Genomic DNA, 52,530 nt, shown 5'->3' on the forward strand with positions numbered 1-52,530 from the left:
ACGTTGCATGTGGATGCGCCGAGTCCGTTTGTGGACTGGTCGGCGGGTGATGTGCGGTTGGTGACGGAGTCGGTGGAGTGGCCGGTCGATGGTCGTCCCCGGCGGGCGGCGGTGTCGTCGTTCGGCATCAGCGGCACCAACGCCCACGTCATCGTCGAGGAGTACCCGCAGCCCGCCGCCGCGCCCGAGTCGACGCCCGAACCGGCCGTCGTGCTCTGGCCGGTCTCCGGCCGTTCCACCGCCGGACTCACCGCCCAGGCGACCCGGCTGCGGGACTTCCTCACCGACGAACGTCCGGTCGACGTCGGACACTCTCTCGCCGCGGGCCGGGCCGACCTGGACCACCGGGCCGTCGTCGTCGGCGGTCCCGCCCCCGACCTCGCCGCCGGCCTGGCGGCCCTGGTCGCCGGCACCGGCCTGTCGGGTCGGGTCACCACCGGTCGGACGGCGGTGCTGTTCACCGGCCAGGGTGCGCAGCGGGTCGGCATGGGTCGTGAGCTTGCCGATGCCTTCCCCGTCTTCGCCGCCGCCCTGGACGAGGTGTGCGCGGCGTTCGGGCCGCTGCTGGATGGTGATCTGCGGCAGGTGATGTACGCCGACCCGGACGGTGTGTTGGACCAGACGGGGTGGACGCAGCCGGCGTTGTTCGCGGTCGAGGTGGCGTTGTTCCGGCTGGCCGAGTCGTGGGGTCTGAGGCCGGACTTCGTGGCCGGCCACTCGATCGGTGAGCTGGCCGCCGCGTACGTGGCCGGGGTGTGGTCCCTGGAGGACGCCTGCCGGGTGGTCGCGGCGCGTGGCGGTCTGATGCAGGCGCTGCCCGCCGGTGGGGCGATGCTCGCCATCGCCGCGCCGCTGAGTGAGTTGGACCTCGGTGACATCGACGTGGCGGCGGTCAACGGCCCCCGGGCGGTGGTGGTCTCCGGCACCGAGGAGCAGATCGCCGCCCTGGAAGCCTCGCTGGAGGTGAAGACCCGCCGGCTGCGGGTGTCGCACGCGTTCCACTCGCACCTGATGGACCCGATGCTCGCCGACTACGGTCAGGTACTGGACGGGGTGACCGCTCACCCGGCGGGTGTCCCGTTGGTCTCCACCGCGACCGGTGACCTCGCCACCGACGACGAACTGGGCTCGGTCGGGTACTGGCAGGGGCAGGTGCGGGGGACGGTGCGGTTCGCCGACGCGGTGGCCGCGCTGGCCGCTCGGGGCGTCACCCGGTTCATCGAGATCGGGCCGGACAGTGTGCTCACCGCGATGGTCGCCGACTGCGTCGACGAGGCCGTCGCCGTCGCCCTGCAACGGCGCGACAAGAGCCAGGCACAGGCGTACGCGGCCGGGATGGCGCAGGCGTGGATCAGCGGCGTCGACCTGGACTGGGCGGCGGTCCATCCGGGCGGCCGGCAGGTCGACCTGCCCACCTACGCCTTCCAGCACCAGCACTACTGGATGCAGGACACCGGCGGCGGGCAGGACGTCACCGCCGCCGGGCTGCTCGCCGCCGAACACCCGCTGCTGTCGGCCGTCACCACCCTCCCCGACACCGACGGGCTGATCGCCACCGGGCTGCTGTCCCGGCGTACCCACCCGTGGCTGGCCGACCACGCGCTCGGCGACACCATCGTGCTGCCCGGCACCGGGCTGGTCGAACTCGCCGTCCACGCCGGTGACCACGTCGGCTGCGGCCGGCTGGCCGAACTCACCCTCCAGGCCCCGCTGGTCGTCCCCGACGACGGCGGCGTCCAGGTGCAGGTGGCCGTCGGCGCACCCGGCGACGACGGCGGTCGGCCGGTCACCGTCTACTCCCGACACCAGGACGCGCCCTGGACGCGGCACGCCACCGGTCTGCTCACCCCGGCCCCGACCAGCCCGCCGGCCGGCGGGTCGGCGGTCTGGCCGCCGGCCGCCGCCACCCCCGTCGACCTCGACGGACTCTACGAGCAGATGGCCGAGGCCGGCCTCGGGTACGGCCCGGTCTTCCAGGGCCTACGGGCCGCCTGGCGACACGGCGACGAGGTGTACGCCGAGATCGCGCTCCCCGCCGAGGTGACCGACGCCGACCGCTTCCACCTGCACCCGGGCCTGTTCGACGCGGCCCTGCACGCCATCGGCCTCAGCCGGGGCGAGGGAGCGCCCGCCGTACCGTTCTCCTGGACCGGGGTGACCATCCACGCCACCGGCGCGGCCACCTTGCGGGTCACCGTCACCCCCACCGGCGCCGACGAGGCCGCCCTCACCCTCACCGACGAGGCCGGCGTACCCGTCGCCCGGGTCGACTCGCTGGTGCTGAGGGAGATCGACCCCGGCCAGCTCACCGCCGCCCGTGCCGGCCGGCAGGAGCACCTCTACCGGGTCGACTGGCCGGCCGTGCCGCTGCCCACCACCCCGGCCACCGGCCGCTGGGCGCTGGTCGGCGCCGACGAGTACAAGGTGGCCGCCGCGCTCGACGCGGTCGGTGTCGCCGCCGAGACCCACCCCGGCTTCGACGCCCTCACCGCCGCCCTCGACGCGGGCGCGACCGCACCGGACGTGGTGCTGGTCGCCAGCGTGCAACCCGACCCCCGGGACCTGGCGGCGGGGGCCCGGCACACCACCGGGCAGCTCCTCGCGCTGCTCCAGAGCTGGCTCGCCGACGACCGGCTGGCAGCGTCCCGGCTGCTGGTCCTCACCCGGGGCGCGCAGGGCGCCACCGTCACCGAGCCGGCCGCCGCGGCGGTCTGGGGCCTCGGCCGCTCCGCGCAGGCGGAGAACCCGGGCCGGATCGTCCTGGTCGACCTCGACGACCACGACGAGTCGGCGCAGGCCCTGCCGGCCGTGCTGGCCGGCGGCGAACCGCAACTCGTGATCCGGGAGGGCGTCGCGCACGCCGCCCGGCTGGTACCCGCCGGGGCGCCCGACGGCACCCCGGGCAGCACCTTCACCGCCGACGGCACCGTGCTGGTCACCGGGGCCGGCGGCACCCTCGGCCAACTCGTCGCCCGGCACTTGGTCGACGCGTACGGGGTGCGGCACCTGCTGCTCACCAGCCGGCGCGGCCCCGACGCGGACGGCATGGCCGCGCTGCGCGCCGACCTCACCGCACGCGGCGCCGAGGTCACCGTCGCGGCCTGCGACATGGCCGACCGGGACGCGGTCGCCGCGCTGCTCGCCGGGGTGCCCGCCGAGCATCCGCTGACCGGGGTGCTGCACGCCGCCGGGGTGCTCGACGACGGGACCATCCCGGCGCTGACCCGGCAACGCCTCGACGCGGTGCTCCGCCCCAAGGTCGACGCCGCCAGCCACCTGCACGAACTCACCCGCGACGCGGACCTCACCGCGTTCGTGCTCTTCTCCTCGGCGGCCGGCGTGCTCGGCGGACCGGGGCAGGGCAACTACGCGGCGGCGAACGCGTTCCTCGACGCGCTGGCGAGCGCCCGGCACGCCGCCGGGCTGCCCGCCCAGTCCCTCGCCTGGGGGCCGTGGGCCGGCGGCGGGATGGCCGACGACCTCGGCGGCACCGACCGGGCCCGGATGTCCCGGGGCGGGGTGCTGCCGATGTCCGGCCAGGAGGGGTTGGCCCTGCTCGACGCGGCGCTGGCCCGTACCGACGCGGTGCTCGTCCCGGTCAAGGCCGACCTGCGTGCCCCGGCGGGGGAGGTGCCGCCGATCCTCGGCGCGCTCGTCACCCCGGTACGGCGGTCCGCGTCCGGCACCGCCCGGCCCGACCCGGCGGCGCTGCGGCGTACCCTCGCCGGGCTCGACCCCGACGCGCAGGAGGCGCGGCTGCGCGACCTGGTCCGGGCGCGGGCCGCGACGGTGCTCGGCCACGCCGGACCCGACGGCGTCGACCCGGCGCTGCGCTTCGTCGAACTCGGCTTCGACTCGCTCACCGCGATGGAGCTGCGCAACGCCCTCAACGAGGCCACCGGGCTGCGGCTCGCCACCGGCGTGGTCTTCGACCACGGCAGCGTCGCCGAGCTCGCCGCGCTGCTGCGCACCGAGCTGGCCGCCCCGCCGGCCGAGGACCACGCCGGTACGCCCGAGGCCGCCGCCGACACGATGAGCGCGTTGTTCCGTACCGCCGTCCAGGGCGGCCGGGTACAGCAGGGCCTGTCGCTGCTGCACGCGGTGGCCGACATCCGGCCCAGCTTCGACGGCCCGGTCGACCTGCCGGCGATCCCCGCCCCGCGCCGGCTCGCCCGGGGCGACCAGGGGCCGGCGATCGTCTGCTTCCCCTCGCCGATGGCGCTCGGCGGCGACCAGCAGTACGCCCGGTTCACCGCCGAGTTCGGCGGCACCCGGGACGTGTGGACCCTGCCGGTGCCCGGCTTCGGCCGTGACGAGAGCCTGCCCGCCTCGTCCGACGCGGCGGTACGGGTCTTCGCCGAGATGGTCCGCCCGATCGCCGAACAGGGGCCGTACGTCATCGTCGGCTACTCCTCCGGTGGGCTGTTCGCCCACGCCACCGCCGGTGAGCTGGAGCGGCAGGGCCTCGGCCCGGCCGGGGTGGTGCTGCTCGACACCTACCTGACCACCGGCAGCACCACGGCGACGTTCTTCACCCACATGCTCGAATCGCTGCTGGCCAAGGAGGCCACCTTCGGCGAGTTCAGCAGCGCCCGGCTCTCGGCGATGGGCCGCTACATCCGGCTGCTGGAGAGCTGCCCGATCGAGGCGATCGACACGCCGGTGCTCTTCGTCCGGCCGCAGGAGTCCATCGTGGCCGGTGGCGACGACGACGGGTGGCGGGCCACCTGGGAAACTCCGCACACGCTCCGGGAGGTGCCCGGCGACCACTTCACCATGATGGAGGGGCAGGCCGGCACGACCGCCGGCGTGGTCCGGGACTGGATCTCGCAGTGACGAAGGCTGGAGTGGACGACATGACACTGGCACCGACCGCCAAGGGCACCGTCGGGTTCGGCGAGCACCGGACCTGGTACCGGGTGACGGGGGAGCTGAACGGTGGCCGGCCGCCGCTGGTCGTGCTGCACGGCGGCCCCGGCAGCACCCACGACTACCTGCTCAACCTGGCCGAGCTGAGCCGGTCCGGCTGGCCGGTGGTGCACTACGACCAGCTCGGCAACGGCGGCTCCACCCACCTGCGCGACCGGGGCGCCGACTTCTGGACGGTGGAGCTGTTCCTGGCCGAGCTGGACAACCTCCTGCGCCAGCTCGGCATCGCCGACGGGTACGTGCTGCTCGGGCAGTCCTGGGGTGGTGTGCTGGCGGCGGCGCACGCGGTGGAGCGGCCCGCCGGGCTGCGCGGCCTGGTGATCGCGAACTCGCCCGCGTCGTACCCGCTGTGGCTGCCGGAGCTGGACGTGCTGCGGGCCGCGCTGCCGCCCGGGGTGGACGCGACGCTGCGCCGGCACGAGGCCGCCGGCACCACCGGCAGTCCCGCCTACACGGCCGCGATGATGGTCTTCTACCAGCGGCACGTGTGCCGGCGTAAGCCGCTGCCGCCGGAGCTGATGGCCTCCTTCATGGAGATCAACGGCGATCCGACCGTCTACCACTCGATGAACGGGCCGAGCGAGTTCCACATCATCGGCACGCTGCGCGACTATTCGCTGGTCGACCGGCTACCGCAGATCGACGCGCCCACCCTGGTCATCAGCGGCGAGCACGACGAGGTGACCCCGGCGGCGGTACGCCCCTTCCACGACCTCGTCCCCGGTGCCCGCTGGGAGATCGTCGAGGGGGCCAGCCACCTGCCCCACCTGGAGACCCCGGAACGGTTCACCGAGATTCTCACCGAATTCCTGGAGAAACTCTGAACGGATACCGGAAGTGCCCGTGACCGAATGGTCACGGGCACTTTGTCGTGCGGGTATCACTCACACGGCCGCGCCGAGCAGCCCGGTCATCGTGCGCCACAGCGTCTCCGCGGTGGCGAACGTCTCCATTGACATCGCCTCGTCGACGAAACGTACGTTGTACTCGCTCTCCAGCGTCGCCAGCAGCTCGACCATGGCGAGGGAGTCCAGGCCCGAGTCGCGCAGGCTGGTGCCGCCCAGCAGCGGCTCGTCCGGGCCGAGGAAGGGCAGGTGCTGGCGCAGGATGGTCTCGAACCGTTGATCCCACATGTCGGTGATTTCCTTCCGGTGCAGGGTGAGAAAACGCTAGCAACGGCCGGCGGGAGCTGACGACCCGACAATTCCGTCGGCCGCGTCACAGTGCGGATTAGGGGTCGTTAGGGGTGTCGATGCGGGTGGGACGCACTTAAGGTCGCCGATACGATCCGGCCATGAGTCGAGAGATGTTCGCGCGCACGCACGCCTCCGTGGAGACGCTGCACGAATTCCTGTTGGCGGGCGCGCGGTTGACGCCCGACAAGCCGGCGGTGATCCAGGCCGTCGGCGGCGAGATCGGCTCCATCTCGTACCGGCAGCTCGCCCAGCGGGTCGACGGCTACGCCGCCGCCCTCGACGAACTGGGCCTGGACATCGGCGACCGGGTGATCCTGGAGTCGGACACCTCCCCGGCCGCCATCGCCGCCTTCCTGGCCTGCTCCACGCTGGGCCTGACGTTCATCCCGGTCAGCCCCGAGACGCCGGCCCAGCGGCTCGCCCTGATCGCCGAGAGCACCCAGGCGGCGCTGCACCTGCAACCCGTCGACGGACGCCGGGAGGGGGTGCCCGCGCCGCTGGGCACCGCCCGGTTCGGCCCGGACGGCATCCAGGTGGAGCGGGCCGTCGCCCCGCGTACCCGGCACCGCCGGGAACTGGTCCCCACCGACCCGGCGTACATGATCTTCACGTCCGGCACCACCGGACGGCCCAAGGGCGTGGTGATGAGCCACCGGGGGGTGCTCGCCTTCTACCGGGGCATGCTCCGGCACGGCATCGTCGCCGCCGAGGACCGGGTCGCCACCACCTCGCCCCTGCAGTTCGACTTCTCGCTGCTCGACATCGGCCTGGCGCTGGGCAGCGGGGCGGCCGTGGTGCCGGTGCCCCGGTCGCTGCTGCGCTGGCCGCGCCGCTTCGTGCAGTTCCTCGCCGACACCGGGGCCACCCAGGTCAACGGCGTGCCGTCGATCTGGCGGGGCGTGCTGCGGCACGAGTTCGCCGGCCTGGCCGCGCTCGGCGAGCAGATCCGCGGCGTGCTCTACTCCGGCGAGAACTTCCCGCTGCCGGAGCTGCGCGAACTCCAGCGGGCCCTGCCGTACGTCCGGGTGGTCAACTGCTTCGGCAGCAGCGAGTCCATCGCCGCCTCCTTCACCGACGTACCCCACCCGCTCCCCGCCGACCTGGACCGGATCTCCATCGGCCACGCCCACCCCGGCGCGGAGATGCTGCTGATCGACGAGGACGGCCGGCCGGTGGACGCCCCGGGCGTGGTGGGCCAGATCCACCTGCGCAGCGCCGCCCTGTTCAACGGCTACTGGAACGACCCCGAGGCCACCGCCGCGGCGCTGGTGCCCGACCCGCTCAACCCGGCCGCCGGGCAGCTCGTCTTCCGTACCGGCGACCTGGCGTACCGGGGGGAGGGTGGCGAGCTGTACTTCACCGGCCGGGCCGACTCGCTGGTGAAGGTACGCGGCAACCGGGTCGAGCTGGGCGAGGTGGAGCGCCGGGTCCGGGAGTTCCCGGGCATCGCCGGGGCCGCCGCGCTGATGCTGCCGCAGCAGGGCAAGGACCCGGTGCTGGCCGCCTTCGTGGTGCTCGACGAGGGAGTCACCGGCGTCGAGGAGATGGAGCTGGGCGCGTTCTGCCTGGAGGCGCTGCCCGACTACATGGTGCCGCAGCAGGTGCGGGTCCTCGACGAGTTGCCGGTCAACGCCAACGGCAAGGTCGACCGGCGGGCCTTGGCCGCCCGTGCCGGGGAGCCCGCGCAGGGCTGACCCCCAGGGTGCGCCGCCCGCCGGTGACCCGGCCGAGCGCCCCGCCCGCCGGTGACCCGGCCGCGCGCCCCGCCCGCCGGTGACCCGGCCGCGCGCGCCGCCACCCGACGGCCCCTGGCCGGTCCCGTCAGGCGGGGGACCGGCCAGGGGCTCCCTGCCCCCCGGCCGCGCCCTGGCCTCGGACTGCGGTGCGGTGCGGTGCGCGATATCGCCGATACGGCGGTATCGGAGCGGGCGGATACCGCCGTATCGGCGACACGGAGTCGATCAAGGCGGCGTGCCGCCTACTGGAAGCCCCACCCCGGCAGCGGGGGATGATCTTGGTGGCGGATGGCCCCTCCAGGGCCGAGATCCTAACGATCTACCCGACGGCGGGCGGGGCGGGTGGCGGTCAGTTCTCGGCGGCCTCGCGGGTCAGCCGGGCCCGGTCGACCTTGCGGTTGGAGTTCAGCGGGAACTCCGGCACGTGCCGGTAGGAACGCGGCAGCATTCCCTTCGGCAGGAGCTGCCGGAGCTGCCGGGACAGCTCCGCCGGGGCAGTCGGTTCCCCGGTGTAGAAGACCACCAGCTCGGTGCCGCCGGCCCCGGACCGGGCCACGGTCACCGCGTCCTCGACGCCGGGGCAGCCGCGCAGCGCGTGCTCGACCTCGGCCAGCTCCACCCGCCAGCCGTGCACCTGCACCTGCGCGTCGAGCCGGCCCAGGTAGATCAGCTCCTTGTTCTCCAGCCGCCGCACCCGGTCCCCGGTGCGATACCAGCGCCGGCCGTCGCGGACCAGGAAGCGGCCCTCGTCGTCGGCCGGGTCGAGGTAGCCGGGGGTGAGCTGCGGCCCGGTGATGCACAGCTCACCCTCCACCTCGGAGGCCGCGCCGTCGGCGTCGAGCAGGACCCCGTCGTGCCCGTCGTGCAGGTGCCCGATCGGCACCAGGCCGTTGACGCAGAGCCCCGGCGAGGTCGCCGGCGACCAGCGGTGGCCGGTGATGGTGACGGTCAGCTCGGTCGGGCCGTAGATGTTCTCCACCGTCGACCCGGGGGCGGCGGCCTGCCAGTCCACCGCGTCCGCGGCGTGCAGCGCCTCGCCGGCGAAGAAGCTCCAGCGCAGCGCCGGCATCGCCGCCGGCGCCAGCCGGCCGGTCCGCCGGACCAGGGTGATCGCGCTGGGCGTGGAGAACCACACCGTCAGGCCCCGCTCGGCGACGAACCCCGGCACGTCCCGGTACGCCGCCGGCGGCACCGGGTGCACACTGGCCCCCGCCCCCCAGGCGCAGAACAGGTCGAACATCGCGCAGTCGAAGTTCAGGTCGAACGACTGCGAGAAGCGGTCCTGCGGCCCGAAGTCGTAGCGGTCGTCCAGCACCGAGAAGTAGTGCCGCAGGTTCCCGTGGGTGATCGGCACCCCCTTCGGGCGTCCGGTCGAACCCGAGGTGAACAGCACGTACGCCACGTCGTCCGCGCCGGCCGGCCGGGGCGCGTCCAGCGGGGTCGCACCGGTCAGGGCGATCCGCCGGCCGTCCCCGGTGCCGCCCGGGTCCACCACCGGGGCCAGTACCGGCACCCCGGCGACCGCCTCGCCCAGTTCGGCCCGGACCGCCAGCCCGGCGGAGTCGAGCAGCAGGGTGGAGACCCCGCACGCGGTGAGCATCCGCTCGGTGCGGGCCGCCGGGAACTCCGGGTGCAGCGGCACGGCGGTCGCGCCGACGTACAGGGTGGCCAGCAGGCCCGCGTACGACTCCAGGGTCTTGCCGGCCAGGATGCCGACCACCCGGGGTGGCCCGTCCGGCCCGGCGGCGAGCGCGCCGGCCCAGCGCAGCGCCGTCGCGTGCAGCTCGGCGTAGCTCACCGGGCCGTCCGGCAGGTGCAGGGCGGTGCCCGTGGGCGTGGCGGCCAGCCCCTGGCGGAACCGGCCGTGCAGCGCGTAGTCCGTGTCCTGGGTCATCTCGTCCCTCCGAGGTCGCCGGGCGCGCTCAGGCGGGCACGGTGCGGCGCACCGGCCGCATCGCCCGGCGCGGGTCCACGATGGTGGTGGCGAAGTTGCGGGTGGTGGCGCCCACCCGTCCCCACAGCCGGTCCGGCCCGCAGACGTGCACCGTCTCCACCCCGAACCGCTGGAACGTGCCGACCACCTCCGGCCAGCGCACCGGACGGACGATGCCGTCCAGCAGCATGGCCCGGACTCCGGCGGCGGTGTCCCGTACCGTGCCGTCCTGGTCGGCGACCACCGGGATCTCCGGGTCGGCGAAGTCGAGCGAGGCGAACAGCTCCTCCTCCACCCGGTCCCGCAGCGGCTGGAACGCGGCGGCGTGCAGCGGCGGGTCCATCACGTACAGCCGCAGGCCGCCGATCGCCCGCAGCCGTTGGGCCAGCCAGTCGGTGCGCCCCTCGTGCAGGGTGAGCATCCAGAAGTCGGTGTCCACGTAGCAGGAGATCTCGTACCACTCGCCGGCCTCGTCGAGTTCGGCCAGGATCTCCCGCAGCCGCTCCGCCGGGGTACGGACGAACGACATCGTCACCACCCCCCGCTGCTCGGCCGCGAAGTACTCGGTCTCGATCCGGGACAACCGGGCGGTCATCCGGACCGCCGCGGCGAAGTCCAGCGCGCCGCTGTACACGGCGGCGGCCTTCCCGCCGAAGCTGGGCCCGGCGACCAGGTCCGGCCGCAGGTCCAGGGCCCGCTCCGCCCAGCGGGCCAGCGCCACGCAGTTGACCAGGAAGGCCACCTGGGCGTACTCGGAGTAGTCGCTGGTGCTGTCCCGGTACCGGGCGAACAGGTCGTAGTCCAGGGCGTCGCTCGCGGCGGCGAGCAGCTCGCGGGCGTCCCGGTCGACGAGCATGAACTTCGCGACGTCGGCGAAGTCGCACGGGCCCATCCCGGGAAAGACGATGGCGCTGGTCATCTCGGCGTCCTTGTCATCGGGGAAGCTTGGCGAGGGCCTGCTCGACCCGGGTCAGCGCGTCGGCGACGTGCGGCACGGCGAGCGGGTCGGCGGCGGCCTGGGTCTGCCGCTGCTGCTCCGGGGTGGTGCCGTAGAGCATGCTGGTCGCCGCGCGGAACCGCAGCGCCTCGGGCCGGTCGCCGAAGTGGTGCCCGGAGAGCACCGCGACGCCCAACTCCTCCAGCAGGCAGCGCTGCAACGACGCGCCGTCGGTGACGCCGTACTCGGCCAGCGGGCCGCGCAGCGGACCGAAGTCCGGGTAGACGTAGAACCCCCCGGTCGGTGGCCGGCAGGTGGCCCCCGCCGCCACCATGATCCGGTGCACCGCGCCGGCGACCGCGCCGTGCAGCGCGGCGTCCGCCGCGAGCCGCTCCCGGATCTCCGGCGGCTCCGCGAAGGCGTACCGGGCCACCGACTGCATCGGACCGGCCAGGGTGGACCAGATCTCGCTGGCCACCGAGGCGACGTCGGCGCGGATCCGCTCGCCCCACCCGCCGGCCGGGAAGCGGGCCGCCCCGATCCGCCAGCCGCCGAGCGCCAGGTTCTTGCTCAGCCCGGTGATCACCACCGTCCGGCGGGGCGCGACCTCGGCCGGCGAGAGCAGGTCGGCCCCCGGTGCGTGCAGGATGTCCCGGTAGATCTCGTCCGAGACGATCAGCAGGTCCTCCTCCTCGGCGATCGCGCACAACTCGCGGACCAGCCCGTCCGGGGCGTGCGTGCCCGTCGGGTTGTCCGGCGAGGTGAGGACGAGGATGCGCGGGTCCTGGCCGAGCACCCGCGCGGCGCGGATCGTCTCGCGCAGCGCCGCCGGGTCCGGCACCCCACCGCAGGACTCGGGGATCGGCACGCCCAGTACGGTCTTGCCGGCCAGCCGGGCCTGCGGGGCGTAGGTGACCCAGCTCGGCAGGGCGACCAGGGTGTCGCCGCCGACGACCAGTTGCAGGGCCATCAGCAGCGGCTTGCTGCCCGGGGCGACGATCACCTGGTCCGCCTCGGTGGGCAGCCGGCGGCGGGAGAAGTAGCCGGCGACGGCGTCCCGGGTGGCCGGGTCACCGACCACCGGCCCGTACGCGTTGCGGTCGGCGCCCTCGGTGAGCTGCCGGGCCAGCGGCGGGAAGACCGGCAGGCGGGACTCGCCGAAGCCCAGGTGCACGATGGACTCGCCGGCGGCGATCCGTTGCGCGACCTGCTGGTCCAGCGCGAGGTTGGGCGATATCTTCCGGCCGGCCATCGCCAGCTCCCTTCGGGTGGGTTCGGGTCAGGCGGGGACGGCCGTGTGCCGGGCCGCGCTGGGGCCGACCGCGGCCAGGATGTCCGCGGGCGCGGCCGGGTCGAGTTCCAGGTCGCTGAGCCACGCCGCGTCCGCCGACCAGCGGGCCCGGAACGGCCGGCCGACCAGCCGCCGGTCGCGGGCCTGGATCAGCCGGAGCTGGAAGAAGTCACCCTGCGGGGTCCGCTCGACGCCGTCGACGAGGACCTTGCCGGGGGTGGCCGACATGACCGGCCCGCGCACCGTCCGGGCCAGGCCGGGCAGGTCCTGGTACGCGGCCCGGAAGATGTCGGCCGCCCGGGTCAGCGGCACCTGGAAGTAGTCCCGGGGCCCGGTGTCCCGCTCGACGAACATGTAGTACGGCACCGCGCCGACGGCCAGCTCGGCCCGCCACATGTCGCTCCAGGCGCGGGCGTCGTCGTTGACGTACCGGATCAGCGGAGCCTGGCAGTAGACCACCGCCCCGGTGGACCGGATCCGGGCGATGGCCCGGGTGGCGACCTCGGTGGCCAGCTCACGCGGGTGGCTGAAGTGCGCCATCACCGCGACGTTGCGACCGGAGGCGACCACCTGCGCGAAGAGCCGCAGCAGGTCGTCGGCGTCGCTGTCGGAGACGAACCGGTACGGCCAGTAGGCGACCGCCTTGGTGCCGAACCGGATGGTGCGTACGGTGTCCACCCGCAGCAGCGGCTCCACGTGGCCGCGCAGCCGCTCCGTCGACATGATCATCGGGTCGCCGCCGGTGACCAGCACGTCGGTCACCGCCGGGTGCCGGTGCAGGTACGTCACCAACTGGTCCGGGCCGGGCGCGGCGAACCGCAGGTCGGCGTCGCCGACGAACTGTGCCCAGCGGAAGCAGTAGGTGCAGTAGGCGTGGCAGGTCTGCCCCTGCTGCGGGAAGTACAGCACCGTCTCCCGGTACTTGTGCTGCATGCCCGGCAGCTCCTGGCCGTCCAGGTGCGGCACGTTGTGCTGCTGCTGCCCGGACGGGTGCGGGTTGAGCCCGGCCCGGATCCGGGCCACCTCCGCGCGCAGCCGCTTGCGGTCGCCGGCGCGCAGCAGGTCGCCGAGGAGCCGTTCGTCGGCCGCGGCGAGCATGCCGCGCTGCGGGAACACCAGCCGGAAGATCGGGTCGTCGGGGATCCGGTCCCAGTCGATCAGGTGCGACAGGACGTACTCGTTCACCCGGAACGGCAGCACCTGGGAAATGGTGCGGACCGCGTGCAGATTGTCGGCCGACAATCCGTACCGGGCCCCCAGTTCGTCGATGTGGTGCGGACCGAAGGAGTGGAACCGCCCCGGTTCGGCGGTCGTGGAAACGAGCAGGGACATCAACCATCCTCCATGGGGGGTTGCGCCCACCGACGTGGCGTGACTCAATCACCGGTGCGCGCCCGCGAGAATCGCTCGACGGTCAACAGCGCGTTGCCTCGACACGAGGCTAGTGGCGGGCCGTCCGCCCGGACCCCTAGCGGCACCCCAGAGCCGCCCTTACCGAATCCGGTAGGGGGAAGGTAGGGGCCTCGCGGGGGTGTAGGTGGATTTCCTTTCCTGATTACGTATCCCTCGCCTGGTCCGGCCGGTGCCCGGCGTGTCGCCCGGATGCGCCGTACCGCACCGAGCGGCCGAAGAGACATCGACGCCAGCGCCGTACGCGTGCGCCCGGTGCGACCTGAGGGAGTGCCCCGTGACCATCGATCAGGAGATTCGCAAATACCCGTTCAGTGAGTCACCCGGGATCGACATCGACCCCACCTACGGGTTGCTGCGCAGCACCGAGCCGCTGGCCCGGGTGCAGTTGCCGTACGGCGAGGTGTGCTGGCTGGCCACCCGGTACGAGGACGTCAAGACCGTGCTCACCGACCCGCGCTTCAGCCGGGCCGCCGCGCAGGGCAAGGACCAGCCCCGCCTCCGCGAGGAGATGACCTACGAGGGCATCATCGGCCTCGACCCGCCGGACCACACCCGGCTGCGCAAGCTGGCCGGCAAGGCGCTGACCGCCCGCCGGGTCAACGAGATGCGCGAGGGCGCCCAGCGGATCGCCAACGAGTACGTCGACGAGATGATCGCCAAGGGCGCCCCGGGTGACCTGGTCGAGCTGTTCGCGCTGCCGTACCCGATCACCGTGATCTGCGAGCTGCTCGGCGTGCCGTTCGAGGACCGCGCCCAGTTCCGGATCTGGACCGAGGGCCTGACCAGCACCAGCGAGCAGCTCATGGTCTACGTCGAACAGCTCTTCGGCTACATGGGCAACCTGGTCGCGCAGCGCCGTGAGCAGCCCACCGACGACCTGCTCGGCGCGCTGGTCAAGGCCCGGGACGAGGGTGACCGGCTGACCGAGCAGGAACTGCTCTCCATCGCCGGGGTCGGGCTGCTGCTCACCGGCGTGGAGACGGTGTCCACGCACATCCCCAACTTCGTCTACGCGCTGCTCACCCACCCGGAGCTGATGGCGCAGCTCCGCGCCGACCGGAGCCTGGTGCCGGCGGCCGTCGAGGAGCTGCTGCGGATGATCCCGCTCAACCCGGCCGCGATGTTCCCCCGCTACGCGGTGGAGGACGTCGAGCTGAGCGGGATCACCGTGCGCGCCGGCGAGCCGGTGCTGGTGTCCCTGCCCGGCGCCAACCGCGACCCGGAGGTCTTCGACAACCCGGAGAGCTTCGACTTCACCCGGGAGCAGAACCCGCACGTCGCGTTCGGCCACGGCCCGCACCACTGCCTCGGCGCGCAGTTGGCCCGGATGGAGCTGCAGGTGGCCCTGCACACCGTGCTGGACCGCTTCCCGGAGCTGCGCCTGGCCCAGGGCGACGAGGGCGTGTCGTGGAAGTCCGGCCTGCTGGTCCGGGGCCCGAACCGGCTGCTGGTGGCGTGGTGACCACGGTGGACACCCGCTGGACGGTCACCGTCGACCGGGACGCCTGCATCGGCACCGGGGTCTGTGCCGGCGCGGCGCCCCGCCAGATCGAGATCCGCGACGGCAAGGCGTCCGCGCTGGCCCCGCAGACCGCGCCCGACGAGGCGGTCATCGACGCCGCCGACATGTGCCCGATGTCCGCGATCACGGTGCGCGACGCCGCCTCCGGCGCGCTGCTCGCGCCCGAGGAGTGAACGACCACCGCCCCGACCGGTGAGCCCTGCCGGTCACGGGCGAGGCCGCCGCGACCGGTCCCCCCTACCGGGCGCGGCGGCCTCGCCGTGACCGGGCACCGAAGCCGACACACCCCGGGTGTCGCACCCGGAGACCTAGTGGAGCGTGCCATGAGCGAGTCCGTGAACCCCACCGGCGCCGAGCCCGACGCGCTGTCGGCACTGCGGCGGCGGCTGGACGGCCGCACGGCCGACGAGCAGGACCGGGCGCTCACCGCCCTGGTCCGGGAGCAGGCCCGCGACGTGCTGCGGACCGTGCTGCCGGACGGCCCGGACGCCGTCGAGCCCGGTCGGCCGTTCCGCGACCTGGGCTTCGACTCGCTCGCCGCGGTAGAGCTGCACCGCCGGCTCACCGCCGCCACCGGCCTGGACCTGCCGGTCACCCTGGTCTTCGACCACCCCACCCCGCAGGCCGTCGGCCGGCTGCTGCGGGGCCTGCTCGGCGGTGACGCCGCGCCCGCGCCGGCCGTCGCGCCGCTGCGCCGCCCCGCCGCCGACGACGAGCCGATCGCGGTGGTCGGCATCGGCTGCCGCTACCCCGGCCACAGCACCTCCGCCGACGAGCTGTGGCGGCTGGTCGCCGAGGGCCGGCACGTCATCTCCGACTTCCCGACCGACCGGGGCTGGGACGTCGACGGCCTCTTCGACCCCGACCCGGGCAAACCCGGCAAGACCTACGTCCGCCAGGGCGGGTTCCTGGAGGGCGCGGCCGAGTTCGACGCGGACTTCTTCGGCATCAGCCCGCGCGAGGCGATGACGATGGACCCGCAGCAGCGGCTGGTGCTGGAGACCGCCTGGGAGGCGCTGGAGGACGCCGGCATCGACACGGCGTCGCTGCGCGGCAGCCAGACCGGCGTCTTCATCGGCGCCGAACCCCAGGAGTACGGCCCCCGGCTGCACGAGGCCCCCGAGGGCCTGGACGGCTACCTGCTCACCGGCAACGCGCCGAGCGTGGTGTCCGGCCGGCTCGCCTACACCTTCGGCTTCGAGGGCCCGACCCTGACCGTGGACACCGCCTGCTCGGGTTCGCTGGTCGCCCTGCACCTGGCCTGCCAGGCGGTGCAGCGCGGGGAGTGCAGCACCGCGCTGGCCGGTGGCGTCGCGGTGATGGTGCACCCGGGCGCGTTCACCGCGTTCAGCCGGCAGCGCGGTCTCGCCCCGGACGGGCTGTGCAAGCCGTTCGCCGCCGCCGCCGACGGCACCGGCTGGGCCGAGGGCGTCGGCATCCTGGTGCTGGAACGGCTCAGCGACGCCCACCGCAACGGGCACCAGGTGCTCGGCGTGATCCGCGGGTCGGCGATCAACCAGGACGGCGCGTCCAACGGGCTGACCGCCCCGAACGGGCCGTCCCAGCAGCGGGTGATCCTGCAGGCGCTGGCGTCGGCCGGCCTGGCCCCCACCGACGTGGACCTGGTCGAGGCGCACGGCACCGGCACCCGGCTCGGCGACCCGATCGAGGCCCAGGCGATCATCGCCACGTACGGCCGGGAACGCCCCGCCGACCGGCCGCTCTGGCTCGGCTCGCTCAAGTCGAACATCGGTCACTCGCAGGCCGCCGCCGGTGTCGCCGGGGTGATCAAGGTGCTGATGGCGATGCGGCACCGGGTGCTGCCGCGTACCCTGCACGTCGACGCGCCCACCCCCAACGTCGACTGGTCCGCCGGCACCGTCGCGCTGCTCACCGAGGCCCGCGAGTGGGCCGACCCGGGCCGGCCGCGCCGGGCCGGGGTCTCCTCGTTCGGGGTCAGCGGCACCAACGCGCACGTCATCGTCGAGGAACCCCCGGCGGTCGGCGACGAGGCCGTCCCCGACGTGCCGCAGTTGCCCAGCGAGGTGCTGCCGGTGGTGCTCTCCGCCCGCAGCGAGGCGGCGCTGCGTGGCCAGGCCGCCGCGCTGCTCGCCGCCGTGGACACCGGCGGGGACGCCCCGGAACTGCTCGACGTCGCGTACTCGCTGGCGACCACCCGTACGGCGCTGGAGCACCGGGCGGTACTGGTGGCCCGGGACCGGGCGGCGGCCCTGCGCGACCTGGCCGCCCTCGCCGACGGCGGCAGTGTGCCCGGCGTGCACCTGGGCCAGGCCACCGGCGGTGGGCTCGGGTTCCTCTTCACCGGGCAGGGCAGCCAGCGCCTCGGCGCGGGCCGTGAGCTGTACCGCAACTACCCGGTCTACGCCGCCGCGTTCGACGACGCCTGCGGCTGGCTGGACCTGCAACTGGACGTGCCGCTGGCCGACGTGCTCTTCGCCGAGCCCGGCACCGCCGAGGCGGCGCTGCTGCACCAGACCGCCTACACCCAGTGCGCCCTGTTCGCCATCGAGGTCGCCCAGTTCCGGCTGCTGGAATCCTGGGGGGTACGCCCCGACCTGCTCGCCGGGCACTCGATCGGCGAGCTGGCCGCCGCCCACGTCGCCGGGGTGCTCTCCCTGGAGGACGCGGCGCTCCTGGTCGCCGCCCGGGGGCGGCTCATGCAGCAGCTCCCCACCGGGGGCGCGATGATCTCGGTGCAGGCCACCGAGGAGCAGGTGCGTCCGCTGCTCGCCGGCCGCGAGGCAGAGGTGGGTGTGGCGGCGGTGAACGGCCCGACCTCGCTGGTGGTCTCCGGCGACGAGGACGCCGTGCTGGAGGTCGCCGCCGCGCTGGCCGCCGCCGGGCACAAGACGAAGCGGCTGAAGGTCAGCCACGCCTTCCACTCGCCGCTGATGGCGCCGATGCTCGCCGAGTTCGGCCGGCTCGCCCACGTGCTCGCCTACCGGCCGCCGACCATCCCGATGGTGTCCACGGTGACCGGCCGGCCGGTGCTCTCCGGCGAGCTGTGCGACCCCGAGTACTGGGTGCGGCACGTCCGCGACAGCGTCCGGTTCGCCGACGCGGTCCGGTCGATGGCCGACGAGGGGGTCACCACCTTCCTCGAACTCGGGCCGGCCGGGGTGCTCTCCGCGATGGGTCCGGCCTGCCTCACCGAGGACGACGACGCGGTCTTCGCCCCGCTGCTGCGCGCCGACCACGACGAGGAGACCGAGGTGGTCTCCGCCGTCGCCCGCGCCCATGTGCGCGGCGTGCCGGTCGACTGGGCGGCGTACTTCGCCGCGCGGGGAGCCCGCCGGGTCGCCCTGCCCACGTACGCCTTCCAGCGCCGCCGGTTCTGGATGGCCGCCGGTGGTGGCAGCGCCGACGCGACCGGCTTCGGTCAGCTCGCCGCCGGCCACCCGCTGGTCGGCGCGGTCGTCGGCCTGGCCGGCGGCGACGGGGTGGTGCTCACCGGCCGGGTGTCGCTGCGCAGCCACCCGTGGCTGGCCGACCACACCATCTCCGGGGTGGCGCTGCTGCCCGGCACCGCCTTCGTCGAGCTGGCGGTCCGCGCCGGTGACCAGGTCGGCTGCGCCACGGTGGAGGAGTTGACCCTGGAGGCCCCGCTGGCGCTCGACGAGCGCGGCGTCGCCCTCCAGGTGGTCGTCGGCGCCGCCGACCCGGCGGGACGCTGCCCGGTGGCCGTCTACTCCCGCCCCGACGAGCCGGACGGCCAGCTCTGGACCCGGCACGTCAGCGGTTTCCTCGCCCCGGAGGCCGCCGACGCCGGGCAGCCGCTCACCCAGTGGCCGCCCCGGGACGCCCAGCCCGTCGACCTGACCGACATCTACCCCGAGCTGGCCGGCCAGGGCTACGGCTACGGCCCGGTCTTCCAGGGCCTCAAGGCCGTCTGGCGGCGGGGCTCCGAGGTGTACGCCGAGGTCGCGCTCCCCGCCGACAGCCGCGCCGACGCGGCCCGCTTCGGCCTGCACCCGGCGGTGCTGGACGCCGCCCTGCACGCCATCGACGCGGCCCGCCGGGGCGAGCCCGCCGACGACGAGGTGCGCATCCCGTTCGCCTGGAACGACGTCACCCTGCACGCCGCGGGCGCGGCCGAGGTGCGGGTACGCATCGCCCCGGCCGCCGGGGACAGCGTGTCGGTGACCCTCGCCGACGCCACCGGCGCACCGGTCGCCTCGGTACGCTCGTTCGTCTCCCGGCCGGTGTCCACCGCCCAGCTCACCGCCGCCCGGGGCGGCTACCACGAGCGGCTGTTCCGGCTGGAGTGGACCACACTGGGCCAGCGGCCCGCGCCGTCGGGCACCCCGCGCTGGGCGGTGCTCGGCGCCGAGCGGATCGGCGCGGCCACCCGGCACGCCGACCCGGCCGCCCTCGGCGCGGCGATCGACGCCGGCGCCACCGCCCCCGAGTGGGCGTTCGTCGGGGTCGCGGCCGGGGACGTCCGGGCCGCCACCACCGACGCGCTGGACATCCTCCAGACCTGGCTGGCCGACGCCCGGCTGGCCGGCACCCGGCTGGTCTTCGTCAGCCGGGTCGACGACCTCGCCACCGAGGCGGTGTGGGGCCTGGTCCGGGCCGCGCAGACGGAGAACCCGGACCGGTTCGTCACCGTCCGGCTCGACGACGCCCCGACCCCGCTGCTGGCCGCCGCCCTGGCCACCGGCGAGCCGGAGCTACGGCTGCGCGACGGCGTGACCAGCGTCCCCCGACTGGCCCGGGTCGCCACCAGCACCGCCGCCCCTGCCCCGACCGGCACCGACCCGAGCGGCACCGACCCGACCGGAGGTGACATCGCCGGCACCGGCTGGCCAACCGACGGCACGGTGCTGGTCACCGGCGGCACCGGCGGGCTGGGCGCGCACGTGGCCCGGCACCTGGCCGGCAACCACGGCGTACGCCACCTGCTGTTGACCAGCCGCAGCGGCCCGGCGGCGGCCGGCGTGGCGGAGCTGCGCGCGGAGCTGGAGGCGGCCGGTGTCACCGTCGAGGTGGCCGCCTGCGACGCCGCCGACGCCGACGCGCTGGCCGCGCTGCTCGCCGCCGTTCCGGCCGACCGGCCGCTGCGGGCGGTGGTGCACGCCGCCGGCATCGTCGACGACGGGGTGATCGGCTCGCTCACCCCGGACCGGCTCGACGCCGTGCTGAAGGCCAAGCTGGACGGCGCGGTCAACCTCGACGCGCTGACCCGCGACGCCGAGCTGACCGCGTTCGTGCTCTTCTCGTCGCTGGCCAGCCTGCTCGACTGCGCCGGCCAGGGCAACTACGCCGCCGCGAACGCCACCCTGAACGCGCTCGCCACCGCCCGCCGGGCCGCCGGCCGACCCGCCGTCGCGTTGACCTGGGGTCTGTGGACCGGCGACAGTGGCATGGGCGGCAAGCTGGACGCCGCCGCGCTGCACCGCATCGACCGCTCCGGCATGCCCGGGCTGACCCCGGCGGAGAACCTGGCCCTGCTCGACGCGGCGCTCGGCGTCGACGAGCCGGTGCTCGCCCCGATCCGGGTCGACCTGGCCGCGCTGCGCGCCCGCCCGGACGGCGTACCGGCGCTGCTGCGGGGCCTGGTGCCGCTGCCGGCGCGGCGCAGCGCCCAGGCGGCCGGCCCGGCGGACGCCACGCAGGGGCTGACCCGGCAGTTCGCCGCGCTCGGCCCGGCCGAGCGGGACCGGTTCACCCTCGACCTGGTCCGCGAGCACGTCGCCGCCGTGCTCGGGCACGACAGCGCGGACGCGATCGAGCCGCGCCGGGCCTTCAACGAGCTGGGCTTCGACTCGCTGGCCGCGGTCGAGCTGCGCAACCGGCTGAAGGCGGCCACCGGGCTGCGGCTGCCGGCGACCCTGGCGTTCGACTACCCGACCCCGGCGGCGCTGGCCGAGTTCGTGGTCTCCACCGTGCTGGGCACCGGCGCGGACGTGGCGACGCCGGAGCTCGCGCCGGCCTCCTTCACCCAGGAACCGATCGCGATCGTCTCGATGAGCTGCCGCTTCCCCGGCGGGGTGGCCACCCCGGAGCAGCTCTGGGAGCTGCTGGAGGGCGGGGTCGACGCGGTCTCCCCGTTCCCCGCCGACCGGGGCTGGGACCTGGTCGGCATGTACGACCCGGAGCCCGGCAAGCCCGGCCGGACGTACTCGATGGAGGGCGGTTTCCTCTACGACGCGGCCGACTTCGACGCGGACTTCTTCGGGATCAGCCCCCGCGAGGCGGTGGCGATGGACCCGCAGCAGCGGCTGATGCTGGAAACCTCGTGGGAGGTGCTGGAGCGGGCCGGGATCGACCCGACCTCGCTCAAGGGCAGCCCGACCGGCGTCTTCGCCGGCGTCATGTACCACGACTACGCGCTGCGGCTGCACCAGGTGCCCGACGATCTGGCCGGCTACCTGGGTAACGGCAGCCTCGCCAGCATCGTCTCCGGCCGGGTGGCCTACACCCTGGGGTTGGAGGGGCCGGCGGTGTCGATCGACACGGCGTGCTCGTCGTCGCTGGTGGCGATCCACCTGGCCGTGCAGGCCCTGCGGGCCGGCGAGTGCTCCCTGGCGCTGGCCGGCGGCGTCACCGTGATGTCCACCCCGGACACCTTCCTCGACTTCAGCCTTCAGCGTGGCCTGGCCAGGGACGGCCGGTCGAAGTCCTTCGCCGCCGGAGCCGACGGCACCGGCTGGGGTGAGGGCGCGGGCATGTTGCTGCTGGAGCGGCTCTCCGACGCCCGGGCCAACGGCCATCAGGTGCTCGCGGTGATCCGGGGTTCGGCGACGAACCAGGATGGCGCGTCGAACGGGTTGACCGCCCCGAACGGCCCGTCCCAGCAGCGGGTGATCCGGCAGGCCCTCGCCTCCGCCGGTGGCATCCCGGCCACCGAGGTGGACGCGGTCGAGGCGCACGGCACCGGCACCGCGCTCGGTGACCCGATCGAGGCGCAGGCGCTGCTCGCCACCTACGGCCAGGGCCGGCCGGGCGAGCGTCCGCTCTGGCTCGGGTCGATCAAGTCGAACATCGGGCACACGCAGGGTGCGGCGGGTGTGGCCGGGGTGATCAAGATGGTGTTGGCGATGCGCAACGACCTGTTGCCCCGCACCCTGCACGCCGACGAGCCGTCGCCGCAGATCGACTGGTCGGCCGGGGAGGTACGGCTGCTCAACGAGGCGCAGCGGTGGCCCACGCTGGACCGGCCACGCCGGGCGGGGGTGTCGTCGTTCGGCATCAGCGGCACCAACGCGCACGTGATCCTCGAACAGGCGCCCCCGGTGGAGGAGCCCCCGCCGGCCGAGGGCACCGCGGCCGTCGCCCCGGCGGTGTTGCCGTGGTTGCTGTCCGCGCGGTCGGTGGAGGCGCTGCGGGCGCAGGCCGGCCTGGTGGCGGATGCCGGGGCCGGTCTGGACGTGGCGTTCTCGCTGGCGACGACGCGGGCGGCGCTGGAGCGTCGGGCGGTGGTGGTGGCCGCGGCCGGCGAGGACGCGGTACGTGCCCTGCGGTGTGTGGCGGCGGGGGCCGACTCGGCCGACGTGGTGTACGGGTCGCCGTCGGCCGGGAAGTTGGCGGTGCTGTTCACCGGCCAGGGCGCGCAGCGGTTGGGTATGGGCCGTGAGCTGGCGGCGGCGTATCCGGCGTTCGCGGAGGCGTTCGCGCAGGTGTGCGCGGAGGTGGACGCCAAGCTCGACCGGCCGCTGCGGGAGGTGCTGTACACGGAGTCCGATGTCGCTGACGCGGCGTTGTTGGATCAGACGGTCTACAGCCAGGCGGCCTTGTTCGCCATCGAGGTGGCGTTGTTCCGGCTGTTGGAGTCGTGGGGGGTCCGGCCCGACATGGTCGCCGGTCATTCGATCGGTGAGGTGACGGCGGCCCACGTGGCCGGGGTGTTGTCGTTGGCCGATGCGGCGACCCTGGTGACGGCGCGTGGCCGGTTGATGCAGTCGATGCGGGAGGACGGCGCGATGGTCGCCGTCGAGGCGTCCGAGGCGGAGGTGCGTGCGGCGCTGACCGGTATCGAGGCGCGGGTGGGTGTCGCGGCGGTGAACGGTCCCCGCGCGGTGGTCGTCTCCGGTGACGCGGAGGCGGTGGAGTCCGTCGCGGCGGGCCTGCGGAGTCAGGGGCGGCGGACGAAGCGTTTGCGGGTGAGTCACGCGTTCCACTCGCCGCACATGGAGCCGATGCTGGCGCAGTTCCACGAGGTCCTCGCCGGTCTGGTGTTCGAGCGGCCCCAGGTGCCGGTGGTGTCCAACGTGACCGGTGCGGTGGCGGGTCCGGAGGAGTTGCGGGACCCGGGTTACTGGGTGCGCCACGTCCGGGAGGCGGTGCGGTTCGGTGACGGGGTGGCCGCGCTCCAGGCGGCGGGGGTCACCACGTTCCTGGAGGTCGGCCCGGACGCGGTGCTGACGGCGATGGGCCGTGACTGCGTGACCGACGAGGACGCGGTGGCTCTGGTTCCGGTGCTGCGTGCCGGCCGGGACGAGCCGACGACCCTGCTGACCGCCCTGGCGACCCTGCACACCCGGGGTGTGGCGGTGGACTGGCGGGCCTGGTTCGCGCCCACCGGCGCCCACCCCACCGAGCTGCCGACCTACCCCTTCCAGCGCCGCCGCTACTGGATCAACGCGACCAACGCGGCGACCGACGCGGCGTCGGTGGGCCTCGGGGCGGCGGTTCACCCGCTGTGGGGCGCATCGGTGTCGATGGCCGAGTCCGGTGAGGTGCTGTTCACCGGCCGGTTCTCCGTGGACACCCACCCGTGGCTGGCCGACCACGCCGTCTCCGGCACGGTGCTGCTGCCCGGCACCGGCTTCGTCGAACTGGTGCTGCACGCCGGTGACCACGTGGGCCTCGGGCACCTCGAAGAGCTGACCCTGCACGCCCCGCTGCTGCTGCCCGGCGGCGGCGCGATGCAGGTCCAACTGCTGATGACGCCCGCCGACGAGTCGCACCGCCGTACCGTCAGCGTGCACTCCCGTCCCGAGCACGCCGACCCGGACCTGCCGTGGACCCGGCACGCCACCGCCGTGCTCGCCGATTCGCCGGCCGAGCCCACGTTCGACCTGACCGCCTGGCCGCCGCCGGGCGCGGTGCCGGTGCCGGTGGCCGGGCTCTACGACGATCTGGTGGCGCAGGGGTACGAGTACGGTCCGGTGTTCCAGGGCGTGCAGGCCGCGTGGCGGGCCGGCGAGGTGGTGTACGCGGAGGTGTCGTTGCCGTCGGAGGCGCACGCCGACGCGGCCCGGTTCGGTCTGCACCCGGCGCTGCTGGACGCGGCGCTGCACGCGGTGGGAATCGGCGAGGAGGTGCCGGCGGACCGGCCGCCGTCGGTGCCGTTCGCCTGGACGGACGTGACGCTGCACGCCGCCGGTGCGACCGCGCTGCGGGTGCGGGTCACGCCGGCGGGTGCGGAGTCGGTGGCCCTGCACCTGGCCGATCCGACGGGTGCGCCGGTGGCCGAGGTCGGTGCGTTGGTGTCCCGGCCGGTGCAGCTCGCCGCCGTGGCCGCCACCGACGGCAACCTCTACCGCGTCGACTGGACCCCCGTGCCGGTGGCCGCCGCCCCGACCACCTCCTGGGCGTACCTGGAAGACCTCGCCGACGACGTGCCGGAGCTGGTCCTCACCCGCCTCACCAGCCCGGATGCCGGCGGCCCGTCGGTCACCCCGGACGGGGCTGTCGCCGACGGCTCGGCCGTCGACGTCGAGTCGGCGGCGCGGGCCGTCGCCGCGGCGGCGCTCGGGCTGCTCCAACGCTGGCTGGCCGACCCCCGGTCGGCGGAGTCCCGGTTGGTGGTGCTGACCAGTGGTGCGGCCGACCGGGTCACCGACCTGGTCCAGGCTCCGGTCTGGGGTCTGGTCCGGGCCGCGCAGATGGAGAACCCCGGCCAGTTCGTGCTGGTCGACGCCGCCCCGCAGACTCCGGTGGAGGACATCGTCGCGGCGGTCGGCACCGGTGAGCCGGAGCTGTCGTTGCGCGACGGGCAGGTACGGGCGCCGCGGCTGGCCCGCGCCGCCACCGGCGACACCGGGTGGCGGGCGGCGGGCACGGTCCTGGTGACCGGCGGCACGGGCGCGCTGGGCGTGCTGGTCGCCCGGCACCTGGTCGCCGCGCACGGGGTCCGCGACCTGGTGTTGGTCTCCCGGCGCGGGCCGGCTGCGCCGGGCGCCGTGGAGTTGCGCGAGGAGCTGGCTGGTCTCGGTGCCGCCGTCGAGGTGGTCGCGGCCGACCTGGCCGACCGGGACGCCGTCGCCGCCCTGGTGGACGGGATTGCCGGGTTGGCGGCGGTGGTGCACACCACCGGTGTCCTCGACGACGGGCTGGTGACCTCGCTCACCGCGGCACAGCTCGACGGCGTGTGGCGGGCGAAGGCCACTCCCGCCTGGCACCTGCACGAGTTGACCCGGGACCGGGACCTGTCGGCGTTCGTGCTCTTCTCCTCGGCCGCCGGGGTGGTGGACGGCTCCGGGCAGGGCAACTACGCCGCGGCGAACGTGTTCCTCGACGCCCTGGCCGAGCATCGGCGCGGGCTCGGCCTCGCGGCGACCTCGCTGGCGTGGGGGCTGTGGGAGGAGCGCGGCGGGATGACCGCCCACCTCGGCGAGGCCGACCTGGCGCGGATGGCCCGCTCCGGCATCCTGCCCATCAGCAGCGAGCAGGGTCTGGCGTTGCTGGACGCGGCGGTCGCCACCGGCGGGCCGACGTTCGTGCCGATCCGGCTGGACACCGCCGCGCTGCGCGCTCAGGGCCAGCAGATGTCGGCGCTGTTCCGGGGCCTGGTCCGGCTCCCGGCCCGCCGGGCCGCCGAGGCGGGCCGGACGCCGGTCGGCGGGTCGGCGCTGCACCGGCGACTGACCGGGCTGACCGACGCCGAGCAGCGGCGCCTGCTGCTCGACCTGGTCCGGGCCGACGTGGCCGCGGTCCTCGGCCACGACAGCCCCGCCACCGTGGAACCCGCCCGGGCGTTCCGGGAAATCGGCTTCGACTCGCTGGCCGCCGTGGAGCTGCGCAACCGGCTCAACACCGCCACCGGGCTGCGGCTGCCGGCCAGCCTGGTCTTCGACTACCCGAACCCCGCCGCGCTCGCCGACCACCTGCACACCCGGCTGCTCGGCGCGGCCACCCCGGCCGCCGCCACCGTCACCACTGTGATCGCCGACGACGAGCCCGTCGCGATCGTCGCGATGAGCTGCCGCTTCCCCGGCGGCGTACGCAGCCCCGAGGAGCTGTGGCAGCTTCTCGTCGAGGGCGTCGACGCCATCGCCCCGTTCCCCACCGACCGGGGCTGGGACCTCGACAATCTCTACGACCCGGAGCCCGGAAAGCCCGGCAAGACGTACGCGATGGAGGCCGGTTTCCTCTACGACGCGGCCGACTTCGACCCGGACTTCTTCGGCATCAGCCCCCGCGAGGCGATCGCGATGGACCCGCAGCAGCGGCTGCTGCTGGAGACCTCGTGGGAGGCGCTGGAGCGGGCCGGCATCGACCCCACCTCGCTGCGCGGCAGCCCCACCGGCGTCTTCGCCGGGGTGATGTACCACGACTACGCCAGCCGGTTGCCGGAGGTCCCCGAGGACCTGGTGGGTTACCTGGGCAACGGCAGCATGGCCAGCGTGGCCTCGGGTCGCATCTCGTACACCCTGGGGTTGGAGGGGCCGGCGGTCAGCGTCGACACGGCGTGCTCGTCGTCGTTGGTGGCGATCCACCTGGCGGTCCAGGCCCTGCGGGCGGGGGAGTGCTCCCTCGCCCTGGCCGGTGGCGTCACCGTGATGTCCGCCCCGGACACCTTCGTCGAGTTCAGCCTCCAGCGTGGCCTCGCCGCCGACAGCCGGGTCAAGTCCTTCGCGGCCGGCGCCGACGGCACCGTGATGTCCGAGGGCATCGGCATGCTGCTGCTGGAACGCCTCTCCGACGCCGAACGTCACGGCCACCACGTGCTCGCCGTGGTACGCGGTTCGGCGATCAACCAGGACGGCGCGTCGAACGGGTTGACGGCTCCGAACGGTCCGTCGCAGCAGCGGGTGATCCGGCAGGCCCTCGCGGCGGCCGGTGGCATCCCCGCGACCGAGGTGGACGTGGTCGAGGCGCACGGCACCGGCACCTCCCTCGGTGACCCGATCGAGGCGCAGGCGCTGCTCGCCGCCTACGGGCAGGACCGTCCCGAGGACCGGCCGCTCTGGCTCGGGTCGATCAAGTCGAACATCGGCCACACCCAGGGTGCGGCGGGTGTGGCTGGTGTGATCAAGATGGTGCTGGCGATGCGCAACGACCTGTTGCCGCGCACGCTGCATGTGACCGAGCCGTCGCCGCAGGTCGACTGGTCGGCCGGCGACGTGCGGCTACTCACCGAGCCGCAGCGGTGGCCGGCGGTGGACCGGCCCCGCCGGGCGGGGGTCTCGTCGTTCGGCATCAGCGGCACCAACGCCCACGTCATCCTCGAACAGGCGCCCCCGGTCGAGGAGCCGCCGACGGACAGCTCCGAGCCGGCGATCCTGCCGTGGGTGCTGTCGGCCCGTACCGACCAGGCGCTGCGGGAGCAGGCCGGGCGGGTGGCCGCCGTCGCCGAGGGCGGCACCGCCCGGCCGGGTGACCTCGCGTACGCGCTGGCGACCGGGCGGGCGCTGCTGGACCGGCGGACGGTGCTGGTCGGCGACCGGGCCGGCTTCGTCGCCGGAGCGCGCGCCTTCGCCGAGACGGGCACCGCCCCCGGCGTGCTCCAGGGCGGCACCGTCTTCGTCTTCCCGGGGCAGGGTTCGCAGTGGCTGGGCATGGCGGTGGAGTTGCTGGACTCGTCGCCGGTGTTCGCCGAGCGGATCAACGAGTGTGGCACGGCGTTGTCGGAGTTCGTGCCGTGGCGGCTGACCGAGGTGCTGCGGGGCGCGGAGGGCACGCCGTCGGTCGACCGGGTGGATGTGGTGCAGCCCGTGCTGTGGGCGGTGATGGTGTCGCTGGCCGGGTTGTGGCGCTCGTTCGGGGTCGAGCCGGACGCGGTGATCGGTCACTCGCAGGGCGAGATCGCCGCTGCCGTGGTGGCGGGTGGGCTGTCGTTGCGTGACGGCGCGGCGGTGGTGGCGCTGCGGAGTCTGGCGATCGCGGAGGATCTGGCGGGCCGGGGCGCGATGGCCTCGGTCGGCCTGCCCGAGCGGGCGGCGGCCGAGCGGCTGACCGGTTACGCCGGGCGGATCTCCGTGGCCACCGTCAACGGCACCTCCTCCGTCGTCGTCTCCGGCGACCCCGACGCGGTCGACGACCTGGTCGCCACCCTCACCGCCGAGGGCGTCCGGGCCAAGCGGGTCAACGTGGACTACGCCTCGCACTCCGCCCAGGTCGAGCTGATCGAACAGCGCCTGCTCGACGTGCTCGCCGGGCTCACCCCCCGTGCCTCGACCGTGCCGTTCTACTCCACCGTCACCGGCGAGGTGCGGGACACCACCGGCCTCGACGCCGCCTACTGGTACGCCAACCTGCGGCAGACCGTCCGCTTCGAGGAGACCACCCGCGCCCTGCTCGCCGCCGGGATGCGGGTGTTCCTGGAGTGCAGCGCCCACCCGGTACTGACCATGGGTATCGAGGAGACCGCCGCCGACGCGGGCGTCGAGGTCGCCGCCGTCGGGTCGCTGCGTCGGGGCGAGGGTGGGCTGCGACGGTGGCTGACCTCGCTGGGTGAGGCGTTCACTCGGGGTGTCGCGGTGGACTGGTCGGCGGTGCTGCCGGCGCGTCCACGCGGCGAGGTGCCGCTACCCACCTACCCGTTCCAGCGCCGCCGGTACTGGATCAACGCCACCGGCAGCACCGCCGACCTGGCCTCCGCCGGGCTCGGTTCCGCCGGCCACCCGCTGTGGGGTGCGGCCGTGTCGATGGCCGAGTCGGGTGAGGTGCTCCTCACCGGGCGGATCTCCCTGGACACCCATCCGTGGCTGGCCGACCACGCCGTCAACGGCACGGTGCTGCTGCCCGGTGCGGGCTTCGTCGAGCTGGTGCTGCACGCCGGTGACCACGCCGGCCTCGGCCACCTCGACGAGCTGACCCTGCACGCCCCGCTGCTGCTGCCCGAGCGCGGCGCCGTCCAGGTGCAGCTCCTGCTGGGCGCTGCCGACGACGCCGGCCGGCGCGCGGTCACGGTGCACTCCCGGCCGGAGCACACCGAGAGCTGGACCCGGCACGGCACCGGCACCCTCTCCGCCGACGCCACCGACCCCGCGTTCGCGCTGACGGCCTGGCCGCCGCCGGGGGCGGTGCCGGTGCCGACCGCCGGTCTGTACGACGACCTGGTGGCCCAGGGCTACGAGTACGGCCCGGTGTTCCAGGGTGTGCAGGCGGCGTGGCGGGCCGGTGACGTGGTGTACGCCGAGGTGGCCCTGCCGGAGGAGGCGCACGCGGACGCGGCCCGGTTCGGTCTGCACCCGGCGTTGTTGGATGCTGCCCTCCAGGCGGTGGGTATCGGTGCGCCGGTGCCGGCCGGTCGGCCGCCGTACCTGCCGTTCGCGTGGACCGACGTCACCCTGCACGCCACCGGCGCGACCGCCCTGCGGGTCCGGGTCACCGCCGCCGGGCCGGAGGCCGCCACCCTGCACCTCGCCGACCCCGACGGGGCCCCGGTGGCCGTCGTCGGTGCCCTGGTCTCCCGTCCGGTCCAGCTCACCGCCGCCGCCCCGACCGACGGTGACCTCTACCGGATCGACTGGACGACCGTCCCCACCGGCACCGCCACCGAGTCGTGGGGCTACCTCGAAGGGATCGGTCTCGGCGTCCCCGACGTCGTGCTCGCCCCGCTCACCCCGGCCGGCGACGACACCGACCCGGCCACCGCCGCCCGGACGGCGGCGGCGCAGACCCTCGCCCTGCTCCAGTCCTGGCTGGCCGACCCGGCGCAGGCCGCCGCCCGGCTGGTGGTGGTCACCGACGGCGCCGTCGACGGCGGCACCGACCTCGCCCACGCCCCGGTCTGGGGTCTGGTCCGGGCCGCCCAGGCGGAGAACCCGGGCCAGTTCGTGCTGGTGGATGCTGATCCGGAGACTCCGGTGGAGGAGATCCTGGCGGCGGTGGGCACCGGCGAGCCCGAGCTGTCGCTGCGGGACGGGCAGGTACGGGTGCCGCGGCTGGCCCGGTCCGCCGGCACCGGTGCGGTGTGGCGGGCCGACGGCACCGTGCTGGTGACCGGTGGCACGGGTGTGCTGGGTGCGTTGGTGGCCCGGCACCTGGTCACCGGGCACGGGGTACGTGATCTGGTGCTGACCTCCCGGCGGGGGCTCGCCGCCCCGGGTGCGGCCGACCTGATCGACGAGCTGACCGTCCTCGGCGCGACCGTCGAGATCGTCGCCTGTGACATGGCCGACCGGGACGCCGTCGCCGCCCTGCTGGACGGCATCCCCACGCTGACTGCGGTCGTGCACACCACCGGCGTCCTCGACGACGGGCTGCTCGCCACCCTGACCCCGGCGCAGCTCGACGCGGTGTGGCGGGCCAAGGCCACCCCGGCGTGGCACCTGCACGAGCTGACCCGCGACCGGGACCTCACCGCGTTCGTGCTGTTCTCCTCCGCCGCCGGGGTCATCGACGGGGCCGGGCAGGCCAACTACGCCGCCGCGAACGTCTTCCTCGACGCCCTCGCCGGGCACCGGCGGGCCCTCGGGCTACCGGCGGTCTCGCTGGCCTGGGGCTTCTGGGAGCAGCGCAGCGGGATGACCGCGCACCTCGGGCAGGCGGACGTGGCCCGGATGGCCCGCTCGGGTGTCCTCGGGATCAGCTCCGACCAGGGCTTGGCCCTGCTCGACGCGGCGGTCGCCAGCGCCGAGCCGGTGCTGGTGCCGATCCGGCTGGACACCGCCGCGCTGCGTGCCCAGGGCCCGCAGATGCCGGCGCTGTTCCGGGGTCTGGTCCGGCTGCCCGCCCGCCGGGCGGCCGGCGCCGGGGCCGCCCCGGCCACCGGCCCCGGACTCCACCGGCAGCTCGCCACCCTCGGCGCGGACGACCAGCACCGGATGCTGCTCGACCTGGTCCGGGCCAACGTCGCGGCGGTCCTCGGCCACGACAGCGGCACCGCCGTCGAACCGGCCCGGGCGTTCAAGGAACTCGGCTTCGACTCGCTCGCCGCCGTCGAGCTGCGCAACCGGCTCAACACCGCCACCGGGCTGCGGCTGCCCGCCACCCTGGTCTTCGACTACCCGAACCCCGGCGCGCTCGCCGACCACCTGCACCACACCATCGTCGGCAGCCCGGTCGACGTCCGGCCGGCCGACGCACCCCGCCCGGTGGCCGACGAACCCGTCGCGATCGTCGCGATGAGCTGCCGCTTCCCCGGCGGCGTACGCAGCCCCGAGGAGCTGTGGCAGCTCCTGGTCGACGGGGCGGACGCCATCTCGCCGTTCCCCACCGACCGGGGCTGGGACCTCGACCACCTCTACGACCCGGAGCCCGGCAAGCCTGGCCGGACGTACTCGCTGGAGGGCGGTTTCCTCTACGACGCGGCCGACTTCGACCCGGACTTCTTCGGGATCAGCCCCCGGGAGGCGATCGCGATGGACCCGCAGCAGCGGCTGCTGCTGGAAAGCTCGTGGGAGGCGCTGGAGCGGGCGGGCATCGACCCGACCTCGCTCAAGGGCAGCCCGACCGGCGTCTTCACCGGCGTGATGTACCACGACTACGGCAGCCGGCTGCCGTCCGTCCCGGACGAGGTGGCCGGCTACCTGAGCAACGGCAGCATGTCGAGCGTCGCGTCCGGCCGGATCTCGTACACCCTGGGTCTGGAGGGGCCGGCGGTCAGCGTCGACACCGCCTGCTCGTCGTCGCTGGTCGCCATCCACCTGGCGGTGCAGGCGCTGCGGTCGGGGGAGTGCTCGCTGGCGCTGGCGGGTGGCGTGACGGTGATGTCCACCCCGGCCACCTTCATCGAGTTCAGCCTGCAGCGTGGGCTGGCCGCCGGCGGCCGGTGCAGGTCCTTCGCGGCCGGCGCGGACGGCACGGCGATGTCCGAGGGTGTCGGCATGCTGTTGCTGGAACGGCTCTCCGACGCCGAGCGGCACGGCCACCACGTGCTGGCGGTGGTACGCGGTTCGGCGATCAACCAGGACGGCGCGTCCAACGGGCTGACCGCCCCGAACGGTCCGTCCCAGCAGCGGGTGATCCGGCAGGCCCTGTCCGCCGCGAACGTCACCCCCGACCAGGTGGACCTGGTCGAGGCGCACGGCACCGGCACCACCCTGGGTGACCCGATCGAGGCGCAGGCGCTGCTGGCCACGTACGGGCAGGGGCGGCCGGAGGACCGGCCGCTGTGGCTCGGTTCGGTCAAGTCGAACATCGGGCACACCCAGGGCGCGGCCGGCGTCGCCGGGGTGATCAAGATGGTGCTGGCGATGCGTAACGGGGTGCTGCCCCGGACGCTGCACGTGGACGAGCCGTCCCCGCAGGTCGACTGGTCGGCCGGGGCGGTGCGGCTGCTCACCGAGGCGCAGCGGTGGCCGGCGCTGGACCGGCCGCGTCGGGCCGGGGTGTCGTCGTTCGGCATCAGCGGCACCAACGCCCACGTCATCCTCGAACAGGCGCCCCCGGCGCAGGACGCCCCGGTCGAGCCCGACGCGACGGTCGCCCCGCCCGTCCTGCCGTGGCTGCTCGCCGCCCGCTCGGAGGAGGCGCTGCGCGCCCAGGCCGACTTGGTCGCCGGCACCGGAGCCAGCCTCGACGTGGCGTACTCGCTGGCCACCACCCGGGCGGCGCTGGACCGCCGGGCCGTGGTGGTCGCCGCCGCGGGAGACGACGCGGTCCGCGCCCTGCGGGCGGTGGCCCAGGGGGGCGACGCCACCGAGGTGGTCCGGGGTACGCCGACCGCCGGCAAGCTGGCCATGCTCTTCACCGGTCAGGGTGCCCAGCGTCTCGGCATGGGCCGCGAGCTGGCCGCCGCGTACCCGGCCTTCGCCGAGGCGTTCGCGGAGGTCAGCGCGTACCTGGACGCGACGCTCGACCGGCCGCTGCGCGAGGTGCTGTACACCGAGCCGGACGTCGCCGACGCGGCCCTGCTCGACCAGACCGTCTACAGCCAGAGCGCGCTGTTCGCCATCGAGGTGGCGCTGTTCCGCCTGCTCGACTCGTGGGAGATCCGGCCCGACCTGGTCGCCGGGCACTCCATCGGCGAGGTCGCCGCGGCGCACGTCGCCGGGGTGCTGTCGCTGCCCGACGCCGCCACCCTGGTCACCGCGCGGGGCCGGCTGATGCAGCGCATGCGCGAGGACGGCGCGATGGTGGCCGTCGAGGCGTCCGAGGCGGAGGTACGCCGGGAACTGGCCGGCCGCGAGGCCGAGCTGGGCATCGCCGCGGTCAACGGGCCGCACGCGGTGGTGATCTCCGGCGACCACGACGCCGTCGGCGCGATCGCCGACGGTTGGCGGGCCCGGGGCCGCCGGACCAAGCGGCTGCGGGTCAGCCACGCGTTCCACTCGCCGCACATGGAGCCGATGCTGGCCGAGTTCCACCAGATCCTCGCCGGCCTGACCTTCGCCCCGCCGAGGGTGCCGGTGGTGTCCAACCTGACCGGCCGGCTCGCCGACCCCGACGAGATCCGCGACCCCGGGTACTGGGTGCGGCACGTCCGGGAGGCGGTCCGGTTCGGCGACGGCATCACCACCCTGGCGGCGGCCGGCGTCACCACGTACCTGGAGGTCGGCCCGGACGCGGTGCTCACCGCGCTGGCCCGGGACTGTGTCGCCGGCGCCGACGGGGTCGCCCTGGTGCCGGTGCTGCGTGCCGGCCGGGACGAGGCGACGACCCTGCTCACCGCCGTGGCCACCCTGCACGCCCGGGGGGTGCCGGTGGACTGGCGGGCCTGGTTCGCACCGACCGGCGCCCGGGTCACCGAGCTGCCGACGTACCCGTTCCAGCGTCGCCGGCTCTGGCTGGACGCGGCGGCGGACGGCGGCGGCGACGTGCCCGGCCTCGGCCAGCGCCCGGCCGCCCACCCGCTGCTCGGCGCGGTGGTCGGGCTGGCCGGCGCGGACGGCACCGTGCTGACCGGCCGGCTCTCCCTGCGGACCCACCCGTGGCTGGCCGACCACGCCCTCGCCGGGACGGTGCTGCTGCCCGGGACGGCCTTCGTCGAGCTGGCCGTCCGCGCCGGTGACCAGGTCGGCTGCGGCCTGGTGGAGGAGTTGACCCTGGAGGCCCCGCTGACCGTCCCCGCCCGGGGCGGGGTGGACCTGCAGGTGGTGGTCGGGGCACCCGACGGGACCGGCCGCTGCCCGGTCACCGTGCACTCCCGCCCGGCGGACGGCGTCGACGGGTGGACCCGGCATGCCACCGGCGTGCTGGCCCCGGTGGCGTCCACCGTCCCCGCCGCGTCGGCCGGCGACGCCTGGCCGCCGGCCGGCGCCACCCCGGTCGACCTGGACGGACGCTACGACCGGCTCGCCGACGCCGGCTACCACTACGGCCCGCTGTTCCAGGGGCTGCGGGCCGCCTGGCGGCGTGGCGACGAGGTGTACGCCGAGGTGGCGCTCCCCGAGGACGCCCGGTCCTCGGCCGGGCGGTTCGGCCTGCACCCGGCGCTGTTCGACGCGGTGCTGCACGCCCTCGACCTGGCCGAGGCGGACCAGCCCGACGATGGCCGGCTCCAGGTGCCGTTCGCCTGGCGGGGCGTCGCCCTGCACGCCACCGGCGCGGCGGCGCTGCGGGTACGGCTGACCCGGACCGGCCCGGAGGAGGTCGCCTTCGAGCTGGCCGACGCCGACGGCGTTCCGGTGGCGTCGGTCGCCTCGCTGGCGGTCCGGCCGCTCGCGGCCGACCAGCTCGGCGCGGCGGCCACCGCCCACCGGCCCGCGCTGTACCAGGTCACCTGGACTCCGGTGCCGACCCCGGACGCCGGACCGGCCGACCGGACGGTGGTCCTCGGCAGCGACGACCTCGGCCTCGGGGTGCCCCGCCACCCGGACCTCGCCGCGCTCGCGGCGGACGTCGAGCGGACCGGTGTCGCGCCGCAGACCGTCGTGGTGCCCTGGCGGGCGGCGTCGGACTCGACCGTGCCGGCCGCCACCGGGGCGCTGGACCTGGTCCAGCGGTGGCTCGCCGACGACCGGTTCGCCGGTGCCCGGCTGGCCCTGGTGACCACCCGTGCGGTCGCCACCGGTGACGGTGAGGACGTGCCCCGGCCGGTGGACGCCACCGTCTGGGGCCTGGTCCGGGCCGCCCAGGAGGAGAGTCCGGGCCGGCTGGTCCTGGTCGACGTCGACGGCGCGGACCGGGCCGGGCTGCGCGCGGCGCTCGCCGCCGGTGCCGAGCCGCAGCTCGCGGTGCGCCCCGGCGGGCTGCTCGCACCCCGGCTCGCGCCGCTGCCGGTGCCCGCCGGCGAGCTGCCGGCCGGCCCGGACCCCGACGGCACCGTGCTGATCACCGGCGGCACCGGTGGGCTGGGCCGGCTCGTCGCCGAACACGTCGTGGCCCGGCATGGCGTACGGCGGCTGCTGCTGGTCAGCCGGCGTGGCCCGGCCGCGCCCGGTGTGGACGAGCTGGTCGCCCGGCTGGCGGCGGCCGGCGCGGAGGTGACCGTGGCCGCCGGCGACCTGGCCGACCGGTCGGCGGTGGCGGCCCTGCTCGACGGGGTGCCCACCGCGCACCCGCTCACCGGGGTGATCCACGCGGCCGGCGTGCTCGACGACGGCCTGCTGCCCGCGCTGACCCCCGAGCGGCTGGCGGCCGTCCTGGCCCCCAAGGCGGAGGCCGCCCGTCACCTGCACGAACTCACCCTGCACCTGCCGTTGCGCTGGTTCGTCCTGTTCTCCTCGGCGGCGGCCACGCTCGGCGGTGCCGGCCAGGCCAACTACACCGCGGCCAACGCCTACCTGGACGCCCTCGCCCAGCACCGCCGGGCGCATGGCCTGGTCGGCACCTCGTTGGCCTGGGGCCTGTGGGCCGAGTCGGGCAGCGGGATGACCGGCCACCTGGGCGAGGTGGACCTCCGGCGGATGGCCCGGTCCGGGGTGACCGCGCTGTCCACCGTGGACGCGCTGGCGCTGTTCGACGCGACCACCCACCCCACCCCCGCCCTGGCGCTGCCGGTACGCCTCGACCTGGCCGCGATCCGGGCCCGGTCCGAGGGGGTGCCGCCGCTGCTGCGCGGTCTGGTCCGCGCCCCGGCGCGTCGGGTGGTGGCCGGCGCGGCCGGTGCGGTGGCCGGGGAGCGGTCGCTGGCCGACCGGCTCGCCGGCCTGCCGCCGGAGGAGGCCGACCGGCTGGTCACCGAGCTGGTCCGGGGTCGGGCGGCCGAGGTGCTCGGCCACGACCGTCCGCACGTCGTCGACGTGGACAAGGGCTTCCTGGAGCTGGGTTTCGACTCGCTGGCGGCGGTGGAGTTTCGCAACAGCCTCGGTGCGGCCACCGGGCTGCGGCTGTCGGCGACGCTCATCTACGACCACCCCAGCCCGGCGGCGGTGGCCCGGTTCGTGCGGACGGAGCTGGCCGGTGACCTGCCGGCCGCCCCGTCGCTGGAGGCCGAGCTGGCCCGGCTGGAGGCGCTGATGGACGGCACCGTGCCGGACGACGCGGAGCGGGGACGGATCACCGTCCGGCTCCAGGCGTTGATGTCCCGGTGGAACACGGCGTACGGAACGGCCAGCGTGGAGCCGGTCGCCCGGGACCTGGCGGCGGTCTCCGCCGACGAGCTGTTCGACATCCTCGACGACGAACTGGAGGCGTCGGACTGACCCCACCGTCCGCTGGACCCGAGGTCCGTCGACGCCCACGGGCGGCCGGCGGACCTCGGGCTTCCTCCCCGTGGACGGGTGGGTATTTGTCCACCTTCGGCGTGGGTCCATGACCGTATCGCGTTACTGCCCGACCTCGTACGGTAGTGGCCGGGGCGGGGTGGACGTACCGGTTCGCCGCAGGTGCCACCAGGGTGGACGCGGAGAGGCAGGGAGGATGCGGGTGCGACTCGAACAGGGGATCGTCGCGAAGGTCACCCGGAGCGGGCAGCTTGAGCTGACCTCCGAACGGGACGGACTGCGATACCGGTTCGGGGCGACCGCCGCGGCTATGTGGATCGCGTTGCAGCAGCAGGGCGGCTCGCTGGAGCGCGCGGCCGGTGTCCTCGCCCGGCAGTGGGCGGCCGATCCGGCGGCCACCCGGCGGGACTTCGACGTCTGGTTGGCGGACATGCTCCGGGCCGGGCTGGTCCGGGTGGAGTGACCGGCCGGCCGGGGGTGACCCCTATCCGGCCCCCCTGTGCCGGGCCGGCCGCCGGCCAGCGGAGGAGGCGACCCCTGTTCCGGGAGTGGGTCAGTCGCCGGCGGTGTCGTTCACCGCGCCGACGATCAGCCGCAGCGCCGCGGCCAGTTCCTGGCCGGACGGGGCGGCCTCGGGGTCGAGCAGGCGCTGCACCGTCAGCCCGGTCATCAGCGCCAGCAGGAACGACCCGACGGCCTTGCGGGTCTCGTCGCTGACATTGTCGCCGCCGTTCTGGATGACGAAGGCGGCCAGCGCCGGGCGGGCCCGGGCGTAGCTGTCGGCGAGCTGTTCGCGCAGCACCGGCAGGTGCTCGGCCAGCGCGAACGCCTCGATCCCGGCGACCCAGAGCGGCCGGTGCGTGCCGAAGGACTCGACCAGGCCGGTCCACATCGACTCCAGCCGGTCCATCAGGTCGGGTTGGGTGCCGTCGCGCAGCACCCGGTCGATCTCGACGCCCCACTCCTCGAACGCCTGCACCAGGGCTGCGGTCAGCAGCGCTTCCTTGGACCCGAAGTGGTAGCCGATCGACGCCAGGTTCGTGTCCGACGCCGCGACGATGTCGCGGGCCGTGGTGCGGGTGTAGCCGCGTTCGTAGAGGCAGACCCTGGCCCCAGCCAGGAGGCGTTCCCGATGACCCACGGCGTCACCCTACTCGGAACCACCCCCTAATTCATCAGCCGGATATATACGTTTGTATAAATCCGGTGGTAGCTTTCGGCCATGGCTACAGCGCAGGCAAAGGCCGGCCGCCGCGAGTGGATCGGCCTCGCGGTACTCGTCATGGTGACACTGATCATCAGCATGGACATGACCGTGCTGTCGTACGCCCTGCCGTTCATCACGGCGGACCTTGAGCCGACCAGCAGCCAGCTCCTCTGGATCACGGACGTCTACGCCTTCGTGCTGGCCGGCCTGCTGATTCCGATGGGGACGCTGGGGGACCGGATCGGGCGCCGCCGGCTGCTGATGATCGGCGCGGCGGTGTTCGGTGTCGCATCCGTGGCCACGGCCCTCTCCAGCAGTCCCGGCATGCTGATCGGGACCCGGGCGGTGATGGGCGCCGCCGGCGCGACGCTCATGCCGTCGACCATGTCGTTGATCCGGAGCATGTTCCACGACGAGAACGAGCGCCGGGCCGCGATCGGGATCTGGGCGGCCGGCTTCTCCGCCGGTGGCGTCATCGGCCTGGTGGCCGGCGGGGCGTTGCTCCAGTACTTCTCCTGGGGCACGGTCTTCGAGATCAACGTGCCGATCATGCTGCTCCTGCTGATCCTCGCGCCGTTGCTGCTGCCCGAGTTCCGCAACGCCGCCGCCGGTCGACCCGACCTGCTCAGCACCGTCCTCGCCTTCGTCGCGGTGCTCCCGGTGATCTGGGGCATCAAGCAGTTCGCCGAGGACGGCCTGACCTGGCCGCCGGTGGCCGGGGTCGTCGCCGGCCTGCTCTTCCTGACCGTCTTCGTGCTGCGCCAGCGACGCCTCGACGAGCCGGTGATCGACGTGCGACTGTTCCGCGCCCCGGCGTTCAGCGCCGCGGTGGTGATGAACGTGCTCGCCAACTTCGCACTGGTCGGGTTCATGTTCTTCATCAGCCAGTACCTCCAGTTGGTGCTCGGGCTGCGTCCGCTCGCCGCCGGCCTGTGGTCGCTGCCGTCCGCCGGGGCGGCGGGCGTCGGCGCGGCGGTGCTGGCCCCGATGCTGGCCCAGCGCTTCAAGCGCGCCTACGTCGCCGCCGGCGGCCTGCTGGTGGCGACCGTCGGCTGCGTGGTCTTCACCCAGGTCGGCGACGAGTCGGGGCTGGCGTTCATCGTGGTCGGCCAGGCACTGATGGCCGGGGGCATCGCGATGGTGCTGACCCTGAGCGCCGAGCTGATCGTCTCCACCGCGCCGCCCGAGCGGGCCGGCGCCGCCGCCGGGCTCTCCGAGACCGGCAGCCAGTTCGGTGCGGCGCTCGGCGTGGCGATCCTCGGCAGCATCGGCGCGTTCGTCTACCGGCAGCAGCTCGCCGGCCCGGCGCCCGACGACGTGCCGGCGGACGTCTGGGTCGCGGCCCGGGAGACGCTCGGCGGCGCGGTCGAGATGAGCCGGACGCTCTCCACCACCCCGGCAGAGACGTTGGTGACGGTGGCCCGGGCGGCCTTCGCCGACGAACTGCGGGCCGCCGCGAGTGTCTCGGGCGTCATCCTCCTGGTGACCGCGCTGCTGGCCGCCGTGCTGCTGCGCAACGTGGGCGCGTCGGTGCCGTCGCAGGCCCCGCCCGCCGGCCTGGACGACGCCGCCGCCCCGACCGGTGCCGGGTCCGCCGACGCCGCCGCCCCGACCGGTGCCGGGTCCGCCGACGGTGCCGCCCCCGGTACCGCCGCCGCCGACGTGGGGTCGGCGTCCGTCGACCCGGCGTGGGTGTCGGCCGACGCGCCCGTCGACGGTGCCGGACCCGCCGACGCGGAGCCGGGTCCAGCGATCCGGATCGGACCGGAGCCGGCCGCCGCGCCCCGACCGGCGCACCCGGTGGCCTGACCGCAGTCCCCTGTGGTGACGGTGACGTTCCCGCCCCTCGCGGGAACGTCACCTTTTGCGTACCCGGTTTTCGCAGCTCGCCGTGGGTTCGGGCTAGGGGGCCGGTGCCCCGCTTAGGGGTTGTCGCGGTAATCCGGGCGTTCCTAGGCTCGCTGCGTCAGAGGGGGTACCGGCGCGTCGCGGGGGTGCCGCGCGGCCGGTGCCGCCCGGCCCGCCGGCAGGGAGCAATGATGGCGATCACCGTTGACGCACCGGAGCGGACCGAGCCCGTCGACCTCCACCCACGCGCGCCGTCGGTGCGCCTGGGCGGCCTCCTGGACGTCGACTCCCCGGTGGCGCCGCCCGCCGCCGCCGTCATCGAGCCGGTCGACACCCGCAACCAGCTCACCCGGGCGTCGGCCGAGACGCCACGGGGGCGCGGCCGGCACGGGAACATCCCGCTGTAGACGTCCCGCTGCGGGGCGCCCCGCAGCGCCGATCCGTAGAGGACCAGTGATGACGGCAACGCTCGAGAACGACCTCTGGGTGCGGCGGTTCCATCCCGCGCCGTCCAGCGCGATCCGGCTGGTGGCGCTGCCGCACGCCGGTGGCTCGGCCAGCTACCTGTTCCCGGTCTCCCGGGCGCTCTCGCCCGCCGTGGAGGTGCTGGCGATCCAGTACCCGGGCCGGCAGGACCGCCGGCACGAGCCCGTCCTGGACTCCGTCGCCGCCCTGGCCGACGGGGTGTTCGGGGCGCTGCGGCCGTGGCTGGACCGGCCGGTCGCGCTCTTCGGCCACAGCATGGGCGCGGTGCTCGCGTACGAGGTGGGGTTGCGCCTGCAACACCGGACGGGCCGGCCGCCGCTGCGGCTGTTCGCCTCCGGTCGCCGGGCCCCGTCCCGGGTCCGCGACGAGCGGTACGTGCACACCCGCGACGACCGGGGCGTGCTGGCCGAGCTGGCCCGGCTCAGCGGCTCGGACCCCCGGGTGCTGGGCGACCCGGAGCTGCTGCCGATGATCCTGCCGGCGGTGCGGGGGGACTACAAGGCCGTCGAGACGTACCGGGCCGACCCGGCGCACCGGCTGGACGCCCCGATCACGGTGCTCACCGGCGACGCGGATCCGATGACCACGCTGGACGAGGCGCGGGACTGGCGGCACCACACCACCGGCGAGTGCGACGTGCGGGTCTATCCCGGTGGGCACTTCTACCTCAACGACCACGCCGGCGACGTGATCCGGCTGATCGGCACCGAGCTGGAGCGGCTGGTGCCCGCCGAACCGGCCGGCTGACCCGGACAGCGACGAAGGGGGCACCGGTCGCCGGTGTCCCCTTCCCGTGCCGTCATTCGGCGATCTTCGTCCGCATGGTCCAGCGGAAGACCACCACCCGCGAGGCGTCGTCGAGGCCGTCGTGGTCGCCCGAGCGCTCGAAGTGCTCGTAGCCGCCCAGGTAGGGCACCTTGATCCGGCCGGTGCCGGCCGGGGCGCTCTGCGCCCGCGCGGTCGCCGGCAGGCCGGTCGGTCCACCCTCGAGCACCACGTCGACGTGGTCGCCGCCGCGAACGTCGCTGAATCGCCGCGCGCTGCTCACCTGTGTGAGATCGTCCACGCTCTCCTCCTCGGCTGGTGGCGGAGACGTTTCCCCGACACCGTGTTGTGCGTCACTGCCCTCGGATGGCTCCAGCCTGGCGGGACGGAAGGCCCCCGCATACCCGGAAGCGACCCCTAACTGCCCGGTCAGCGACCAGATTTCAGCGCCCGGCCAACCTGCGGTCACTTTCCGGGCAGTCGAGTCGCATTTGCGATAGCCTCCGACGATGTCGCAAGGTCGACAGGATTGCATGGAGCTCACGAATTGCATTCGTAATAGTCCTGTCTCCTCGTTGAAACTCAATTTTTGCTCAAGAGTCAATTGCCCGATTCGCTGCTTCTCGCCCGGTCGGTGGTGGTGTGACGACGTCGTCGGGGTCAGGGGGTCCGGTGTGGACTTGCTCCAATCCGTCCGGTTGGGTCCCGCCGCCGCACCTCCTTCCCTGGTCAGGGCGCTTGGTGGCGGTCGATTCGGCGGCCATCAACGCAGGTGGGAGGCGCGAAGTCGTTATTGGATCATGTAATTGCTACCGGGCGGTAATTTCTCGGTGCGCACCGACAATCCGACATAACGCCTCGCCGGCGCGTAATGTTGGTGACGAAGCATCACCACCCCACTACCCTCTTGTACGGGTGTCTATGTATGCTGTGCTCGCCGTCGAGGCGCGGGAAAGTTGTCAACAAATTGGCGACCATCATTGCAATACCCGGTTTGCGGGCTGGCCTGGTCGGTGGGCCGGGTGAGCCTCGGCGAACCGCGTGGCATCGAGACGATGGACCCGTTGGGGCAGGTCCCGGCAGTCGACAGCGCCCCGTTCGATGCGTGATCGCTGACCTGTGGGGGGAGACGGGTGGAATTCGTGGAGAGAAGCCGCGAGCTTGACATCTTGCGGGAGCTTTACTCCGGAAGCGCCAGCGGCAGGGGGCGGGTCGCGCTGATCAGCGGCCCCGGTGCCACCGGCAAGACGGAGCTGCTGCGGGCCTTCACCGACCACGTCGACGCGGCGGGCGGGTTGGTGTTGAGCGCCGCCTGCTCCCGGGCCGAGCGCCTGCTCCCGGCCGCCGTGATGGGGCAGCTCTTCAACAGCGTGCCGCTGCCGGCCGAGGTGATGCGACGCATCGGCGCGTTCCTCGACCTCGGGATCGCCACCACCGAGGGCGACGCCGACATCAGGGCCGTGCGCGGGATGTGTGTCGAACTGCTCGACATCGCCCGTGACCGGCCGCTCGTCCTGCTCGTCGACGACGTCGAGTTCGCCGACGAGACCACCCTGCAGACCCTGCTCTACCTGCAGCGCCGGCTCACCGCGGCGTCGATCCTGGTGGTGCTCACCGAGTCGCCGCAGCCGCAGCCCCTCAACCCGGCGTTCCGCGCCGAGCTCACCAGGCAGGCATGCTTCTGCAACATCCAGCTCTCGCCGCTGTCCGAGGCGGGGGTCGCCGAGGTGCTCCGCGGCTGGACCGACGAGAAGTCGGCCACCGCGCTCGCCCCGGCGTACCACCGGATCAGCGGCGGTAACCCGCTGCTGCTGCACGCGCTCGGCCAGGACCGGCGGGCCGACGGGGCGGCGGACGCCGCCCAGGTGGTGGTCGGCGACCAGTTCCGCCAGGCGGTGCTGGCCTGCCTGCGGCGCTGGGACCCGGCGATCCTGGAGATGGCCCACGGCCTGGCCCTGCTCGGCGACTTCGCCACCCCGGCGCTGCTCAGCCGGCTGCTGGACAGCAAACCGGCCCGGGTCGAGTGGGTGCTCAACGCGCTGACCACGTCCGGCCTGCTGGACGCCGGGCGCTTCCGGCACCCGGCGGCGCGCGCCGCCGTGCTGCACGACCTGGCCCCGGAGGCCCAGTCGGCGATGCACGCCCACGCGGCCGCGCTGCTGCACGCCGAGGGCGCGCCGGCCTCGGCGATCGCCGGGCACCTGATCGCGGCCGGCGGTCTCGCCGAGCCGTGGGCGATCACCGTGCTCCAGGACTCGGCGACCCACGCGCTCGCCGACGACCGCGTCGACGACGCGGTCGAATCGCTCAAGCTGGCCCACGAGATGTGCGACGACGTACCCCGGCGGGCCGCGATCACCGCGATGCTCGCCGACTGCCAGTGGCGCATCAACCCGGCCGCGGTCAGCCAGCACCTCCAGTCGCAGCGCGAGGCGCTGCGCGCCGGCCACCTCTCCGGACGGCACGCCGCCGCGTTGCTGCGCTACCAGCTCTGGCACGGCCACCGCGAGGGCGCCCAGGAGACCCTGCGGCACCTGCGCGACGCGCGGCGGCAACTGGACCCCACCACCGCCGCCGAGCTGGAGGCGTGCACGGAGTGGCTGCGGCTGCACTTCCCGGTCGCCTTCGCCGAGCTCGACGACGCCCCCACCGCTGCCGGCGGGACCGCGCCGGCGGTCACCCAGCCCCGTCCCGGCGGCGCGCTCGGGTCGGCCACCCCGTCGCTGACCACCGTCCTCACCGCCGGGGTGACCGACGAGGTGATCGCCCGCGCCGAACAGGTGCTCGGCAGCTACCTGCTGGTCGACGTCGGTCTGGAGTCGGCGCTGTGCGCGTTGCAGACGCTGGTCTACGCCGACCGGATGGACCGGGCGGTGCACTGGTGCGACGTGCTCGGCGCCGAGGCCGGCGCCCGGGGTGCCACCACCTGGCACGCCCTGCTGTCCGACGTCCGCTCGCACATCGCGCTCCGCCAGGGCGACCTGCCGCTCAGCGAGCACTTCGCCCGCGAGGCGCTGGACGCCATGTCGCCGCACAACTGGGGTGTCGCGATCGGCTCCCCACTGTCCAACATGCTGCTTGCCAAGATCGGCATGGACAAGCTCGACGAGGCCGAGGCGCTACTCAAGCACGTGATCCCGGACGCCATGCGGGACACCTGGTTCTGGCCGCTCTACCTGCGGGCCCGGGGCCACCTGCACCTGGCCGGGGGACGGGTGCACGCGGCGCTCGCCGACTTCGAGACCTGCGGGCAGTTGGCCACCCAGTGGGGCCTGGACCTGCCGACCCTGCTGCCGTGGCGGGGCGACCTGGCCCAGGTCTACCTGCGCTCCGGCCGGCCGGAGATGGCCCGGGGCATGGTCACCGAGCAGTTGGGCCGGCCAGGTGCCGGGAACGCCCGTACCAGGGGGATCTCACTGCGGCTACTCGGGTCGGCGCTGGACGTGAAGCAGCGGGTCAACACCCTGCGCCAGGCGGCCAACCTGCTCCAGGAGTCCGGCGACCGGTACCAGCTCTTCCTCGCCCTCGCCGCGCTCAGCAGCGCGCACTACGGGCGCGGGGAGTTCAACACCTCGCGGGTGGTGGCCCGCAGCGCGATGCAGCTCGCCAAGGACATCCAGGCGCAGGCGCTGTGCCGTCGGCTGCTGCCCGGCGGCGACGCGGCCGGCGGCGAGGAGGCGGACGTCCCGTCGGAGCACGAGGAGATGTCCCGGCTCAGCGACGCCGAGCAGCGGGTCGCCACCCTGGCCGCGCTCGGCCACACCAACCGGGAGATCGGCAAGAAGCTGTACATCACGGTGAGCACGGTCGAGCAGCACCTCACCCGGGTCTACCGGAAGCTGAACGTCCGGCGACGCACCGAGCTGTCGCTGGGGCTTCCGATGGACGCCACCGGGGCCGGACTGCTGGCGGTGGCGCCGAGTGGGGCCGACCGCGCCTGGCCGCAGTGGGAGTCGGCGGCGGTGCAGGCGAGCTGAGCCGGTGCGGGCGGCTCGGAAACCCGACCCGAGGGTGTGGGTCTAGGCCCACCGCTTCGGGTCATTAGCTCCATAGAGCACCGCCCGCCCGATCCATACCGTGAACATATACCCACCGCCGTCTGGCGACGTTCTTCTGCGGGGAGCATGAGGTGAACAGGAACAAGGATAGTCGGACGCCCATCAGCGGGTCCGGCGACGCGGTCCGTTTGGGGGACGTCCGCAAGACGTACGGGCGCGGTGAGAACCGGGTCGACGCGCTGCGCGGCGTCACGATGAGCTTCCCGCGGGGCAGCTTCACCGCGGTGATGGGGCCGTCGGGCTCCGGCAAGAGCACCTTCCTGCACTGCGCGGCGGGGCTCGACGTGCCCTCGTCCGGCTCGGTGATGCTGGACGGCAAGGAACTCAGCGGCATGAACGAGAACCAGCTCACCGCCCTGCGCCGTGAGCGGGTCGGCTTCATCTTCCAGGCGTTCAACCTGATGTCGGCGCTCAACGTCGAGCAGAACGTCGGCCTGCCGTTCCGGCTGGCCGGCCGCCGGCCCGACCGCTCCTCCGTGCTGGAGGTGCTGGGCCGGGTGGGGCTGGCGGAGCGGCGCAAGCACCTGCCGAGCGAGCTCTCCGGTGGCCAGCAGCAGCGGGTCGCGATCGCCCGGGCGCTCATCATGCGGCCGGCGGTCATCTTCGCCGACGAGCCGACCGGAGCGCTGGATACCCAGACCACCATCGAGGTGCTGCAACTGCTCCGCGAGACGGTGTCCAGCGGCGGTCAGACGATCATCATGGTGACCCACGACCCGGTCGCCGCGTCCGCCGCGCACCGGGTGCTGTTCCTCGCCGACGGCCAGTTCATCGGTGAGCTGGAGGCGCCGACCGCCGACGTGGTGGCCGAGCGGATGACCCACCTGACCGCGTGGCAGCAGAACCGGGCGCCGCAGTCCACCGGCGGGGGTGGCTTCTGATGACGTACCTCGCGTGGCGCACCCTGCGCTACCGCAAGCTCGCGTTCATCGCGACGTTCATCGCGGTCTTCTTCGGCGTGGCCCTGATCGTCGCCTGCGGTGGGCTGATGGAGACCGGCATCCGGTTGGCGGTCCCGCCGCAGCGGTTGGCGGCGGCCGACGTCGTGGTCAGCGGCAAGCAGACCTACGGCGTGCCCAAGAAGGACCCGCAGGACACCAAGGACATCAAGTCCGTGCCGCTGGCCGAACGGTACTGGATCGACCCGGGCCTGGTGAGCAGGATCCAGCAGGTGCCCGGGGTCGAACGGGCGATCGCCGAGTCGTCCTTCGCCGCCACCGTCGTCCGCGACGGCGCTCCGGTGATCGTCGGCACCCAGTCGCTGGGCCACGGCTGGGAGTCGGCCCAGCTCGGGCCGTACAAGCTCGACGGGCAGCCGCCCGCGCAGGCCGGCCAGGTCGTGCTGGACCGGGCGGTGGCCCGGCTGGCCGGGGTCAAGGTCGGCGACCGGGTCGACGTCGTGGTCGGCGGGGTAACCTCCTCCTTCCAGGTCAGCGGCATCGCCGCGCCGCCGGGCGAGGCGGACCAGACGGCGCTCTTCTTCTCCGGCGACGACGAGCGGCGACTCAACCCGCACACCGGCAGCGCGGACGCGATCGGCGTGCTGGCCAAGCCCGGCACCGACGTGGAGGCCCTACGCGGCAAGATCGAGCGAACCCTCGCCGACCGCAAGCTGGTCGTGCTGACCGGCGACGACCGTGGGTCAGCCGAGTTCCCCGAGGCGGTCGGCGGGCAGGCCCAGCTCATCCCGCTCTCCGGCGTGTTCGCCGGCATGACGGTCTTCGTGGCGATCTTCGTGGTCGCCAGCACCCTCGGCCTGTCGGTGCAGCAGCGGCAGAAGGAGATCGCGCTGCTGCGCTCCATCGGCGCGACGCCCCGGCAGATCCGTACGATGGTGCGGCGCGAGGCGCTGGTGGTGGCGGTCGGCGCGGCGATCCTCGGCTGCGTGCCCGGCGTGGTCCTGGGACCACTGCTCTTCCACATCGTCTCGAAGGCCGGGGTCATCTCGCCGGTGGTCGAGTTCCACCAGGGCTTCCTCGCGTACCTGATCGGCCCGGCCGTCGGGATCTTCGCCGCGCTGATGGCCGCCAACGTCGCCGGTCGGCGTCCCTCCAAGATCCGGCCCACCGCCGGTATCGCCGAGGCCGCCATCCAGCGCAAGTGGGTCAGCTGGCCCCGGGTGGTGTTCTCCATCCTCTTCTTCGGCGGCGGCTTCGCGCTCCTGCTGGTCACGGCGATCGCGATGAGGGGTGCGGTGGCCTCGGCGACCGCCGGGCCGGCGGTGATGTGCTGGGCGATCGCCATCGCGTTGATCAGCCCGGGGCTGACCCGGCTGCTGGCCGCCATGCTCAGCGTGCCGGTGCGGGCGTTCTTCGGGCTCGCCGGCTACCTCGGCACGATCAATGTGCGGACCCGCGCGGTCCGGGTGGCCTCCGCGGTCACCCCGATCATGCTGGCGGTGGCCCTGGCGCTGGCCAACTTCTACCTCCAGACCACCCAGAACGAGGCTGCCGAGCGCTACTACTCCGACAACCTCCGCGCCGACGCGGTGCTCAGCTCGACCACCGGTGGCTTCCCCGCCGGCACCGTCGAGGCGATCCGCTCCGCGCCGGGCGTCGAGGCGGCGTCCGCGTACGTCACCAGCGCCGGCTGGATCAACAAGCCGTACGACGGGTCGCACGTCGAGTCGCCGTGGCCACTCCAGGGGGTGAGCGGGGCCAGCGCCGCCAGCATCACCGGCGTGCAGACGACCGCCGGCAACCTGACCGACCTCACCGGCGACACGGTGGCGTTGCCCGAGGTCGCCGGGAAGAATCTCAACGTCGGCGTCGGCGACCAGATCACCCTGCGGCTCGGTGACCGGTCGGCGGTGGACCTGCGGGTGGTCGCGCTCTACCCGGCGAAGGAGGGGTACGAGACGATCCTGCTCCCCGCCGAACTGCTCGCCGCCCACAGCACCACCGGGCTGGCCCGGCAGATCCTGGTCACCGCCGCCCCCGGCACCGACCGGGACGCGCTCACGGCCAGCCTGCGGGAGAAGACCGGCGGCCAGCCGGGCACCCTGATCGAGGGGCACGACGCGATCACCACGTTCGCCGAGCGGACCAAGACCCTGGCGTGGGTCAACTACCTGCTCGTCGCGCTGGTCGCCGGCTACACCATGATCTCGGTGGCGAACACCCTGATCGTGGCCACCGCCGGTCGCCGCCGGGAGTTGGGCATGCAGCGGCTCATCGGCGCCACCCGGCAACAGGCCCTCCAGATGCTCGGCATCGAGGCCGGCATGATCGCCATCATCGGGATCATCCTCGGGACCATCGCCTCCATCGTCACCCTGATGCCGTTCAGCATCGTGGTGCTGGGACGGCCCGTCCCCTCCGGGTCGCTCTGGATCTACCTGTCCGTGGTGGCCGGTGCGGCGGTGCTCACCTTCGCCGCCACGTTGCTGCCGGGACGCCGGGTGATGCTCTCCCGGCCGGCGGAGGCCGCCGTCGCCGTCGAGTAGCACGGTAGGCACCAGAAGCGCCCCCCGGCGATCGACCGGGGGCGCTTCTCTGCGTGCTGTTGGTGTCGCGGGTGGCAAGGGCGACCAGGCCGTTGTGGGCGGGCGTCAGGAGACGTCGGCGCGGGTGCCGTTGAGGTACGCCAGTACGGCCAGCACCCGTCGGTTGCTGTCGTCCGCCGGCACCAGGTCGAGTTTGGTGAAGATGCTGGTGGTGTACTTGGCGACCGCACCCTGGCTGACGATGAGGCGCTGGGCGATGGCGGTGTTGGAACACCCCTCGGCCATCAGCTTCAACACCTCCCGCTCGCGCGGGGTCAGCGTGGACAGTGGTTCCCGGCGGGACCGGCCGGCCAGTAGCTGCGAGATCACCTGCGGGTCCATCGCCGTGCCCCCGCCGGCGACCCGCCGGATGGCGTCGACAAACTGGTCGCTGTTGAGCACCCGGTCCTTGAGCAGGTAGCCGATGCCGCCGCTGGCGTCGGCAAGCAGCTCCTTGGCGTAGAGCTGCTCGACGTGCTGGGAGAGCACCAGGATCGGCAGCCCCGGGCAACGGCGGCGTGCCTCCAGGGCGGCCTGTAGGCCCTCGTCGGTGAACGTCGGCGGCAGCCGCACGTCGACCACCGCCACCTCGGGGCTCAGGGTCACCAGCGCGTCGAGCAGGGCCGGGCCATTGTCGACCGCGGCGACGATCTCGAAATCGTACGATTCGAGGAGCTGGACCATTCCCTGCCTCAGGAGGAAGAGGTCCTCGGCGAGTACAACGCGCACGGCAGCTCCAGGATCGCGACGGTCGGCCCACCTTCGGGACTGCTGAGGACGAGCGTCCCGTCGAAAGTAGCACAACGCCGCTCGATACCCCGGAGACCGGTGCCATTCGACGCGTCCGCACCGCCCCGGCCGTTGTCGATGACGACCGCCCGCAGCGAACCCTCCTCATGGCGCATGTCGATGCTCGCCCGGTCGGCATTGGCGTGCTTGGCGACATTGTTCAACAGCTCGGAGATGGCGAAGTAGACGGCGGATTCCGCCGGGGCGGCGAGCCGCCCCGGCACGTCGGCGGTGACGTCGACCTCCATCGGGCTCTCCAGTGCGATGGCCCGGATGGCGTCCTCCAAGCCCCGTTCGGCGAGCACCGGCGGGTGGATGCCCCGGATCAGGCAGCGGAGTTCCTCCAGCGCGGTGGCGGTCGCGTTGCGCGCGTCGACCAGCAGGGTCTCCGCGACGTCCGGATTGGTACGCAACTGGCGGGTTGCCGCACCGAGCTTCATCCCGATCGCGACCAGCCGGGCCTGCGCGCCGTCGTGCAGGTCGCGTTCGATCCGGCGCAGCTCGGTGGCCTGGATGTTGATGACGTCCGACCGGGTCTCGGACAGGTGCCGCATCCGCGAGGCGATCACCGCGCGCTCGCTCGGCCCCAGCAGCGCCTTGGCGAAGAGCGCGTGACCGGCCACCATGTGCGGGGTGGCGGCCAGCCAGATCCCGAACACCGCCAGGCTCACCAGCGCCCCGAGCACCGCGTGCGGCCAGGTGTCCATCGCGGTGAAGCCGTACCAGAAGTCCACTCCCGACTCGCGCATCAGCATCCAGAAGCCGGCGGAGAGCACCAGCCCCTCCACCGAGTAGATCAGCAGGGTGGCCGGCAGTAGCCCGAGTGCGAACCCGACCACCACGTTGAGCAGCAGGAACAGCAGGTCACGCCAGGTTGCCGGGTCGGTCAGGATGGACCGGCAGCGCTGCACCCAGCCGACCACCCCCGGCTCCAGCGAAGGCCCGGGCAGGTAGGGCGTCCCGATCGGGACGCCGGCCTGGCCGGCCAGCTCCCGGCACAACCCGGTCAGCCGGCGGACCAGCGGCGTGATCAGTGGCAGCAGCAGTACGCCGATGCCGAGCAGGATGAACGCCGTGGCGAGCGTGGTGGCGACGAAGAGGACCAGGCTGAGCGCGGCGGTGGCGACGAGCACGACGCCCCGTCCGGTGGCGTGAAGGGCTCGCGACAGCGTCTGCCCCAGGACCCGAGTGGCGATGGCAGCGTCCATGTTCTCCGGCTCTCCCGGTCACGGCAGATTGATGGTGGTGCCCGCGCTCAGTGGCGTGTCGTAGACCACGAGCTGGCGGAGTTCGGTGCCGACCGGCGTGTCGTAGACCAGCGACCCGCTGACCGTCGCGCCGGGCTTGATGCTCTTCGTCAAGCGCTGTGTGTCCGGATAGTAGAGCAGTGAACGGCTGTCCGGTGTGTAGCCGCGCCCGCCGGCGTCGACCAGCCGTTGGCTGAGCGGCCAGACAATGGCGCTCTTGGATCCCTTGTTGGCCACCTCGACGTCGACCATGCAGAAGACGCCGTCCGCCTGCTGGGTCAGCGGCCAGAAGCCGATTTCCCGCGTCCCGCAGTGCACCCCCCGCACGGTGAACTCCAGCGACCCGTCCCGCCCGCTCGCCGTGCCGGTCGACGGGCTCGACGCGGGGGAGGGGCTGGGCGACGGGCTGGGTGCCACGCTGGTCGGCGCGGACCGGCCCGGGTCGGCGGTCGTCGCGTCCCGGTCGTCGGCCTGGCGCAGCGCGACGACGGCCAGCACGGTGGCGGCGGCCACCGCCACCACCCCGGTCGCCACCGCGGGCCAGGACGGCGGCGACCGGCGGGCCGGTCCCGGGGCGACCAGCGTGGCCGGGTGGCCGACGGCGGGGTACCACCGGGTGGCGTCGTCGAGCTGCTCGGTGGTCGCCGTCACCGGCTCCATCGCCGACCGGATGCTCGCCGTGTCGGCGCTGCCCACCAGGACCAGCATCGCCTCCCGGGCGGTGGGCCGCTCCCGGGGGTCGGCGTGCAGCGCCCGGGCGACCACCGCCGCCAGCCCGGCGGGCAGCCCGCTCAGGTCGGGAGCGCCGGCCGGGCGTACCCGGGGGTCGACCGGCAGCCGGCCGGTCGCGGCCCAGCCGACGAGGATGCCCCAGGAGTAGACGTCGGCGGGCTGCGCCGGTGGGAACCCGGCCAGCCGTTCGGGGGCCAGCCAGCCCGGCGTGCCGTACGACGGGCCGGTGGTCGGGTCGAGCGCCTCGATCAGGCTCGCCAGCCCGAAGTCGATGACCTTCGGCCCGAACGGTGACAGCAGCACGTTGCGCGGGGTCAGGTCGCCGTGGGCCAGCCCGGCGGCGTGGATCGCGGTGAGCCCGGCGGCCACGCCGACCGCGAGCGCCTCGGCCTGTGGGCCGGAGAGCGAGCCGTGCCGGGCCACGTGCTCGTGCAGGGACAGCCCGGTCACGTACTCGGTGACGAGGTAGGGGATCGGGCCCTGCGGATCGGCGTCGAGCACCCGGGCGGTGCAGAAGTCGGCCACCCGGCCGGCGGCGGCGACCTCCCGGGCGAACCGTCGCCGGAACTCCGGCCGGGACCGGAGTTCGTCGTGGACCACCTTGACGGCGACCCGGCCCCCGCCCGGCGCCTCGGCCAGGAAGACCACTCCCATGCCGCCCGAGCCGAGCAGGCGACGCAGCAGGTAGGGCCCGACGCGTGCCGGATCGCCGGGGCGGAGCGGTGACCCCGGTTCGATCGCTGCGCCGCTGGTCAGCTCGCCCATGTATACAAGTGTCCCATGTTCGGGCGCGGCGCGGACCCCTCGGCGGTCCCTTGCGGACCCACGGTGACGGCGGCCCGGCGACGGGGTTTCCGGTAGGGGATCGCTAAGGGTTGGCGCGGTCCGGGGCGCGACCTAGCGTGTGGTCGCACGCGCTTTCGCCGGCGGTCGATGCAGTCGGCGGCACCGTCGTCATGCGACGGGGCCGCCGACCACCGGGATGGGGGCCTCCGGTCCGCGCCGTGGGTGGGACCGGTGCCGCCAGGGGGCCGGCCCGTCGCGCCGGGTGCCGGACCGTCGTGGTGCGGTGCCGCGCCGAGAGAGAGGGACGTGACCGCACATGACCTCAGCAGCACGGCACGGTGGTGGCGGCGCGACGGACGCCGGTGGGCCCGGGGCGACCCGGGTGCGTCGACTGGACCGGGTGGTGATCCGGTTTGCTGGTGATTCGGGCGATGGTATGCAGTTGACCGGTGATCGGTTCACGTCGGAGACGGCGCAGTTGGGTA

23 protein-coding genes are annotated in these 52,530 nt (G+C 74.2%); 13 read left to right on the forward strand and 10 right to left on the reverse strand.

Annotated elements, in window-relative coordinates:
- Positions 1–30: 30 nt before the first annotated feature.
- Complete coding sequence (locus ACIQG9_RS27970) at positions 31–4,836, forward strand: SDR family NAD(P)-dependent oxidoreductase (protein ID WP_400408032.1); 4,806 nt, start codon at positions 31–33, stop codon at positions 4,834–4,836.
- Positions 4,837–4,847: 11 nt separating this feature from the next.
- Complete coding sequence (locus ACIQG9_RS27975) at positions 4,848–5,753, forward strand: proline iminopeptidase-family hydrolase (protein ID WP_400408033.1); 906 nt, start codon at positions 4,848–4,850, stop codon at positions 5,751–5,753.
- A gap of 60 nt (positions 5,754–5,813) precedes the next feature.
- Here ACIQG9_RS27975 and ACIQG9_RS27980 read toward each other — a convergent pair whose 3' ends face one another.
- Positions 5,814–6,062, reverse strand: coding sequence for a phosphopantetheine-binding protein (locus ACIQG9_RS27980; protein ID WP_400408034.1), 249 nt, complete (start codon positions 6,060–6,062; stop codon positions 5,814–5,816).
- Between the two features lie 161 nt (positions 6,063–6,223).
- On the opposite strand from ACIQG9_RS27980, the gene ACIQG9_RS27985 reads away from it, so the two are divergent.
- Positions 6,224–7,819 carry an AMP-binding protein gene (locus tag ACIQG9_RS27985; protein ID WP_400408035.1) on the forward strand — a complete coding sequence of 532 codons (1,596 nt, stop codon included), beginning with the start codon at positions 6,224–6,226 and terminating at the stop codon, positions 7,817–7,819.
- 391 nt (positions 7,820–8,210) lie between these two features.
- On the opposite strand, the gene ACIQG9_RS27990 is transcribed toward ACIQG9_RS27985, so the two are convergent.
- Genes ACIQG9_RS27990 through ACIQG9_RS28005 form a run of 4 tightly spaced genes read right to left on the reverse strand, consistent with a single transcriptional unit; the run spans position 8,211 to position 13,354 of the window.
- Positions 8,211–9,755, reverse strand: a complete 1,545-nt coding sequence (locus ACIQG9_RS27990) for an AMP-binding protein (RefSeq protein WP_400408037.1) — start codon at positions 9,753–9,755, stop codon at positions 8,211–8,213.
- Positions 9,756–9,783: 28 nt separating this feature from the next.
- Positions 9,784–10,713: an ACP S-malonyltransferase gene (locus tag ACIQG9_RS27995; protein WP_400408039.1), complete on the reverse strand. Its 930-nt coding sequence runs from the start codon at positions 10,711–10,713 to the stop codon at positions 9,784–9,786.
- A gap of 13 nt (positions 10,714–10,726) precedes the next feature.
- Positions 10,727–11,983 carry a pyridoxal phosphate-dependent aminotransferase gene (locus ACIQG9_RS28000; RefSeq protein WP_400408041.1) on the reverse strand — a complete coding sequence of 419 codons (1,257 nt, stop codon included), beginning with the start codon at positions 11,981–11,983 and terminating at the stop codon, positions 10,727–10,729.
- A 27-nt stretch (positions 11,984–12,010) separates the two neighbouring features.
- A complete protein-coding gene (locus tag ACIQG9_RS28005) occupies positions 12,011–13,354 on the reverse strand; it encodes a KamA family radical SAM protein (RefSeq protein WP_400408042.1) in 1,344 nt (447 codons plus the stop codon).
- Positions 13,355–13,709: 355 nt separating this feature from the next.
- Here ACIQG9_RS28005 and ACIQG9_RS28010 point away from each other — a divergent pair, with 355 nt between their 5' ends.
- The 4 genes from ACIQG9_RS28010 (at position 13,710) to ACIQG9_RS28025 (ending at position 37,106) form a co-directional block, all read left to right on the forward strand.
- Positions 13,710–14,897: a cytochrome P450 gene (locus tag ACIQG9_RS28010; RefSeq protein WP_400408044.1), complete on the forward strand. Its 1,188-nt coding sequence runs from the start codon at positions 13,710–13,712 to the stop codon at positions 14,895–14,897.
- Positions 14,894–15,130, forward strand: a complete 237-nt coding sequence (locus ACIQG9_RS28015) for a ferredoxin (RefSeq protein ID WP_400408046.1) — start codon at positions 14,894–14,896, stop codon at positions 15,128–15,130. The genes ACIQG9_RS28010 and ACIQG9_RS28015 overlap by 4 nt, the downstream gene beginning before the upstream one ends.
- Before the next feature lie 150 nt (positions 15,131–15,280).
- Entirely contained in the window at positions 15,281–36,622 is a 21,342-nt protein-coding gene (locus ACIQG9_RS28020) for an SDR family NAD(P)-dependent oxidoreductase (protein ID WP_400408048.1), read from the forward strand.
- Between the two features lie 217 nt (positions 36,623–36,839).
- The gene (locus ACIQG9_RS28025) at positions 36,840–37,106 is read left to right on the forward strand and encodes a PqqD family peptide modification chaperone (RefSeq protein WP_400408050.1); all 267 of its coding nucleotides are present in this window, start codon (positions 36,840–36,842) and stop codon (positions 37,104–37,106) included.
- 90 nt (positions 37,107–37,196) lie between these two features.
- Here the strand turns inward: ACIQG9_RS28025 and ACIQG9_RS28030 are convergent, their stop codons facing one another.
- Positions 37,197–37,784: a TetR/AcrR family transcriptional regulator gene (locus tag ACIQG9_RS28030; protein ID WP_400408052.1), complete on the reverse strand. Its 588-nt coding sequence runs from the start codon at positions 37,782–37,784 to the stop codon at positions 37,197–37,199.
- Positions 37,785–37,865: 81 nt separating this feature from the next.
- Here ACIQG9_RS28030 and ACIQG9_RS28035 point away from each other — a divergent pair, with 81 nt between their 5' ends.
- The 3 genes from ACIQG9_RS28035 to ACIQG9_RS28045 all read left to right on the forward strand — a co-directional run bounded on the left by ACIQG9_RS28035 (position 37,866) and on the right by ACIQG9_RS28045 (position 40,931).
- Complete coding sequence (locus ACIQG9_RS28035) at positions 37,866–39,659, forward strand: MFS transporter (protein ID WP_400408054.1); 1,794 nt, start codon at positions 37,866–37,868, stop codon at positions 39,657–39,659.
- A 230-nt stretch (positions 39,660–39,889) separates the two neighbouring features.
- Positions 39,890–40,105 (forward strand): hypothetical protein, encoded by a 216-nt coding sequence (locus ACIQG9_RS28040; protein ID WP_400408056.1) that lies wholly within the window; start codon positions 39,890–39,892, stop codon positions 40,103–40,105.
- A gap of 49 nt (positions 40,106–40,154) precedes the next feature.
- Positions 40,155–40,931: a thioesterase II family protein gene (locus ACIQG9_RS28045; protein WP_400408058.1), complete on the forward strand. Its 777-nt coding sequence runs from the start codon at positions 40,155–40,157 to the stop codon at positions 40,929–40,931.
- 52 nt (positions 40,932–40,983) lie between these two features.
- Here the strand turns inward: ACIQG9_RS28045 and ACIQG9_RS28050 are convergent, their stop codons facing one another.
- Complete coding sequence (locus tag ACIQG9_RS28050) at positions 40,984–41,250, reverse strand: DUF5988 family protein (RefSeq protein WP_400408059.1); 267 nt, start codon at positions 41,248–41,250, stop codon at positions 40,984–40,986.
- Between the two features lie 832 nt (positions 41,251–42,082).
- On the opposite strand from ACIQG9_RS28050, the gene ACIQG9_RS28055 reads away from it, so the two are divergent.
- The 3 genes from ACIQG9_RS28055 to ACIQG9_RS28065 all read left to right on the forward strand — a co-directional run bounded on the left by ACIQG9_RS28055 (position 42,083) and on the right by ACIQG9_RS28065 (position 48,452).
- Positions 42,083–44,926, forward strand: coding sequence for an AAA family ATPase (locus ACIQG9_RS28055; RefSeq protein ID WP_400408061.1), 2,844 nt, complete (start codon positions 42,083–42,085; stop codon positions 44,924–44,926).
- 152 nt (positions 44,927–45,078) lie between these two features.
- The gene (locus tag ACIQG9_RS28060; protein ID WP_400408062.1) at positions 45,079–45,888 is read left to right on the forward strand and encodes an ABC transporter ATP-binding protein; all 810 of its coding nucleotides are present in this window, start codon (positions 45,079–45,081) and stop codon (positions 45,886–45,888) included.
- A complete protein-coding gene (locus ACIQG9_RS28065) occupies positions 45,888–48,452 on the forward strand; it encodes an FtsX-like permease family protein (protein ID WP_400408064.1) in 2,565 nt (854 codons plus the stop codon). Before ACIQG9_RS28060 ends, ACIQG9_RS28065 begins: the two co-directional genes overlap by 1 nt.
- Before the next feature lie 105 nt (positions 48,453–48,557).
- Here the strand turns inward: ACIQG9_RS28065 and ACIQG9_RS28070 are convergent, their stop codons facing one another.
- From ACIQG9_RS28070 to ACIQG9_RS28080, 3 genes are read right to left on the reverse strand one after another with little or no spacing between them, the layout of a single operon-like run.
- Positions 48,558–49,220 (reverse strand): response regulator, encoded by a 663-nt coding sequence (locus ACIQG9_RS28070; protein WP_400408066.1) that lies wholly within the window; start codon positions 49,218–49,220, stop codon positions 48,558–48,560.
- On the reverse strand, positions 49,184–50,488 hold the full coding sequence (locus ACIQG9_RS28075; RefSeq protein WP_400408068.1) for a sensor histidine kinase: 1,305 nt from the start codon (positions 50,486–50,488) through the stop codon (positions 49,184–49,186). Before ACIQG9_RS28075 ends, ACIQG9_RS28070 begins: the two co-directional genes overlap by 37 nt.
- An 18-nt stretch (positions 50,489–50,506) precedes the next feature.
- Positions 50,507–52,024: a serine/threonine-protein kinase gene (locus ACIQG9_RS28080; protein WP_400408069.1), complete on the reverse strand. Its 1,518-nt coding sequence runs from the start codon at positions 52,022–52,024 to the stop codon at positions 50,507–50,509.
- Positions 52,025–52,530 lie beyond the last annotated feature (506 nt).

It is taken from the genome of Micromonospora sp. NPDC092111 (assembly GCF_044755745.1).
Lineage (GTDB): Bacteria > Actinomycetota > Actinomycetes > Mycobacteriales > Micromonosporaceae > Micromonospora.

What these genes read in the sequence shown, in the direction of transcription:
- ACIQG9_RS28035 (WP_400408054.1), top strand. Translation starts at nt 37,866, where the DNA reads ATGGCTACAGCGCAGGCAAAGGCCGGCCGCCGCGAGTGGATCGGCCTC.
- ACIQG9_RS28000 (WP_400408041.1), bottom strand. Translation starts at nt 11,983, where the DNA reads ATGGCCGGCCGGAAGATATCGCCCAACCTCGCGCTGGACCAGCAGGTC.
- ACIQG9_RS27985 (WP_400408035.1), top strand. Translation starts at nt 6,224, where the DNA reads ATGAGTCGAGAGATGTTCGCGCGCACGCACGCCTCCGTGGAGACGCTG.
- ACIQG9_RS27980 (WP_400408034.1), bottom strand. Translation starts at nt 6,062, where the DNA reads ATGTGGGATCAACGGTTCGAGACCATCCTGCGCCAGCACCTGCCCTTC.
- ACIQG9_RS28040 (WP_400408056.1), top strand. Translation starts at nt 39,890, where the DNA reads ATGGCGATCACCGTTGACGCACCGGAGCGGACCGAGCCCGTCGACCTC.
- ACIQG9_RS28005 (WP_400408042.1), bottom strand. Translation starts at nt 13,354, where the DNA reads ATGTCCCTGCTCGTTTCCACGACCGCCGAACCGGGGCGGTTCCACTCC.
- ACIQG9_RS27995 (WP_400408039.1), bottom strand. Translation starts at nt 10,713, where the DNA reads ATGACCAGCGCCATCGTCTTTCCCGGGATGGGCCCGTGCGACTTCGCC.
- ACIQG9_RS28075 (WP_400408068.1), bottom strand. Translation starts at nt 50,488, where the DNA reads ATGGACGCTGCCATCGCCACTCGGGTCCTGGGGCAGACGCTGTCGCGA.
- ACIQG9_RS28080 (WP_400408069.1), bottom strand. Translation starts at nt 52,024, where the DNA reads ATGGGCGAGCTGACCAGCGGCGCAGCGATCGAACCGGGGTCACCGCTC.
- ACIQG9_RS28045 (WP_400408058.1), top strand. Translation starts at nt 40,155, where the DNA reads ATGACGGCAACGCTCGAGAACGACCTCTGGGTGCGGCGGTTCCATCCC.
- ACIQG9_RS28020 (WP_400408048.1), top strand. Translation starts at nt 15,281, where the DNA reads ATGAGCGAGTCCGTGAACCCCACCGGCGCCGAGCCCGACGCGCTGTCG.
- ACIQG9_RS28065 (WP_400408064.1), top strand. Translation starts at nt 45,888, where the DNA reads ATGACGTACCTCGCGTGGCGCACCCTGCGCTACCGCAAGCTCGCGTTC.
- ACIQG9_RS28025 (WP_400408050.1), top strand. Translation starts at nt 36,840, where the DNA reads ATGCGGGTGCGACTCGAACAGGGGATCGTCGCGAAGGTCACCCGGAGC.
- ACIQG9_RS27990 (WP_400408037.1), bottom strand. Translation starts at nt 9,755, where the DNA reads ATGACCCAGGACACGGACTACGCGCTGCACGGCCGGTTCCGCCAGGGG.